Consider the following 57,671-nt stretch of genomic DNA (forward strand, 5'->3'; position numbering starts at 1 on the left):
GTCGATCAAGATGGCAAAAATAAGCGGTCCAATCAGATCCACCACCACCATGATTAGCTCGCAGAACAACATGGTAACCAAGCTGATTCGGTAGGGTTTGGCGAATGTACGGATTCGTTTGCTCAGTGAAATATTCTCCATGCCATCCTCCTCTAGGATATCCAGCTCTCAAGTACGGTCTGGCTCTGGGATTGTACCTCGGTAACAATCGGGAACTCTGTTGTATGGGATAACTTCATCCGCTCCGCCAGCTCCTCATTCCATACACCTTCAGCTGTAATGCGAGTGGTCGCTGATGCGGGATCTTGGTTAACCTCAAGGATCTGGGCAGCGTAACGTTTACCTTGTTCCTCTGTATACCAGATCAAGGCGTCGCCCTTCTGAAACCCCTTAATAGGCTGTTCTGTAAATTCAGCTATAATGTGTACTTTGACATCCTCCCCTTGCTGAGATTCAGACACTGCAGTTGCCGTTTCACTGCGCAGGTAGGAGGTCGTATGGAATTGCATGGCTAACGTCACTAATGCGGTCACAGTTAAACCAATAATGACAAGTGCAGCCACGGGTAATTGAATAGAAAGCCTGAACCAGATCTGTCCTATTCGTTTAGTCCGGCTCATGTTCCGAATCTCCTTCAATGAGGCTGACCAGGTAATCCCTGAAATCGCCAATCGTATCCGTTTGCACATATGCCAATCGGTCATCGTCTATTTCAATGTTGAATGCTTTCTCCATCTCCACCACAATTTTAATGTAATCGAGTGAATTCGTACCAAGTTCCCCCCAGGCTTGATGCATCTGAATATCCGTTCCATACTCCATAACCTTGTCGATGACCTGTATTATTTGAGTCTCCAATGTCATGATTTCACTCATTCAGATCCTCCCCATCATGTGAGATTTAACCAACTCATCGTAATACTCCCGTTCAAGCACACTTATATTTCTGTATATCTCAGGGAGTTTATGAAACGATGTTGGCTTATATGAAGAAGTAAGCACATACTTGGCCAGAACTGCTCGAATGTCACTCCACCCCATGACAATACGCTCACGAATATGTGTCAGTCTGGAATCCGCGCCGGTTAGATTGGCACAACGATACACCTCGGCCTTTTTGGCACTGATCAATTTATGAAGCGAAATGACCCAATCCTCCGCTATGGAAGACACCACATGTTGATCCTGAACAACGGCCTCAAACTGCGGCACACTCTCCCTCAGTCTTGCCAGACTCTTCTCCACCCGTTCCTTTTGCTCTTCAATATGATCCACATAGATCTTCCAGTAATCCTCCAACTGTTTCGCACTGGCATCTCTTTGATGTATCACCGGATAATGCTTATTGCAGAACGTATAGAAGGTGTGGTTTTCCATATTAAAATGCTCGATATAGCCATGATAGCTATCCGACAGATCCTGATAACTAACCGTTCGTTCTTCATAAGACAAGTTGTCATGATGCTTATGCTCCATCACGGTAAATGTCTGGTTAATCGGATCAGCACCGTATACAAGCCAGGTATGTGGAATATGCTTTTTGAGATACGTATCATTGCGTATGGATGTGTAATAGACGTCAACCCATACAATAACCGGTCTGGCATCCAGAACCGCTCGACTGACATCCTGTATAATGTCTTCGCTGATTTTCACCATTTCATAGCCAACGCCCAGATCGTCCAGAATGTCTGTATCCTTGCGGCAAGAGACGAAACCATTCACAAGAAACTGTTTCTTCTCAGACCATAGATACTCGTCCACATGATGGATGAAAAACGGTAATATGCTTTTTTTCTGTTGCAATACAATGGGAAATAAAGAGTTATAGAAACATAATTTAAAAAAGACATCGTTAAATGGATGATATCCATCAGAGCTCGCTAACCTGGAATGCTCCATATCCATTGAGGATGACGTCTTGTTTACCTTTACAATGCCAGATACCTGCCCGTGATTTTCACTTGCATATGAATCTCCAAGCTCTGGATTCTCTTCCAGAACCGTTGCAAGCATCCTTATCGTAGGATTGTCGTACAAAATGGAAGGCAGGACCCGAATACCGAGATTCTCCAGTTCAACCTCCATTCGGATTACAAGCAGGGAATGCCCGCCAAGCTGAAAGAAGTCGTCGTCAATACCAATCTGGTCCATTTCCAGTAATGTACACCAGACATTTACCAATTGATGTTGCAGCTCAGTTTCAGGTGGTGCATAATTCATTCCAAAATGTAAAGACTGCTTCTGGTTCAATAACTCTTGTGTGTCGATCTTCCCGTGAATCGTCCGAGGCATATGTGATATTTGAATATATTTTGAAGGCAGCATATACTCGGGCAACAAAGATATCAGATATTGGCGAATATCCATGACATACAGCTCCGTATCGGCCACGATATAAGCGGTGAGCACCTTCTCACCTTCTACTCCGGTTGTCAGTACAACACATTCACCAATTGGACCGTAACGGTTCAGATGTCGCTCTACTTCTGCCAATTCAATCCGATGGCCCCTGACCTTAACCTGCTTGTCCATTCTTCCCAGAAACAACACGCGGCCTTCCGCTGTCCACATGCCTATATCCCCTGTGCGAAACATCCGCTCTCCTTCAACGAAAGGTGACTCGATAAACTTTTGGTCCGTCAATTCCTGCAATCCTATATATCCTCGAGACACCCCGTTGCCTGAAATACATATTTCTCCGGGTACGCCTACGGGCAACATTCGTCCATGACGATCTCCAATGTGTACAAAGTAACCTTGAATAGGGCGCCCCACTGGAATCGGATCAACAGTCTCTGATGACAGCTTCTCGTAGAGTGCACATACCGTCGTCTCGGTGGGGCCGTACGTATTGTATACATTCGTATAGGTGAGCAGATGTCCAATATCCGCCATCTTCAATATATCCCCACCACTGATAATGGTGCGAACACTCGCAAGATTGGGCATCCGGTTAAGTTCCCTCAGGATATGAGGTGTAGTGCTGACTAGGGTGACCTTGTGTCTGTCCAGCAACTGCACCAGTCCGTGGATATCCAGCAGTTGTTCCCGTTGAACCACAACTAGTGTTGCCCCGGCAGTTAATGCTGGGAACACTTCTTCCATATAAGTATCAAAGGTACTTGCCGCTTGTTGAAGCACTCTGTCTGTTGCATTGAGTTGAAACTCGGCCTGAAAAGCGTTCACGTATCCACTCAGATTTCGTTGCTCTACTCCGACCCCTTTGGGCTCACCCGTGGATCCGGATGTATACAGAATGTAGGCCAGTCCATTCATATTGGGTACGATCCTTAAACCACTTCCATCTTCTGCTCTCCATGGGGCGTCATCCAACTTCATCATTGCTATGCCTAAGCCCGAAGACATGGCCAATGTCATCTCCTCCAGAGCCTGATGTACATACCTTTCCAACAATCCCGTAAGTAAAATACGGGCATTCGATGCCATTAAAATATGGCGGACACGCTCAAGGGGATATTCAGGATGAAGAGGGATATAGGTTCCTCCCGCTTTGAACACCGCCAGGATCGTAATGATTAACTCTATGGAACCTGCCATCATAACGGGTACTGAACTTTCCGCAGTTACCCCGGAAGCAATCAGGAGACGGGCAAGCTGATTGGATTGCTCCTCCAGAGAATGATACGAAATCTGGCGTTCCCCCTCTATAACCGCAGTCTGTTCGGGTGCTTTCTTCACTTGTTCAAGAAATTGAGCACAGACAGAATGTGTCTTCGGCAAGGATAAACGTGGACTCCTGTTCCACCGTTCCATGATTTCGTTCTCCTCTTCCAAAGAAAGGATCTGACTCATGGATAGAGGTTGGTCTGGTAGGGCTGTTGTCTGTTCCAGCAATCGTATGTAGTGAGAACACAAACGATCAGGTTGACTGGGTTCAAGGGGGATTGCACCATAACGGAGGGTCATGTAAAGTCGTTGATCTACCCGGTCAAACCCGAGTGAACACTGGGTTCTTTCATCCAGAATAGGCTCCTCATTAATTCCCTTCATATACAAAACCGTCTTCAACGCGCACTCTTCGGGAAGCCGCCCCAGCTTCTCTGCCATCTTATCGTAAGGAAAATGCCAGTACGTTCGGGCTGACATGACTTCAGCCTTGGTATGCAATACCAGTTGTCTGAACGATGCTGTCTCATCTACTTTTCCACGAATTGCGAGCAAGTGGGCACTCCGAAAGTCTTCGACTTGCTCGGGAGTCAAGGGCATACCTAGCAACATATCCGGCTGTCCATAGTAACGATACAACAGGTGTTGAAATCCCGATAAAAGCAATATATACAACGCCAAATTTGATCCCCCACTCATGCGGATCAATCTTGCGGACAGTTCATCTGGAAAGGATAAGTAAAGAACCTGTACGTTAGGTTCCCTTGTCTGGATTGAAGGTTGCTGAATTCTATCAAACAGAGTTCCTATATGAATATCGCCATCTAGTTGTTTCTGCCAATACGCTCGTTCTTCCTTAAATTTATCACTCGACATCATAACATTAAGCAGATGGATATCCATGATCTCACCCCGAATACATAGTAAACCGGCACAACAAGTGTGATCTCACCTGCATGCCGGTTGTTGTTGTACACGTGCTTGGTTATGCCGTAGGAACTTTGTGGTCACTCCACAGATAATACTGTCCCGTCTCGTCCAGGATCTGGTGGAACCAGTCATCTCGCTCTTCCTGCTCTACTTGTTTGGTTTCGAAAATGGTCCCCAGCCATTCCAGGGACAATTTCATCTGCTCCGTAGTGGGTGCCTGATCCGCCGCTTCAAGCTCCTCTTGAAGCTGTTGAATTTGTTTATAGGGCTCAACGACTCCTTTCTGGTATTGCTCCTGATCCCAATTTCGATTAGGTGTAGCTACAGCCGCGGCCATACATTTGGTTACTACCGTTGGTCTGGGTCTGGATACTACGGCCTGATCCAGCAACTCTTTCAGTGCTTTGCGATCCTCCTTCTGTCCGTAGGCAAAAGATTTCATACCGAGCTTATCCAATTCTACCAGTCCACTCAGGACATTTTTGGGTCCGAGTTCAATCGTTAGCGTAACTCCATGCTTCTTAAGATATTGCATCGTCTGTGCCCACTTTACCGGCTGGGACAACTGCCTTTGGAGCAGTCCCGTAATTCGCCCAGCTTCGGTGTACGGAGTGGCGGTTACATTGGATACGACAGGCCACTTGAATGGATGGAAACGATAACCGGCCAGTCCCACCCCAAGCTGTTCGCCGGCAGGCTCCATCAAGCGACTATGAAACGGCGCACTCATCATCAATGGGGTTGTCTGGGCATCTTGATCCAGCAAGATGGATTCCACTTGTTCAATCGAATCCTGATGACCGGAAATGGCGTACTGACTCGAAGCATTGTAACAGGAAATCGCAGACCATGCCGTATCGGTTGACACTTGCTCACAAGCTCTGCGGATCATCTCCTCATCCGCACCATCAATGATGGTCATAGCTCCATCTGCTTCATCTGCGATAAGCTCCGTCAATTCCCCGCGTCGCTTGGTGATCCGCACAGCATCTCCAAATGTCATGGCACCGGAGCACGTTAGCGCTGCGTATTCACCCAGGCTGTGGCCTGCGCAGAATTGCGGGTTGATCCCGATCTCCTCCATGTAGACACGATAGGCAACCACACTCGCTGTCAACAGCGCTGGCTGCATATTGGAAGGTTTGTTCAGATCAAACAGGCTGCCTTCAAAACTCATTTTGGCCAAATCAAAGCCCAGTATATGGTTGGCTTCTTCATACGTTTGTCGCGCAATCTCGTACTGATCATAGAAGTTTTTCATCATCCCTACATATTGAGAACCTTGCCCTGGAAACAGAAATGCTATTTTTTCCATTGATTATACACCTCGCCTCTTAGATTGGGTTTTACGCGATAACTTCCATGGACACATACGCAGGCTGATCCTGAATCATGCTTAGATCGCTCTCAAACAAATAAAAATCTCCGTTCTGCTCAATCTCACGGAATCCGGCAAATTTGTAAGTGATCATCATCGTACGATTGCGATCTGTTGATACAAATTCGGCCTGCAAACGGACATTTGCTTCCTTGGCCATACGCATTACATGATGCAGCAGCAATGTGCCTGCTCCTCTAGACATGACGCGGCAGGACACCAGTAGCAGTTTCAGTGTCCACACTTCGTCATTTAATTCGAGTAGAGCGAGGCCTATTTTTCCGTACGTACCGTACTTGTCTTCCAGTCCGGCTATAAGCAGTTTGTGACGTGGAGAGTACCGGAATTGATCGAGCTCCTCATAAGAATAGGTATAGCCTGTGGCATTCAGTTGATGTGTTCTAACCGTCAGCTCTTCCGCACGTTGCAGATCCCCTTCCTTCACTTCAGAGATCGTGAAGATCATGCCAAGAGAGGCCAGAAATTCATCCTGAGTACCTTCGAATTCCTCCTCCTTCTCATTACGAGCAATATCATTCATGTACATCTTTCTGCGTAAGGCAGAATCCTCAGTAATGAAACGTGGCTTCATCTCTTCCATTTCCGTCAAGTCAAGATAGGCCATCGCATCAATACAGAGTACGTCGGGATGAGTGAATAATACTTCCTCACGTTCGAAAGGCTGATCATCGACAAAGGCTATCGTGTCCATTCCAATATTGATGGACTCCACAATGGTTTTTACCGATCGGGATTTGGCATTCCAATTGATTTGCGGATAGATGAAATATTCACGCAGACCGAATTGCTCCAATTTGGCCATCGCCAGTTCATGATCGTTACGGCTGGCAACCGATTGCAGAATTCCCCGTTCATCCAGCGTACGGATGACCTCCACAATATTTTCTTTCAGCGTGACCTCTTCATCCTCCAGCAAAATTCCGTTCCAGATGGTATGGTCCAGATCCCAGATCACACATTTAATTTTTTTCATGACAGGACAGCCTCCTCTTGTACGGATTCATGAGTACTCGCAGCGTATGAAGCAATAACCATCTCATGCATTTGTGTGGTACCCTCAATAATCTCATTCACACGGGCATCCCGGTAGAAGCGCTCCACCGGATACTCCGCACTGCAACCCTTGGCTCCATGAATCTGTACCGCACGGTGTGCTACCTTGTTAACCATGTCTGCCGCGTAGTACTTAGCCGTCCAGGTTTCCATAATGGAATCCGGATCCATCACTTCTTTCAGATAGCCAGATTGATAACATAAAAGCCGTGCCGCTCTCACATCCACAATAATCTCAGTAAGCATTTTCTGAATTAACTGATTTTCCTGCAGGAGGGCTCCGAACTGACGGCGGCTACCCGCATAACTCAGCGAAGCCTCTAGACAGGCTTGTCCCAGTCCAACACAACCCCAAGCCACGGTGTAGCGACCATAATCCAAACAATGCAAGGACACCATAGAGATACCTGTACCTGGGCTCCCCACCATACGATCGGATTCAACGTAAACCTGCTCCAGATGCAGTTCCGCCAGCATCGAACCTCTAACCCCCAACATCCCGTTAATCGGCTCTATCTTCAATCCCGGGTTGTTCCGTTCCACAAGGAACGCGGTTGGTTTACCCTTCACCTGGGCAAAGACGAGAAATAGGTCAGCAAGCTGACCCATTGTGATCCACTTTTTCTTCCCGTTCAGCAGATATCCTTCGCCATTGGACTCAGCTACGGTCTCGATGCTTTTGGCATCACTACCAACTCCCGGTTCGCTCAGACCAAAGGCTCCAATGATTTCACCCGAGGCCAGACGTGGCAACCAATAGGACCGCATCTCTTCAGAACCAAACTTCTGAATGGCTATGGCAACCATACCGTGAACCGTAAGCAGACTTCGCACGGATGAACATCCTCTTCCGATCTCCTCATTCAGCACTCCAACCGATATTGGATCAAGCCCCATACCCCCATACTCACGAGGAATCATGGAACCCAGATAACCTGAGGATTTCAGCGAATCGATCACCTCTGGATGAAGCCGTTCTTCCCTATCGTGCAAGCCTGCGTACGGAACGATATATTGATCGGTAAATGATGCAGCATCCTGCTTGCATTGGAGCTGCTGTTCGCTCAATTCCATTTTCAATACGTTAACCTCCTATAATGGACTGGATGAATGCACATTCTTCACACTATATTGGGATGAGAATCGGTGACTTCTTAGGAACTGACCGTCTTGCTCTCAATCAGCTCAACGATGGCATTAATGGACTTGAAGTTCTGCAAATCCAGATCTTTATTATCGACCCGAATGGAGAATTCCTTCTCCAGAAACATAACGAGCTGCATCGCAAACAACGAATTCACAAAACCAAGGGCAAAGATGTCCTCATCGTCCTGAAGCTCATGCTTTTTGAAAAAACGACCCAAAAACTTGCGAACTCTACCTTTAACTTCTTCCATGTGTATAACTCCCTTTCTCTCATTAAAATGGTTTTGAATAAGCAAACAGCTTGTTTATGCCATGAACTATTCATGCCATTGATTAGTAACTATAGAACCCTTCCCCTGATTTTCTTCCCGTCTGTCCGGCGTGCACCATCTTTCTCAGTAAAGGACAACAACGGAATTTTGGGTCCTGGTAGCTCTCATACAGCACATCAAGCGAATCCACAACGGTATCCAAGCCGATTAAATCCGCAGTCTCCAAAGGCCCCATCGTGTGCCCGTAACATTTGACAAAAATATCATCTACTTCACGTGCTGTAGCCACCTGATCCTGAAGAACAAACGCAGCTTCATTCATAAACAGATGGGAAATCCGGTTGGAGACAAATCCGGGATAGTCGTTCACCAGAATCGTCTCTTTACCGATTGATGACAATAGTTCAGTTACTTCTTCAATGGTACGTTCCGAGGTATGCATCCCCTTGATCACTTCAACAGCTGATTTCAAGGGAACTGGATTCATAAAATGAGTACCGATGACCCGATCAGGCCGGCTGGTTAATGCCGCAATTTTGGTAATGGATATACACGAAGTGTTCACTAGAAATATGCATGCCTCCTGACAGATCGGATCGATCCGGCCGTACACTTGCCTTTTGATGTCCCACTGTTCGTTTACATTTTCAACGATGATATCCGCTTCACGAAGCATCTCCAGTTCCGTCGTCATATGAATGCGCTCCATGATGATCTCCGGGTCTTCCAGTCCCTCCACTTTCTTGAATAGCTTCAGCATTCGAATATTGTTATAGATCTCTTCTCCGGCAATCTCCAGCACTTCATCCTTGATGTCCACCAAGATAACCTCATGACCTGTCTGTGCAAAACTCTGGGCCACACCGCGGCCCATCACCCCTGCTCCAATTACCCCGATCTTCTTCATTGTCCCTGTTCCTCCTGTTTGTGGGGGAGTAGCACTCCCTCTCCCTGATCAGAAATTAAAATCAAGATCTTCTGCGGCTGGATCGTAAGAAACCAGCATATGCTTGCTGCTTTCCAGTTCAATTTCGCCCAGCTTCTGCCCCGGATGAAGCAATAACTGTTGCAGCAGCGCTACATAATCGTGAAGCATCTTCTCTGCTGTTTCCCGCTTGAAGAGTTTGGTCCGATACTCCAGATTAAATCGCAGCTTGTCATGTTTCTCAATAATCTCGAGGTACACGTCATAACGGCTCTCCGCTGCTCCAAACTCATATGGCGTCGTGTTGAATTTGCCCACTGTAACGTCCACTGTACCTACATTCTGAAGAGCAAACATCGCATCAAATAAAGGATTACGGTGTCTGTCTCTGTTCAGGTTAAGCTTCCGCACCAGATCTTCGAACTGAAATTGTTGATTCTCATAAGACTTCAGTGCAGCTTCTCTTACCTCGGTCAGCAGCTCCAGGAACGTTTTTTCCGATTGTGGCTTGGTACGGATCGTGATGATGTTAATAAAAACACCCACAACATCCTCCAGATCGGCGTGTGATCTGCCCGCAATGGGAGAGCCCACAACGATATCATCCTGATCTGCATATTTGGCCAGCAACACGTTGTACGCTGCAAGCAGCAACATAAACAAGGTCGTTCCTGTCTTGGCAGCCATGCGTTCCAGATCCATAGTCAAGGTTTCATTACCAATAAACACGACCTGATCTCCTTCGAATTCATTGGCCAAAGGACGAGGATAATCGGTAGGCAATTTGAGGTGCGGGATGGAATCCTTGTACAGGTTCAGCCAATACTCTTCCTGTTTGAGCAGAGCACCGGAAGAGAGCAAGGCATTATGCCACACCGCATAATCTTTGTACTGGATGGTGAGTGGTTTCAGCTCACGCCCTTCATACAGATCAATGATCTCCTGCATAATGATGTCCATCGACATGCCATCCGTAATAATGTGGTGCATGTCAAAAAATACGGCGTGTACACGATCAGCCAGCTTAACCACTTCGAAACGGAATAACGGCGCCTGATCGAGTTCAAAAGGTTTCACGAAACCAAGGAGCTTCTCGGTAAGTTGTTCCCGAGTGGACTCTGAGTAACCCACATTGAAATCGACCTGATCCCAAACCTTCTGATAAGGAATTCCATCCAGAAATTCAAATGAAGTCCGGAACGATTCATGACGTTGAATCAGCTTGCGAATGATCTGTTCAAATGCCCCATGCTCAAAATCTCCCTCCATGATGGAGGCTCTTGGTATGTTTGCATTAGTATTTTGGCCCTCCAGCCGGTCTAGAACGACGAATCTCTTCTGAGCAGAAGAAACCGGGTAATAAGGTTGGGGCTCCACACGTGTCAACACAGGTAGTGCTCCCTCGGAATCTCCGCTTATGGATAGACCATAGGACTCTTCCAGATAAGCAGCCGATTCCGCAATCGTTGGATACATCAGGATTTCTGCTGTATTCACAAGGATCGACAACTCTTTGGTGAGACCATTGGCGATCTTGAGGCCCAGAATGGAATCTCCACCCATCTCATAGAAATCATCGTAAATACTGAGTTCATTGACCCCAAGCGCCTTACTCCATAATCGACCTAAGGCGCTCTCAATGACGGAATAAACTTCGTCTGTCCTGCCCAACAACTTCATATCGCCCGCTTCTTCCTGTGAACAACTGGCATCACCCTTGCGTCCGGTTTCAATAGCCTCGCTAATGTCAGAAGAGAACAGCATGAGCGGCATGTCATCAGAGACATGTTGGTAGATTCCCTCCCGATTGAGCTCCCCGATCAGAACCTGGGTTACATCCTTACCCATGGCTTCTAGCAGCCCCTGGATACCTCTCGCTGTCGTGATTGCCTTGAATCCACCATCTGAATTGGCATGAAAATCCCGGGCCATGCCGGTTTCCTTCCACGCCGTCCAATTCACGGCAAGGGTGGACAGACCCGCTTGCCTGCGATGAGCCGCAAACGAATCCATATAAGCATTGGCGGCAGTATAGTCCCCTTGTCCAGGTTCACTAAAAAATGTTGTAGCTGTGGAGAACATGACAAAGAAGTCCGGTTGATCTGCACGTGTCAATTGATCCAAGCTCCATGTCCCCAACACTTTAGGGCGCATGACACGTTCAAAGGCTTCACGGTCTTTGTTCATCAGGAAACCTTCTCCGGCAACACCAGCGCCGTGAATAATACCAGACACCGGACCGTGCTGTTGTCTGATCTTGCTTAGCACCGATGCGAGCTGAAGGGGGTCAGCAATATCTACACTGTACAGATGTACTTCTGTGCCCCGAGCTTCCATCTCTTTGATCCGCTGGATTTGAGCGGTTAACTTGGTTTCCTCACCTGAGGACAGCACCTCTTCCCATGTTGCCCGTTCTGGAAACGGTGAACGATTCATCAGCACAAGTTTGATTTTCTCCGGCGCTAAAGATAATGCACTCGCTGTCTCCAGTCCAATCCCGCCTGTGCCTCCAGTGATGAGATACACACCACCTTCGCGCATGTGAATCGGTCGTTCGGGCAATACGGACATCGGAATCTCACCCAGCTCCTGGACATATCGACGCCCCTTACGGTAAGCGGCAAGATATAAGATGTCAGGCTCCCGAATTTCCTGTAACCATTGCTCCATCGGTGTCTCGACATCGATATCAATGCTTCGACAGCGGAATTGATTCATCTCATGACAGATGGTCTTGCCAAGCCCCACCATAGGTGCGTGTTCTGGACGAATGTACAGTTCACTGCCCGTAACGCTTTGTGTACAAGATGTCACCAGTACCAGATCGACTGGTCGTTTGAAATGAACCTTTGACATCGCTTTGGACAAATAAAACAGGCTATACACGCCGCGATCAAGCGATTCTTCCAATTCCCCCACGGTACCTTCATCTCCATGTTGATCCAGTGCGAAGAAATGAAAAAGCTGCGAGATTTTATAAGGCTCTACCGCTCGAATGAACCGTTCATAATCTTCTTCACATGATCGAATGGTAAATTCAGCATTGGCTTGATTGGTATAGGAATCTCCGCGGTAAACCTTGATTACGAGCCGGCCCTCCGCTTCCAGTTTCTCGGCAACAGATGAGGCGATACCACTTCTATCCATCAACATCACAACCGGTTCTGTATTGCCTCCATGCTGACCAGTCGATATTCGATTCATTTCTTTCCACATAGCCGCATAATGCAGTGGGGCCTCGGCCTCTTCTATAGAGACCTCACGCAGCTGTGGACGTTCGGGAATATGGATCCAGCAGCGCTTCCGTTCCAGCGGATACGCAGGCAAGCTGACTTTGCGAGCATGTTCACCTGCGTACAGTTCTTCCCAGTCCGCATCTGCTCCCTGTACATACAGATGGGCAATCTGCTTTAACAAATACTCCGACTCGCCTCCATTCTGTACAAAGCTCTGAATGGCCGAACGCATTAATTGGCTAAGACCCATTTTTTCCGATTCGGTCATTTCACCAGCTGTCCGATCCTTCTTACTCTTGGGAACAGTCCGGTGTTCACCGAACTCAACTCCCGGCAGTGCAATGGATTGGAATGATCTGTTCTCCAGCTGTCTCAAGGTATTCAGCAACCCTTCCGTATCCCGTACCATAAGTGACAACCGGAACGGGTAATGTCCCCGTCCTGTGCTTGCAGTACTGCACATATCTAGAAGTTCATATTGGTTGTTCCGATCCAGCAGACGAACATATTCAGCAACCAACCGCTGAAGTGCCTCTTCGGATCGAGCAGACAATACCAGCAAATGAGGACGTGCTGGTGCAGATACAGGTGTAATCACTGGTGGTTCTTCCAGGATGACATGACAATTCGTTCCGCTGATGCCAAATGCACTGACACCACAGCGTCGAGGTCCGTCCTTCACCTTCCACGGTCGTAATCGTGTATTCACATATACAGGCGAAGCATGAAAATCAATATTTCGGTTAGGACGGTTAAAATGAAGATTCGGTGGAATCACACCATGCCTGACGGCAAGTGCCGCCTTGATCAGGCTGATCATACCGGCTGCCTCAGAGGTATGACCCAGGTTGGTTTTAATGGAACCGACCGCACAGAATTGACGTCGATCTGTGAATTGTCGGAACGCATTTTGGATGCCTTTAATTTCAATTGGATCACCCAGCGCGGTTCCTGTGCCATGCGTTTCCATGTACGTGATCGTCTCGGGATGAATACCTGCCTGTCTCCAGGCTTTAGTAATAACTTCCTGTTGAGCCGCTGGATTCGGAGCCGTAATGCCGGCTGAACTGCCATCCTGATTCATCGCAGTGCCTTTGAGTACGGCGTATACCTGATCCCCATCCCTCAACGCATCCTCCAGCCTTTTTAGCATGACTACTCCGATGCCTTCACCAAGCCCGGCACCATCAGAATCATCATCAAATGCTCTTGTCTTTCCGTCACCAGACTCCAGACCCTGGAGCATGTTTTCGTTCTTTTTGGTGATCGGCATGGTTGAGATTTTGATTCCACCTACTGCGGCCATGCTGCACTCTCCGCTTAGCAGGGCACGCGAAGCAATGTGCACCGCTGTAAGGGACGAAGAACAGGCCGTATCCACCAACATGCTCGGCCCTTTCAAGTTCAGCAAATACGATATGCGAGCAGGAATGATCGATGGTGTGTTACCCACCACGGCATCCGGAAGAGCGCCCAAATCCGTCTCATATATGAAACGAGAGTACATATCAACTGTGTTTGTTGAATACCCCAAATAGACACCGGTATCCGAACCGGCCAGTTTCCCGCCGCCGTAACCCGCATCCTCAATGGCCCTCCACACGGTCTCCAGGAAGAGACGCTGATTCGGGTCTGTCAGACTCGCTTCTTTCGGTGATAATTTAAAGAATGAATAATCGAATAAGTCAATGTCTTCTATAAAAGCTCCCGCTTTGGAATCCAGTTCCGGGAGGTCCAACCTTGTATTTTGCAAGTACCAGTCCAGATCTTGTTGTCGTCGTTCTGGGAGAGGACGGATATGATCCACCTTGCCTTGAATATGCTCCCAGAATTCGGATACATCGGTTGTGGAAGCTACATTCAGAGCCATCCCCACAATGGCTAGATCCCCAGACAATGGTCCGGAAGCAGTCTGTCGTGAATGCTGCTCATCTTGAGCACACATTTCTGCTTGCTTCTCAGTTTCGGGTGATGTCTGTTCTTCGCTGGTTGCAGAAGCATCCATGTCGCTCAGTACAGCAACCGTCTCTTCTTCCGATTCACCATGTTCCTTGAAAATATATTCCGCCAGCTTGTGAATCGTCGAAAATTCAAACAAGTCCGTTACGGCAAGGACGCCAGGGTATCTTTTGGAAAGTCCTGCGTGGATTTTCAGCAGCAGAATGGAATCAGCACCAAGCTCGAAGAAGTTCTCATAGATATCGATCTCGTCAAATCCCAGAACTTCTTTGCATACGCTGGCAACATGCCGTTCAGTAGCGGTATATCCACCCTCACTCTTGCCTGATAATTTCACTTCACCGCTTGAAGTACTGCCAACCTTCTTGGTCGACCTCGTTTTGGAAGCAGCACTTTGCAGATATTCAGCCACTCTGCCACTAAGTTCTGTGGACAATCGAACCTGCATTTTATCCAGCAAACGCACGCCACCGCCACTGAAGTTCAGTTGCCCGATCAGCACCCTGCGAATGGAGGAGTTCATGGCTTGTTCCAAGCCCTGTATGGCCTGTGCCGTAAGGACCGTTTTGAAAATGGTATCTGCGGTGAAACCAGCATCCACCGACATGCCCGTCTCTTTCCATGTGGTCCAATTCACGGTGAGTGTGCGTTTTCCTCTTAGGGTACGCTCATCAGCGAAGGCATCCAGGTAGGCATTTGCCGCCACGTAGTCTGCTTGTGTTACACCACTGAACATCGTCGCTACAGATGAATACATCACAAAGAAATCCAGATCATCACTGTGGGTCAGTTCGTCCAGATTCCAGGTACCATATATTTTGGATGCCAGCACTTCACTGAACCGTTCCTCACTCCGATCCACCAGAAGTTGATCTCCACCGACGCCCGCCCCATGAATGATTCCATGAATAGCACCATAACGTGTACGCATATCCCGAATCACCCGATCCATCGCTTCCCGGTCAGCCACATCCGCACTGTACCAGGAGACTTCCGAACCTGCGGCCTCCAGCTCCATAACGGCTGTAATGAAACGGCGAAGCTTGGCTTGATCGGGCTGATTCATCAGGTTGTCCCAATGTACACGATCCGGTATCGGGGTGCGATTGATCAGAGCCAGACGCACGGGAGCCTTGGAAGCCAGGAAACGCGCTGTTTCCAAACCAATACCACCGCCGCCACCTGTAATCAGGTACACGCCCTGAGGGCGTACAACTAATGGGGCATCTCCTGCAACCTGCACACGCGTAAATTCTTCAACGTAACGTTGTCCATTACGGTAAGCTATCAGGTAGTCCCCCTGCTCTTCTGTCCCCAATGCTTCCTCGATCCAATCCTCTGCAGTGGTATCTGCATCTACGTCAAAGGATCGGAAAGAGATGGACGGATGTTCACGGTTTAGTACCTTGCTTAGACTCAGGAATGGCGCATGTTCCGGCCGCTGAGCGGATTCTTCTCCCGTAATATGGTGTGCATTTAATGCAATCAGTGTAATACCAGCAATCTCGGCAAAGTCACTTCTCATCAGGGCACGCACCAAATAGTACACACTGTACGTACCTCGGCGCTGACTGCGCTGCAATTCATACAGACTTTGAATCCCCGGCTGCGGGGTATCCAGAGAACAGCCAACATGTATAATGTGATCCACCGATTTGCCTTGAAGGCTTGCGAAGAGACGGTCGTAATCCGCTTCCTGGTCACCAAGCGTATATCGATTATCGATTAAGTCTGCATAAGCAGAACCCAGTGCTGCCCGGATTACCTTCACCCCGGTACGTTCTAACACACGAGCTACGGAGTCACCTGCACCATACTTGCCTTCAATCAACAATACTGTTTCCGGCATAACGGAGATCCCGCTGCCTGTGCGTTTCCGCTCAGCTGCTCTCCACTGCATCGTATAGTGAAATTCTTCTGTGTGTTGTGAAGACACTGTCGCGCCTCTGTCAATACGATTCGAAACCAGTTCATCAGGAAGATCAATCCAGCAGCGATGGGATTCAAAAGGGTACACGGGTAAGCTGACACGTCGCACATGCGTACCTTTGTACAATTCCACCCAATCCACATCGGCCCCTTGTACGTATAACGAACCAAGTTCGGTCACCCCTGCTTCATCATCCCACTCGGAGAGGTTAACCCCTTGTGTAAGCTCCTGTACCTCTCGATCAAGCTTCTTTCGTGACGCTTCAGTTATGTCACCAGGTTCAAGCTGTGATTTGCTGGCAGGTACAATCTTGTGCTCCCCATAGCTGAACCACGACTCAGGTTCATTCCACGTTTCTGCCAAGGATAGCACTTGCAGCTTCAAGCCCAGATCAGCGAGATTCTCTGCCACTATAGCCAATCTGAAGTTGTAGTGTCCTCGGCCAACACTGGCGGTATAACACAGGTCCTGGAGATGGCATGTGGGCGGTTTGTCCTGTACAAATCGGCTATATGTTGTGACCAGCTCCCGCAGAGCTGACTCAGACTTGGCGGACAACACGACCAGACCTGCCTTCGCATAAGAAGCGTCAACAACCGTGGCAACCGGTGCTTCTTCCAGCACCAGATGACAGTTCGTCCCGCTAAAGCCAAAACTGCTGACCGCACAGCGCATCGGGGACTCTTTCCCCTCCCATTTGCGGAGTCTTGTGTTAACATACACAGGTGATGTCTTGAAATCGATCTGTCCATTGGGTCTGTCAAAATGAAGAGACGGCGGGATTTCGCGATTTTTGATTACCAGTGCTGCCTTGATCAGACTGACCAGACCTGCTGCTTCATAGGGATGACCCATATTCGATTTCACAGTACCAATCGGACAAAACTGCTTTTTATCCGTATACTTCTGAAAAGCAAGCTCCAAGCCTTCAAGTTCCAAAGGATCTCCCAGCTTTGTGCCCGTCCCATGTGTTTCAATATAGGACAGGGTCTCGGGGTGAATTCCCGCCTGATCCCACGCTCTGGATATCACATCAGCCTGGGCCTCCGGATTGGGAGCGGTGATCCCGATGGAAGCTCCGTCCTGATTAATAGCACTTCCTTTGATGACCGCATAGATCTGGTCTTTGTCCTTGAGCGCTTTACTCAACGGCTTCAGTAATACCGTAGCAACCCCTTCGCTGATTCCAGCCCCATCCGATGAATGGTCAAAGGCTCTTGTTCGTCCATCCGATGCTTCAAGACCCCCGCGGTAATACTCTGTATCCAGTGGCATCAGGTTCACACGCAATCCACCGGCAAGTGCCATATCACAGTCACCATTCCGAATGGACTGGCAGGCGAGATGCACGGCCACCAATGAGGATGAACAGGCGGTGTCCACCACCATCGAAGGCCCTTTTAGATCCAGAAGATAAGAGATTCGTGCAGGCATCATGGCAGAAATATTGCCCACAGCTGCATCGGAAGTTAATTGAATATCAATGTCCTGGATCATTCTCAGATAGCTGTCCTTAATGTTACTGGCGAATCCTAGGTATACGCCTGTCCGGCTGCCAGCCAGACTTTTCCCGCCATATCCCGCATCTTCGAGTGCACTCCAGGCTGTTCGCAGGAATAGTCTCTGAAAAGGGTCCATCAGCGCGGCGTCCCGAGGCGGAATCCGAAATAATTTGTAATCAAATTGGTCGATATCCTTTAGATAGGAACCATCACTGTATTGGATGTCCTCTCCATATCCTGCATATCGGAGATAGGCATCTATATTTTGACGACGAGAGTCCGGAAAATTGGCAATGGAATCACAACGATCACGGATGTTGTCCCAAAACTCCCCAATATTGTCCGCAGACGGAAGCATGGCTGATATGCCTACAATGGCAATTCCCTCCGAGTCGCTCCGCTTCCCCTCCGATTTCAATCCTTTGAGCAGCTGGGCAGCAACCTGTTTATCAATTTTGCCCGCGGCTGCATTCTCAATAATGATTCTCAGCATCTGGCTTGTTTGGTTCATCGGGTTCTCCTTCCTCAACGATCCTCGAAGCTCTTGACTGCATCGTCAATGCTCAGACTACCGGCTTCAATGTCTTTAAACAGTTGTTCAAAATCATCCACCGATTGGGCTGGCTCAGCAGCCGGCTTTATTTCCAACTTGGTCATGACAAATTGGGATAACGCATGTACACTGGTGTACGAAAACAGATGGATCAGCTTCATTTTGCCTGGATAAGCATCTTCGAGCAGAGAAAATAATCGATTTAACAAAATCGAATCTCCGCCCAGATCAAAAAAGCTGTCGTGGATATCCAGCTCTTCAAAACCGAGTACTTCGTTATACATGCCTGCAATCTGCCGTTCGATGCTGTTGTAATCCTCGCCGTCTTTCCCTTTGAGCTCAACATGTGCATTCACCGATTTGTTTCGTTTAGCTGCAGCAGGAGCCACCTGACGCGACTCTTCCAACTTCTCGGCTTCTTTCAGCCTGTTTGTCATCTCTTCGGAGAATCGGAATGGAAACTTGGTCAACAGTGCTTTGGCAAACCGTGGATGGTATGTAAATTCCCCGATCAACACACGCGGCACCTCTTTGTTCAATGCTGCAAAAAATCCGGCCGTTGCCTGTTCGGTCGGAAGGGCTTTCGTAATGGCGTCTACATTAAAACCATAATCCACAGACATGCCCGCTTCTTTCCATGAAGACCAATTGATAGACAAGGTCTTCAGACCACTTTTGCTGCGTGAGTAAGACAAGGCATCCAGATAGGCATTAGCCGCTGAATAATCCCCTTGCCCAACTTCACTTGACAGAGACAGACCGGAAGAGAAAAAGACCAGGAAATCAAGCTCATCCTGCCGAGTCAATTGGTCCAGTATCCAGGCCCCTTGCACTTTTGGATAAAGGACTTCATCAAACGTTTCCTGCGTTTTGCGTATCAAATATCCAACCGCCGGCACCCCTGCACCGTGGATCACGCCCGTGATAGCCCCATACTTCTCCCTGACATCGGCCAGTACATCCTGCATTGCTGCATAATCTGATACGTCGGCTGCATAACAGGATACTTCTGAACCCTGCTGTTCAATCGCCAGGAAATTACGGAGACGAGCTGCCATCTTGGATTCAAGCTCCGGGTTGTTAAGAAGTGTTTCCCATTCCGATCTTGCAGGAACTGGGGTACGCCCAATTAGCACAAGCTTGACCTCTGCTTGGGAAGCGAAGAATTTTGCCATTTCCTGACCAATCCCACCTGTTCCCCCGGTAATGACGTACACACCATCCTTTTGGATATGGACAGGGGAATCCCTCAACTCATCGGCTTGAACTTCACCCAATTCCTCGATGTATCGAATCCCATTACGGTAGGCAGAGGTATAACTCTGATCTTGGGAACCCATTTCCTGAAGCAGTTCATCTGCACCTGTGCTCTCGTCCAGATCAATGCTTCGACAGGTAATATGCGGATATTCCAAGGCGAGTACTTTACCCAAACCATATAACGAGGCCGCTTCAGGAGAGAGTCGGCTCTCACCCGTTGTAACTTCGTAGACCTGTTCAGAGACCAGCATCATATTCAGTGCGTTGTCACTTCCATGTTCAATGAGCGCACGAATCAGATAAAACAGGCTATATACGCCTTTTTGCTGACTATGTTCCAAGTCCTGAAGTGTACGAATCTCCGCAGAAGTCGGCACTGCAAAGAGATGTATAATGTCACTGATGGATGTATCCCCCAGCGCTGCAAACAGCTCCGTAAAGTTGCTTTCGGACCCATTCAACGTAAACGATCCGTCCGGTTCGTGCTTGAAAGATTCTCCATATCCGACCTCAATCACTTGGCGCCCCGACTGCTTAAGACGTTCAATCAATACACTTCCCCGATTACCCTCGTCCTTCAAAATCAAAACTGCACCTGTTCCTTGAATCGGTTCAGGCTCAGTTAGATCCGCTCTCCTCCAGTTCATCCGATAGAATCGGGCTGGCGTCGTTTCTTCAGAGACTTCATTGCTGCAATCTGCGGTAGCGGCGGTACGAGCCATCTCAGGAACTTCAAACCAGCAGCGAGTCCGGGTAAATGGATAGGTTGGCAGACTTGTTTTACGTAGCCCGTCCCCTGTATATAGAAGCTCCCAGTTCAGTTCTGCACCTTGTATATACTGCATTCCAATTTGATTCAGGATGTCCTGATCGACCTGCTGACCTTTGCCCATCTTCGCCAGTTCCGGATTCAAACTCATCGTCCGATGGCCCGTGTGGCCATCTTCACCACCTGCAGCTGATGATTCCGGACGATTTTGATCGCTGCTAACCTTGTGATAACCGTAATACATCCCTGGACTTTGATGTCCATTGAATCCTGTACTTTTGCTCAAATCCCCATCTAATCCGATCATTTGTCCAGCTTCATTTAAGTGAAGAAAGAGCTCTTCCGCATCCTGCCCGGTGACAAGTAAACGGTACGAGTAGTGCCCTCTCCCTGTGTTGGCGGTATAACACAGAGAAGGTACATCCCGAGATTCAACTTGAGAGAGCAGGTTGGCATATTCCTTAATCAGCTTCTGGAGAGCTTCCTTCGTTTTGGCCGATACGGTTAGAAGATGATTACCACGTATATCCGGTTCTTTAATCGTAGTGTTCGGCGCTTCTTCCAGTACAATGTGGCAATTGGTTCCACTGATTCCAAATGCACTTACACCGCTACGTCGTGGTGTTGCATGGGTATCCCATTCCCGCAATCGGGCATTCACATAGACCGGGGAAGCCGCAAAATCGATGGCCCGATTCGGTCTGTGAAAATGTTTGGAAGCAGGGATCTGTTTGTGTTGCAGTGACAAAGCCGATTTGATCAATCCCACGACACCCGCCGCCTCCGACAGGTGGCCAATATTGGTTTTGACTGAGCCGATTCCGCAGAATTGACTTTTACCCGTGTGACGCCGGAATGCCTGCTCAATCCCTTGTACCTCCAGCGGATCACCCAACATGGTGCCACTGCCATGTGTCTCAATATAAGAGACTGTCTCGGGATCGATACCCGCATCCGCCCAGGCTTGAAGAATTGCTTCGGTCTGTGCCTCCGGGTTCGGTGCAGCGATACTAATGGATTTACCGTCCTGATTTACGCCATACCCTTTGATAACAGCGTAGATCTGATCACGGTCTTCCAACGCTTTATCCAGTGGTTTGAGCATCACCACCCCTGCGCCTTCACCAATACCCGATCCATCCGAATCGTCATCAAACGCTTTGGTTCTCCAATCTGTCGACTCAATCCCGATTTTGATATGATCACTCTTTAATGGAACCAGATTAATCTTGATTCCTCCGACGAGCGCCTGATCACATTGCCCGTCCTTGATCGCCTGACAAGCCAGTGTAATGGCCACCAGAGAGGATGAACAAGACGTATCCACCACCATGCTCGGCCCTTTTAAATCCAGTAAGAAGGATAATCGCCCAGCCGCTACAGAAGCCAGATTACCCACTAGCGAGTACGCAAAGGATTCCGGTTCCGCATCATAGATAAAACGTGAGTACAAATCCCGAATATTATTGGATAGGCCCAAATATACGCCGGTACGACTGCCCAACAGTTTTCCGCCCCCGTACCCTGCGTCTTCGATCGCTTTCCATGCCGTTTCCAGAAACAGTCTGTGATTGGGGTCCGTAAGACTGGCTTCTTTGGGTGACATTTTAAAATAGGCATAATCAAATTTATCAATCTCATCCAGATAGGCATTTTCATTAAATTGAATTTCGTCTGGCGACATGCCCAAATATTGCAGATATGAATGGATGTCAGGCACTCTGGATTCAGGAAAGGAACGAATGCTGTCCGTACCACTGACGATGTTGTCCCAGAATTCTCCGGGAGAATCAGCCTGCGGCAATTTCAAAGCCATGCCCACAATGGCAATATCTTTGACAGCGTTGGTTGACCCGAATGCTGTATTAGCATCCTCTTCTGCTTTGAGCTTTTTGAGCAGCTGCACGGCTACTGTTTTGTCCAAGCTTCCGTCTTGAAGATGTTCCATGACAAACTTGTATACACTCTCCACCACAGTTCCTCCTTTACAGGTTAATCAGGTTATTCAACGCCTGCTGCAGCGTAACGTCGCCACTTTCCATCTGGTCAATTACACGCTTCAAATCCTGCTCCATGTCTTGTGGCTTCGAAGTGGACTTCTCATCCATAAAACGAGCCAAACTGGTAATATTGGAGTTCGCAAACAAATCCGTAACTTTGGTCAGACCAGGAAATTGCTGATCAATCCGCGCTTGAACCTGCATAAGCACGATGGAATCAGCACCCATTTCGAAGAAACTGTCCCCTACATTAATCTCATGAAATCCAAGCATCGTTCGACAGATGGAAGCAAGTGCTTTTTCAGTCGGTGTATAGGATGCATCTGATTTACCTGTCAATACCATTTCTCCATCATGACCCTCTGACGAGGATACCCGAGGACGCTTGCCTGCCAGCTGCTTCATACGTTGCTCTAATTGCACGCGAATGGAGGTTGAGAGATCAAACGGACTTTTGTCCAATGCAGATATCAACTGACCCTCATAATGAATCTCTCCAATAAGCACTCGGCGGACGGAAGATTGCCGCATTACCAGAGACAATTGATTCATCGCTTGCTCTGTTGGCATGGCTTTGAATAATGTATCCACGGCAAACCCGTGCTCCGCTGACATCCCTGTCTCCTTCCAGGTAGACCATTGCACAGTCAATGTGCGCTTGCCAAACATTGATCTGTAGTCGGCATATGCATCCAGGTAGGCATTGGCGGCAATGTAATCCGCCTGTCCCGGGGCGCTAAATACAGAAGCGATCGATGAATAGAGCACCATAAAATCGAGATCATCCTGTTCAGTAAGTTGATCCAATACCCAAGTACCGTGTACTTTTGGAGAGAACACCTCGGTAAATCCCGCCTGAGAACGGTTTGTGATCATTTCCGAGCTTCCAATCCCTGCGCCATGGACAATCCCTTTAATTTTCCCGAACGTAGCCCGAAGCTGATCCAGAAGTAAACGCATGGCATCCAGATCCGACACATCTGCAGCATGGCAACTAACGTGATGTCCCCGGCTCTCCAGTTCACGAATAACTGTAATTTGATGAATCACTTTGAGCCTGGATTGTTCTGCAACAATGGCATCCCATTCCTCACGTGCAGGCATCGGTGTACGGCTGATTAATGCAAGGTTCACTGGAGCATCGGAAGCCAAATATCGCGCGGTTTCCAAGCCAATACCACCGGTACCCCCTGTAATGATGTATACACCATCGTTGTCAAAAACCAAGTCATCTTCAGCAGGTGCTGATTCATTCAATGCTCTGAACTGCTGAACATATCGTGTTTCATTACGATAAGCTACCTCATAATAGGAAGATGTCGTACCGATCTCATGCAGCAACAGCTCCACAGAGAGACTCTCGTCGATGTCAATACAACGACAATGAACCTGTATGTTTTCCTTGCCTAATACTCTGCCCATTCCAAAGGCAGAAGCCAGATGAGGCTTCATCCGCTCCGAACCGGTAATGCAATTGACCTCACGGGATATCAGAACTAACTCGATTGGCTGACTCAGAGAACTGGACAACAACGCCCGAATAAACCGGAAGAAGCCATACACACGTTCATTTAGCACCGACTCTAATGATTCCATGTCACTGGATTCGCTTGCTGGATGTTCATCAGAGCCAACACCGTTCAGATACACAATTCTTGAAAGTTGTTCTAGACCAACCTGTTGCAGCACACGTTCATAGACTTCCACTTGTTCCACATTTCGACTGTTCGGGTCAGATCGCAGAACATCTGCCTGAAGTACGGTATATACCTGCATCCCCGACTGTTCCATACGTGCCGCTATCTCAGCTGCATATTTGGACCCATCCAGCAGTATCAGTGTAGTACCTTTGCTCGCTTCGATCGGCTGATCGGAATCCTCTTTCGCTATCTCCTTCTGTTGCCAAACAAGCTCGTAGGCTTCCGGTACCGTTCTGGTGCTCGCTTTTGCGTACACTGAAGACTGCTCGGGAAGATCCACCCAGCAGCGTGTATTATCGTATGGATACAATGGAAGACTGATTTTACGAATTTCCTCTTCCCTATACATCAGGCTCCAGTCCACGTCACTACCTGTTGTGTACAGTCTGCATAATTCATGTAATAATCCCGGGTCTGAAGACTCCATGTATTGGGATAGACAATCTCTGCCCTCCTGTTTCAAGATGGACTTCTCCTGTCCAGTCAATTCGTGGTCTTTCCCTTCGATCTTCTCTGTGACTACTTTATGCACGCCATAATAGAGCTGATGCTCACCTGCGGATTCGAGACCTGATGTAGCGAGTAGCCGCAGTTTCATGAGCAGATCGGATGTGTCCGTTACTCCAAAGGCGATCCGATATACATGATGCCAGCGGCCCGTATTCGCGGTATAACATATGTTTTTGAGCGAAAGATCCTGCTGACGTTCCGAGATAAAACGGATATAGTTATCAACCAGCGCAAGTAATGACTTGCGGCTCTTGGCACTTAGCGTGAACACCTCCACATCTCTGGTAATCTTCCGTTCCTGGATCACAGGCGGCTCTTCCAGTACCAGATGGCAGTTGGTTCCGCTAAATCCAAAGGCACTGACTCCGCAGCGAAGCGGCTCGCCATTCCCGTCCCATGGTCTCGACTTCGTATTGACATACAACGGCGAATCCTGGAATGAAATGGATGAGTTGGGCTTATCAAAATGAAGCGTAGGTGGTAATACCCGGTGCTTCAAGGCCATAGCCGCTTTAACCAGACTGCCCACACCAGCTGCTTCAAACAGATGGCCTATATTGGACTTGACCGAGCCTATAGCAACAAACTGATGCTTGTCTGTATATCGGCGCAGTGCTGTGGTAAGTCCATCCATCTCAATTGGATCGCCGAGCTTCGTCGCAGTGCCATGCGTCTCCACGTAACCAATGGTTGAAGGATCAATGCCGGCATCCTGCCATGCCTTCACAATGACATCCGTCTGTGCTTCAGGATTCGGAGCCGTAATGCCAATCGAAGCTCCGTCCTGATTAATGGCACTTCCTTTGATCACCGCATAAATATTGTCTTTATCTGCAATTGCCTTGCTTAGTGACTTCAATACAACGGCGGCTCCGCCTTCACCAAGTCCCGAACCATCTGCTTCCTGATCAAATGGTTTGGTTAATCCATCCGAAGATTCAATGCCCACTTTCAAATAATCGTGATCCAACGGACTTAGGCTGATCCGTGCACCCGCGACAATCGCCATCTCACAATCACCATTACGAATGGCCCGGCAGGCCAGATGGGTAGCGACAAGGGATGCGGAACATGCCGTGTCGATGACCATCGTAGGCCCCTTGAGATCCAGTGGATAGGCAATACGAGTCGGCATCATCGCTGTGATATTTCCTACGATGGACATCGGATATTGATAGGGATCGAGATCACAGATCATTTTGAGATAGGAGTCATTCAAACTACTGGCAAAGCCCATATAGACACCTGTGTTGGTTCCTTCGATGCGTCCACCGTAACCTGCATCCTCTACCGCATGCCATGATGTCTTCATGAACAACCGCTGAATCGGGTCTGTTAATCCTGCCTCCTTCGGAGACAAGCGGAAATATTTATAATCAAACTGGTCAATATCATCCAGAAATGCACCCTGGAGGTACTGCACTTCTTTGTCCGAACCCAGCTTGGCATTCATCCATTGATGGTAGGCATCCATATCTTTTTTGCGTCCCTCTGGAAAATCTGTTGTACAGTCCACACCGTTCAAGATGTTGTCCCAATACTGCTCTGCCGTATCCGCCATTGGCATTTCCGCAGCAATCCCGATAATGGCGATGGCGTCATCCTGTTCAACGATTGGTTTCTTTTGCTCCAGAGGAGCAGCAACTTTTGTTTTTACAGCCGTGCTGTTACCCTGGTTCACATGAAGTGCCAGCTTATGGATAGACGTATGTGCAAATAAATGAGCAATCTTCACTTTACCGGGAAACTCCTCGTTAAGCCTCTCATGCATACGGATCAGCATGATGGAATTGCCCCCGAGATCGAAGAAATTATCATAGATATTGATCTCCTGATAACCCAGTATCTCACTGTATATGCGCGCAACCTGCTGCTCGGTTTCCGAATAGAGCCCCCCTTCATTCCCGGAAAGATCTACGGGCCCACTATGCTTCTCCTGTGGTACGATCCGGTTGGAACGATTCGATGCTCCCTGGTCAGCGATTTCCTTACTCCGCTTCACTCCAGCTTCGAGCTTATCCGATAACCGGAATGGGAACTGCCCAAGTGCAGCGAGATGTTTGCTTCCATAATTCATCGCACCGATGAATACTCGTGAGAGTCGTCTGCTCATGGCTGCTTCCATCGCTGCGATACCATCCGTGGTAGGAATGGTCTTGAACATGCCATCCACATTGATACCAAATTCCACGGACATTCCGGTCTCTTTCCACGATACCCAATCAATGGAGAGTGTTCTGCGACCCTGCCCCGTCCTCCATGCCGCGAAGGAATCCAAATAACAATTGGCAGCCGTATAATCACCTTGTCCAATTTCACCGATGACAGATATCCCGGAGGAGAACAATACCATAAAGTCCATGTCCTGATCTCGCGTCAGTTTCTCCAGAGTCCAGGTTCCCTTCACCTTGGGTCCAAGAATCGTCTGGAATTCCTCATCGCTTTTCCGATATATAAATCCGTCTCCAGGAATACCTGCTCCATGAATAACACCATGTATGTTCCCGTAGCGTTGGGTGATATCCTGAATCACTTCCGTCATGCCCGCAACATCGGCCAGATCGGCACTGTAATAATGAACGGTTGCGCCCAATGCTTCCAGTTCAAGGATGCCTTGCATCTTGGTACCACGGGAATCTTGGCCTGTTTCCAATATGTCTTCCCATTCTTCCCTCGCCGGAAGAAGTGTCCGACCAACAATCGCCAGCTTCACTTGCTCCGAAGAAGCCAGAAAGCGTGCTGCTTCCAGACCAATACCGCTTGTACCACCTGTCACGAGATATAAACCGCCTGGACGCACCTTGAAAGGTACGCTCTCATGTTCATTCAGATCCATCTCTGTAAAGGTCTCCGTATAGCGCTGGCCTTCACGATACGAAACAGCATAAGCTTCACCGTCTATATGTCTTTCCTTGAGGATATCCTTCGCAGATATGGACTGATCCACATCTATAAACTTGCTCCGAATATGTCCATACTCTTGCTGAATCACTTTACCAAGTCCCATTAAGAGTGCATTATGAGGGGTAATCCTCTCTTCTCTTCCTGTGACTTGTCCAGCGTACTCAGCAATCAGGTTCAGATGAATCTCTTCAGCAAAGCCTTTGCTCATAAGCGCCTGAATCAGATAGACCGGTGAGTAGAAAGCTTCCTGTTGTCTGGCTTCAATAGCTGCCAAATCTTCAGGATATGATGAATTGCCCATCAAGGATAAATAGATGATTTCGGTAATTTCTCCGTCTGTGAACAAATCTAGTAGCTCAGTATAAGCCGCCGGATTATTTCCGCCGACTTCATATTGATTCTCCGATATTTGCCGGAACTGGTTACCCGGTCTCACATAGACGACCCGCTTGCATTCGCTCTCCAGTTCTGCCGACAGTTCCTGTTCCAATTCGGTACCATTACCGATCAGCATGATCGTGCCTGAAGAGGAAGGGGCCGAGGTATGCAAAGTCGTATCCCCCTCGTCCTCTATCCAGCGCACCGTATGGAAATAGTCTTTTAACGACACAGCAGTCGGGTCTTGAATATCAATCCAGCATCGGCTGGGCTCAAACGGATACGTAGGTAAACTCAACTTCCGTACCTGTCTCTTTTGATATAGCTGTCCCCAATCCATCGTTGCACCTTCGGCATAGAGTAAAGCCAGCTCCTGAAGTGCTGATTCATCCCATACAAGAGGACTGGCAGCAAGTTCTTTGATCCGTTCCTGTGCCTGAGACGATTGACGTCTGGTGCGTTCACGTTCTTCCGAGGACATTCGCTCGGCTCCAGTAGGTTTAGGCGCAGGAGCACCGGTATAGACTCCTTCTTGTGTCTTCAATTGGGTCCACGGTTGTTCCAACAGGTGAATCAGTTGAGCCGTGTCTTCCACAAGAAGGGATAGACGATGTTCATAATGCCCACGACCTGTAGCTGCCGTATAACAGACATTCGCAACAGGAACTTCACGATTCTCCCTCAAGAAACGCTCATACCGTTGGAGCAATCGAATAAGCGCCTCTTCCGTCTGAGCCGAACACACAAAGAGATGCTTGCCTGAAGCCTGATCCTCTCCCGGGTCTTGAGCAGTAATGGCTGGAGCTTCCTCAAGCACGACATGACAGTTGGTTCCGCTGAATCCAAAAGCACTGACACCACATCTGCGCGGGACGCCCTCTTCCGCCTCCCAGGGTCGGAGTTGTGTATTCACATACACGGGTGTCTGCTCAAACCGAATGTTGCGGTTGGGTTTGGCGAAATGAAGAGACGGCGGCAGTTTCTGATGTTTCAAGGCCATCACTGCTTTGAGCAGCCCGGTCACACCTGCACATTCATATAAATGACCGATATTGGATTTCACAGAACCAATCGCGCAAAATTGTTTTTTAGAGGTAAACTGTTCAAACGCATTGGTAATTCCTTTAATCTCAATCGGGTCTCCCAGCTCCGTCGCTGTACCATGGGCTTCAATATAACGGATGGTCTCAGGGTCAATCCCCGCTTCTTTCCATGCCTTCACGATCGCTTCGGATTGGGCACGCGGATTCGGTGCAGTCAACCCAATGGAGGTTCCATCCTGATTGGCAGCAGTTCCCTTAATGACGGCGTAGATATGATCTCCATCTTCAATGGCCCGACTTAACGGTTTCAAAAGAATGGCTGCCACACCTTCACCCACACCTGCCCCATCAGAGGCATCATCAAATGTCCGCGTCTCCCCGTCCGAGGACTCAATGCCAAATTGTTCATATTTATTAAAAACAGGCAGCGTATTCACCTTCACCCCACCCGCTATGGCTGCATCACACTCTCCACTTCGGATCGACTGACAGGCCATATGGACGGCAACAAGTGATGATGAACATGCGGTATCCACCACCATGCTGGGTCCTTTCAAATTCAGCAGATAGGATATTCTCCCCGCCAGTACCGCCGTCACATTGCCCGTTACTGAGATCGAGATGGATTCCGGTTCTACATCGGCAATAATATTGGCATAATTATCTCGGGTGCTGCTGTAATATCCTACATACAATCCCGTGTTGCTACCCGATAACTTCGAGCCTCCATAACCTGCATCTTCCACTGCTTCCCATGCCGTCTGGAGAAAAATTCTCTGATCAGGACTCATCAGGGCTGCTTCTTTGGGTGTCAGCTTAAAGTAGCGATAATCAAACTTGTCCACTTCGTCCAGATAAGAGCCTTTAATGAAGCTCAACCCGTCTTCATCCTGCTGTTTGAAACGTACATATTTCAGAACATCCTCTTGTCTTGCTTCAGGAAATTCCACAATGGAATTCACTTTGTTCTCAATATTGTTCCAGAACTCCTCCACATGATCAGCCATGGGCATATGTGCAGATATGCCGATGATGGCAATATCTTCACGAGTATTCTTTTTCTGCTGTTTCAACAGCGTAATCATATCAATCGCCGTTTTTTTGTCGATTTTGCCACCAGACGTATTCTCAATAATATATTTAAGCAACTGTTCCAATGTATCGTCCCCTTACATATCAGATATGTTTTAATCCTTTGAGCATATCCTCCATGCTGATCTTGCCATCTTCCAACTGATCAAAAAGAGAATGGACCTCCTCGTCCAGCGCAATTGAAGCACCTACTGGCTCCTCTGCTTGTTTCTTCTCCTGTGAATGGCCTGTTTTATCAGCCAGATATCCACCCAATCGGTGCACAGACGGATGTTCGAACAGATCTGCGACAACGAGTACTCCCGGGTACTGACGGTCAAGTTGTGCATACATTTGTTTCACCAGAATCGAGTCAGCTCCGAGTTCGAAGAAACTGTCATGGATATCAATTTCATGAAAGCCCAGAATAGCCTGGCACACATCTGCAACCTGTCTCTCCCATGGCGTGTATTCTCCGTTATCCGCACCATTCAGCACGGTATCCTGTCGGGACACACTTTGCGGGGTCACTGGCGCTGGCGCCTTCGGTGATGAGGCTCTCTGTAGACGTGAATCAATCCAGCTCTCCACTTCAGGAGAAAGTCTAAACGGATAGTTCCGAATCATCTTCAACATGCCACGGTCTGTTGACATCTGTCCTATTAATACACGTTCGATCTGTCGTCCTTCCACCTGATCCAGCCAGGTCAGAGCCTCTTTATTGGTCATGGCTTTGAAAAGGGTGTCTACGCCGTAGCCAGTTGCGGCAGCTGCGCCTGTTTCTTTCCAGGTTGACCAGTTGACCGTCATTGTTCCGTCCATCTCTTGGTTGCGATAGGTTGCATAAGCATCCTGGTACGCATTGGCAGCTACATAATCAGCCTGGCCCGGCCCGCTAAATATCGTTGCAATGGATGAAAACATCACAAAAAAGTCTGGATTGTCCTCTCTGGTGAGTTGATCCACGATCTGGGTTCCTTGCACTTTAGGGCGTAATACTTGTTCAGCTTCTTCTATCGTTCTGTCCTTAAGCGGATGATCTCCACCTACAGCAACCCCCGCTCCATGAATGACACCTGCAATACGACCATATTGCTGACGAAGTTCACTCAGAATCACTCGCATGGAAGCTTCGTCTGAAATATCTGCTTGGTAAGGAAGAACTGTCGCTCCGGCAGCCTCCATGTGTTGTACAGCTTCGATTTTCCGAGCTGACACGTCGTTGGATGATGCAGCTACAATGCTATCCCATTCTTCTCGTGCGGGAAGCGAGGTTCTGTTCACCAGTGCGAGTGTAATTCCCGGGTATCGCTCCGCGAGTTGTAGTCCAAGCTCCAGCCCAATGCCGCCCAGTCCGCCAGTAATGAGATATAATCCGTCTTTGCGAATGTTGTAGTTCCATTTAGGATACGCAATCGGGTCCAGCGCTCCAAACTGCTGAATGTACCGCGCACCTGCACGATAAGCTACACCATAATCATCACTTTCGTGATCCAGTTCGGCCACAATATCCTGGAGCGAGGTCTCCGCATCCACTTGGATGGAACGGCATTGCAGACGTGAATCTTCTTTGCGTCCTGCCAGACCCAGCCCAAACATCAGGGCAGCCTGAGGAAATACATGTTCTTCGGTTCCCGTTATCGAGTGGATTGGATTCGTCAACAACACCAGGTCAACAGGCTCAAGCGATTGGGCACCTATCATTTCCTGAAGAAGATAGAAAAATGGATGAAAGGACTGATCCTGTTGAATATAGATAATCCGGTTAATTGTCAATTCATCCAGATGAGCCCACAATTGTTCCATGCTCTCACGCTGGTCTGAAATGACATACTCCTCGGAAGATACTTGAAGGAACGAAGGTCCATTAAACACTTCAATAACCTCATGCCCCTGCTGCTGTAGTGCCTTACGAAGAGATAGATCTTCTCTTTTTCCCTCTCTTTTATCGTCCCTAAAAATAACGATATGACCTTCTGATAACTTTCGAGCGGAATTACGTTCCGGTTCAGGAACCCAACCCAACTCATAATGGTGTATGTTCTCCATAGCGATCGCATCCGTCTTGGCTAGGGAAGGAGGAGCAGATAGCTCAATCCAGCAGCGATGAGCTTCAAATGGATACGTCGGGATGCTGATGCGACGAACATCCTCACCTGAATACAGGCTTGGCCAGCTTACCTCCCCACCCCCAAGATAGGTTTCACAATGAGCGGTTAAATGCAGCTGACTGGACTCCGGGACTGACTGCTCTCGAATGGAATCCACTCCGCCCTCTTCAAGTTCAATTAGTTGCGCGAGCAACTCCTCTTTGCTTGAAGCAATCTGTACCAGACGGTGTTCATAATGCGTCCGGGATGTGCCTGCCGTGTAACATATATCGGCTAACGAGTGATCGGTTGTTTTCAGATATTTCGTATATTTGGATATATATTGTTGCAGGGCTTGAAGCGTCTTGGCTGAAAGAGGGAAAAGGTATTCCCGCATCTCAGTCTCGCTGCTCGTTTCCACTGCACCCGCCTGCTCCAGAATAAGATGACAATTGGTACCGCTGAAACCAAATGCACTGACTCCCATTCGCACAGGTTCACCCGCAGCAGGCCAGATCCGGTTACGTGTATTTACATACACAGGTGTGCCACTAAAATCAATATTGCGATTCGGGCGATCGAAATGCTGCACCGCAGGTAAAATCCCTTTTTTCAAGGACAATACGGATTTCACAAGTCCGGTAATCCCGGCACTCTCATACAAATGTCCAATATTGGACTTCACCGAACCGATGGCACAAAATTGCCTCTTATCGGTGTATTGCTCAAAGGCTCCCTTAATGCCATCGATTTCAATCGGATCTCCCAAGATCGTCCCGGTTCCATGGGTTTCAATATAAGCGATACTTTCCGGATCGACCCCCGCCGCTTTCCACGCCTTCACAATGACCTCACTCTGGGCTCTGGCGTTCGGCGCTGTAATCCCCATCGAGTTTCCGTCCTGGTTAATGGCACTGCCCTTAATGACCGCATACACCTGGTCCTTGTCCTTGATGGCATCCTGAAGTGGTTTCAGCATAATGACCGCCGCACCTTCGCCTATTCCGGAACCATCTGAGCTATCATCAAAGGGGCGTGTCATGCCATTTGATGATTCAATGCCCATTCGATAGTAGTCCTTGTCCAGCGGAAGCACGTTGAGTTTTACGCCTCCTGCCAGCGCCATGTCACACTCACCCAAACGAATGGCATTACAGGCATGATGAACTGCAACCAAAGATGAAGAACAGGCTGTATCCACCACCATACTCGGTCCTCTCAGATCAAGTAGGTAGGATAAACGGCTGGGTAAAATACAGGATAAATTGCCTGTGACCGAGATCGGCAGAGACTGTGGCTCCACATCATGAATCATCTCTTTATACCGATAACCTTCCAGATCGGACACCAGTCCAACGTATACTCCTGTATTGCTTCCCGCCAGCTTCTCACTGGTATATCCTCCATCTTCAAAAGCGGCCCATGCCGTCTCCATAAAGATACGTTGAGCCGGGTTCATCAAACTGGCTTCTTTCGGTGTAAATCGAAAAAAAGGATAATCAAAGGTATCAATATGTTCCAGATAAGAGCCATCCAAGTATTTGCTGTCTTCACCAGGGTTCATTTTACGTGAGATGTAATTATCGGCATCCTGGCGTCGCTGCTCCGGCAGATCCCTCGTACAATCCAGACCATGCAGCAGGTTATCCCAGAACTGCTCCGCATCATCTGCCAAGGGCATACGAACACTGAGCCCAACGATCGCGATATCACCCGGACGGGTGGTAGCTGGAGTTGCCATTGGTGGAAGCTGACTAGACGACTCCGCCTGAGTTGTGTCACGAATACCCAGTTCACTGAAATCCATCAGTTTGTTTTTCATTGTTTTATCCCCTTTCAGCCGCTGGGCGGAGACTTTCAATCACTTTGGCAAGCATTTGATCATAGGTTCTGAAAAAAAGATTCCATTGAACGGTATTCATTCGGGGTTTACAATACAGCGTTACCACCATATTTCGTTTTTCATTTTGAATTTCACAGATGACATCAAACAGTTCCTCCAGCGCCCCCCTGCCCCCACTGACATAATCGGCCTCGTAGAATAGCGGACGGATGGAGTCATGTTGCGATTTCATCCCTGTTCTTACCAAATCCTGAATATGATGGCCAGGCTGTTCGTCTGCTGAATGTAAAGTTTGTTTGGCTACTTCAAACAACTCATTGAAATCCTGCACCTCTTGCACATCCAGTGAGATGGAACTGATATGGTTCATGCGATAAATCAGGGTATAGACCGTAAGTTGCGGCTGATTGCCAATCTCCGTCAACAGATATGCAAACAAAGACCACAACCATTCTACAGGCGTGCAGCCTGCATTTTTGGACAAGTTTCTAATTTTATTGAAGCGCTCCTTCTCGATCCGGAATTCATATCGATGGTCTTGAAGAGCCTGTCCTGCATGCTGCATGTAATCCAAAGGAACAGGATATGCTTCCAGTTCCATGCCTTCCTGGTCTGCGATGAATTTGGCAAGTCTCGAGATCGTGGGATAGGCAAACATATTGGTTAACGTAATCTGAGCCGGATATAATTTTTCAAGTTGATTATAGATCTGGGCAAGAAGCAATGAATCGCTCCCTAAGTCAAAAAAATTAATTGTGGTTGTGACTCCCGCATCAGCTCCCAGTACAACATGAAATACGTCCAGTATGGTTGCTTCCAGCTGTTCAATTGGTGTAATCTGCCGTTGATTCATTTGACACCTCACCTCGGTATAGGATTCTACTCCATATAACTTGTTAATGTCTGATTGATCGTGCTTGTAACCCGATGCATACTGCCTTCAAATAAATAAAAATGCCCCCCTTTGTATATCCGGGCGGCACTTCCTTGTTCCGTATAACCTCTCCAGCGTTCTGCACAATCCAGAATATAGCCTTCATCCTCTGCTCCGTTCAGTATCGTAATATCACATTGCAGCTTATAAGGCTTCTCCTCATAAGTATACGTCTCATTCATCTCCAGATCCTTACGTAATACGGGGATAAACATATCCATCAGTTGCTGGTTCTCAAAGAACTCATCCGGTGTACCGCCCATTTCCTTAATGCGGTCTATGAACTGTCCTTCGGGTAAATGGTAATAGACCTGTTCTTTTTTATAATCCGGTGTTTCTCGCCCAGAAAAAAACATGTGTATCGGTTTCCTAAACTGCTCTTCATGCATTTTGTTATACAGTTCATAAATAATCAGACTTCCTAGACTATGTCCAAATAGGGCATATGGCTCCTCATCTGGCAAATCGCGAGCTATATACTCAAATACATCATCTACACTCTGCTGAATACTTTCATAGAGCGGCTTGGAGAATTTCAATCCTCGTCCTGCAAGTTCAACAGGAGTCAGCACGATAGATTCGGATAACCCTTTTTTCCATTTGTTATATATTGATGCTGACCCTCCTGCATAAGGAACACAATATAATCGCATCTTGGCCATATAATCTCCTCTCCACTTACACGATTTCTCCCCATCTGATCGCTGTAGCGCAATAATACGTTCCAGCTCCAGCCCCAACCAACACGACCCGATCACCCGTTTTCAGTGTGCCTTGATTCACAGCCTCGGCCACTGCAATTGGCAAGCAGGCGTTAGAGGTGTACCCGTATTTCTCCATCGTCATATAGGCCTTTTCTTGCGGGATACCCAAGGCAACGGCCAGTTCTCTAATCAGATTACTGTTTGTTTGTGGGAAGATGAATAGATCCACTTCTCCTATATTCCATTTTACTTTGCGCAAAAGACGGTTCACGAGCCGCGGGATACCCCTGACCAATTGTTCGTATAAATATCGGCCATTGGATGTGTATACGGAAACAGATCCGTCAGAAATCTGTCCATAATGAACAGGCAGTGTTCCGTAACTGATATCTTCCATATTCTCGTGATGCATAATTCCGTTCAGAAAAACGCTGTGATAGGCGTCATGCTCATCTAGTTCCTGTAAAACAAATGCCCCTGCTCCATCCCCTACACTGGAACACGCTGCTCGATCCTGCCAATCCGTTACTTTCGAATAGGTATCTGCGCCGATGACCAAAATATTGCTTATATCTTCTTCAGCCTGAAACGTATAAAACGCATTCATTAATCCATAGCTGAATCCGGCACAGCCCGCACGGAGATCCAGACAAATGGCTTGGTCTGCTCCGAGCTTTTCCTTCACAATAGCGGACGGATGAGGTATTAAGCGATCCGGTGTGAAGGTCGCCATAATAATCATGTCTATATCTTCGACATCAATCGCAGCCTGTTCTATAGCTTGTCTCGCAGCTTTCAAGCCCAAATCGCTGGTGTACTCATGCTCGTGCGCAATTCTTCGTTCACGAATTCCAAGATTATGGTAGATCCAGTCCGCATTTGCGTTAATGTCCATGGCCTCCAGCCCCTGATTCGTTAACACGGATTCCGGCACATACATGCCAATACCCCGAATGGTCATTTGTCTCATGCAACACGTCTTCCTTTCCTGAATCCAAGGTAAGCAGCCCTCTCTGAAAACAATAAATTTCCTGAAGACAACAAAAAAACAGTTCAGCCACTTGTTTGCGCTTTACTGTCACATAAATACCTTATTCAACAAAATGTAGGGATGACTGCTCCAACGTACATAGCTTCGCCCTGTCGATACACGTGGGTGTATTTCAGCGTTTATGCATATGACTCCTTTGGTTGCATAATGTGCCTAAGCTTCATTCTGCTCCTCCGGTTTTGGTTGTCGTAAGTGACCATAACATATCTGAGTACCTTATCGTTTTTCTTGTGCTGCATATAAAATCTCAACACCCAAATCAACTAATTTAGGTTCATCATTGCCTGTTAGATGAAGCCACACCTTTGCTCTGCGTGTATGCTTGTCAATCTTCTTAATGATGCCTTCGTGTCCCATCAACGGACCATCCAGCACCACAACTTTCGTATTTTCCATATATACGGTTGAATAATCGATAATATCTTCCGGATTGATGAGGTTTAGCAATGTGGTCATTTCATGATCCGGGATTGGCGTGCAGCTTGCATTGGTTCCCAGCATTTTAATGATATGAGGAATAGAACAGATTAAGTGGTATGTTTCGGCGGTCATGTTGACTTGAATCAATACATAGCCAGGAAAGACTTTTTTGGTACAGGCTTCAAAAATACCTGATTTCTTCTCCGGAACTTTTCTCTTGGGGATTAAAACTCGGATGGAGGTTCCTAGATACATATGTAGGTATTTCCTAATGACTTCTTCGCTTCCTGTATGTACAAACAATGCGTACCAGTTCATGGCATCATCCTCTGATTAACAAATTAGCCAAGCGGAAATATACATATCGATATGAAAGAATTAAATCCCTAAGTTTCAATTTGTGTAATAAAATGTAATTGTTTTGTTGTAAGTATCTTAACTCATGACTTTTGGAACGTCAATGCTATTAATTCAATTTTATGTAAAATAACCTTACAATTCACATAAAACACTCACATTTTGTCTCCTATTCAACTCGTCTTCACTGTAACCAAAAAAACACTTACAGCACCAAACATCTGTAAGTGTTTTTGTTCATCCTTATCCTATTCAAACAGGTCCAGACGGAGACGTTTCAGACTTGTATGTTTGATGTACCATTGGCCGTCGATTTTGACAAAAGTTTCGTGGTAGTGCCCAAATCCGTGGAAGGATTTGTTCTCATTGCCCTCCGGGAACGTCACCCAATCTTCCATTGGGGAGATAACCTTCGCTTCATTCTCGGATACGAATTCAACTTCCGCGCTATGAACATGATGTACGGTTACGGCAACATCCACCAGATCACGGAATACTTGTACGATGGTGTCGCGACCTGTTAATACCGGGATTGGATTGCCTTCTGTGCTGAAATCGGCCACTGCATCGGGGGCAAACACATCACCCAAGATGTCCCATTGTTTCGTATCAATATAGCGGCAATAACGCGCCTTGGTGTTCCGAATGTTTTCCAGCGCAAGCAATTGTTCCAGTCCTGTGATCGTTGATTGGCTCATGTGTTGTCCCTCCAGAGATGTAAAATGTGATATAAGATCGGATCAATTATGTATGCACCTATACCTTCCTTATTGTACCATTCGACTTCTATTAGGCACAACGATACAAAAAAATCTTCCCTTACCTCTTGTGAGGTTGAGGAAAGATCTGGATATACCTATGGTAGACGAGTTAATCCCATCAATTCAAGCCTCATTTCCAGCCCCAAGCTACTGCTGTGCACTCCAACTTTTCATCTGGGAAGCGAGTTCTGACATTTTCTTATTGTTCAGGAAACTCTCCATCTCTTCTTCCGCCTGAACCATTACCTGCTGGATCAAACAGCCTGCGTTATGATTCTGGGAACATTCGAACAGGGATGCCTGACCTTCAATTGCATGAATGATCTCCAGGAAAGAAGGATCAGGATTTTTACGACTAAGCCGATAACCACCATTGGCTCCGGATGTGGATTCGATCATACCCGCCTTAACCAATTTGGTCAATATTTTGGACAGGTAGGTTGGTGATACCTTCTGCAATTCTGCAAGTTGGTGAACACTAACCAGTTGCTCAGGGGCAGTGCTTACAAGATGAAGCATGGTATGCAAAGCATAATTTGTTGCTTTTGAATATTTCATGAGGGCACCTCATTATACACGGATTTAATTTATCCATAATAGACTTGATTGTGCTCTCTGTCAAACTACTACACTTACTACTACACTTCAAGCGCTGACAACATCGAAAGGATGCGGGTTAATTGTGATACAATCCGCGATAATCCGTAGGTGTCATCCCCTCATGAGCCATAAACTGGCGGTTAAAATAACTGGCATTGGGATATCCCGCTTCCTCTGCAATCTGTCCAATGTTGGCCGAGGGTCGTTCCAGTAACCATTGCTTCGCCATCTGTAGTCGTGAACGAGTGATAAACTCCATAGGCGTCATCTCTACAGCACTCTTGAACATCTTGCAAAAGTAATACGAACTCACACCTGCAAGATCTGCCCAGTCCTGTAACAGGAAAGGTTGACAGGCCTCTTGCTGCATCTGTGGAAGAAGCGAAAGTACCCGACTCTCCGCCTTACTTGTGGTACGTGTGTTTTTCAAAGGTACCGCATGCTGCACGAACTCGGCGAGTACGGAATAGGTCAATGTGGATAGCTGAGCCGGACGCAGCATGGTATTCTGTTCCGCTTCAGTCAGCAAGGCCAGATGAGCCTCTTCCCAAGAGCTACGCTGACGCAATGTCCATAACAGATTACGATGTAACCCCCGTTCAATCATATAATCATGCAGACGTTCACCGTAAAAATGAACCCATCGTACATCCCATGGATCATCTTCACTACTATAATAATGTTGTCGCTGCTGCGGGAAATAAAGTACGGCCTGACCTGCACGAAGTTCATGCTCTACCCCGTCCACTTCCACATATCCCTTGCCCGAAGCAACATAGTGAATATTAAAATTGTTCAGCACACCTGCCTCCCGTAATACGGAATGCTGGGGATGATCCATATAGTGTCCAACGGATTCGGGATAACAAAAATATGGAATATCCTGCAGGGTAAGCAATACGGTTTGTCTCATCATAGCCGGTTCTCCTTAATCAACAATATTGTGTTAACTAAATTCAATATATTATCATTTTAATTCATTGGTCTATTCATTATAATCACAATATACATTTATACACAGGAGGATACAACACATGAATTCAGTTAAAAAATTGCGTTGGGGCATTCTTGGTAGCGCTAGCATTGCTGTGGAATCCGTCATTCCTGGCTTGCAGCAATCCGAGTTGAATGAAGTAACCGCGATTGCCAGTCGAGACGAACATAAAGCCAAACAAACGGCGGAACAACTTGGGATCGACAAGGCTTATGGCAGTTATGAAGCTTTGCTCGCTGACGATTCCATTGATGCCGTATATATCCCACTGCCGAATCATCTGCATCGGGAATGGACGATCCGGGCTGCAGAAGCAGGCAAACATATTTTGTGCGAAAAACCACTGGCTCTGACAGAGCAGGAAGCTCAGGAGATGGTTCAAGCTTGTGCAGATGCAGGTGTGCATCTCGCGGAAGCATTCATGTACCGTCATCATCCACGTTATGAGCAGATCAGGGATATCATCGCCAGCGGTGAGATCGGTGAGATCCGTGGTATTCACAGTACATTTTCATTTAATAACTCCAATGCATCCGGCAATGTCCGCTTTCGGAAGGAGTGGGGTGGAGGTGCACTGTATGATATCGGATGTTATTCCATCAGCGTAGCACGTCTACTACTTGGTCAGGAACCAAGCGCAGTTACCGTTATTGGCATGTTCTCCCCACAGCATGATCAGGTCGATATGATGGCTTCCGGATTGCTGGAATTCGATAATCATGTTGGCGTGACGTTTGACAGCAGCATGTGGGCAGCCTTTCGCAACACGCTCGAAGTTCTAGGTTCTGATGGCATCATTGAGGTACCATCGGCCTTTATCGGTCGTCAGGATCGCAGTTCCAACTTCTATGTCACAGCAGGTGGTGAACGCAGGGAGATTGAAGTTCCACAAGTAAACCACTACTCACTGCAAGGAGATGATATGGCTCGTGCCGTACTTCAGGGCAAGGATCTGCGCTTCGCCCCTTCCGATGCAGTAGCTAATATGAAAGTGCTGGAAGCTTGCCTTCGTTCAGCGGAAGAACGTACACGAATTACACTATAATTGAGAGGATGAACTGACTTATGGAATATATCGAAATTGCTGGTGCAGGTAAACGCGTCTCCAGATTGATTAAAGGAACCGATTATTTCGTGCATAGTGCTTACGATAAAGCAGCTACGAACATGGATGCTTTTCTGTCGATTGGCGGTAACACTGTCGATACAGCACATATTTATTGTGGTGGACAGAGTGAAGAAGTCCTTGGCCGTTATATGAAGGAACGCGGTAACCGTGACCAGATCGTCATTCTTACCAAAGGCGCGCATCATGACCAGAATGGACCACGCGTGAACGCTGATGCCATCCGCAGTGACTTGATGGAAAGTCTGGAGCGTCTTCAGACAGATCATGTAGAGATGTATGCGTTGCACCGGGATGACCCAAATATGCCTGTCAGTGTTATTCTTGAAGCACTGAACGAACATATTGAATCTGGCAAAATCGGCGCAATTGGCGCCTCCAACTGGACCTGGCAGCGGCTCGAGGAAGCCAATGCGTACGCTGCGGCAAATGGCTTGAAGGGCTTCACATTCAGCAGTCCGAACCTCAGTCTCGCCAAAGCAAACGAACCTTTCTGGGCAGGCTGTGTGTCGGCAGATGCAGAGACACTGGCATGGCATGAGCAAACCAAGCTGCCATTGCTATCCTGGTCCTCCCAAGCGCGTGGTTTCTTCACGGGAAGATTCACACCTGAAGTTCGCGATAACGAAGATCTGGTGCGTGTATTCTACAGTGATGGCAACTGGGAACGGTTACGCCGGGCAGAACAATTGGCTAATTCGAAGAAAACATCACCCATTCAGATTGCACTCGCTTATGTATTGAATCAGGCGTTCCCAACCTGTGCCCTGATCGGTGCTCAGAATCAGGCGGAACTCCTCTCCTGTGACGAAGGGTCCCGCATCACGCTGACTCCTGCTGAAATCGCATGGCTGGATCTGGGAAGTGATGTACCTGCCGGCATCTAAGACGGATTTTCGGTTGAACAATGGAACGGTTCGACCTTCATATTGAGACTGACACTTCCGTATGGTATCGGAAGTGTCAGTCTTTTTTTGTGATATCTCTAAACTCAAATAAAGAAGGACTTACCCCAGAACAGATCTCCGAAGGTAAGTCCCTTATATCATGGATTAAGACATATAGAATGTTAGAAATTGCACTGTCATTCGTATGGATTACAGTTTAACGATCTGACCTGTTTTCTCGGATTCGAATGCTGCCAGGATCACTTGCAGGGAACGTAAGCCCTCTTCCCCGGAAATCGCTGGAGGTGTTTTCGTTACAATGGACTCTACAAATGCGTCAATTACACCACTCGGCACTTGTTTCTCGTTAGTAGCCATGGCACCAACTTTGTACGTCTCAACTGTACCATTGGTCAGCTCAACGATCACTTCATCGCCTTCCATTGTTCCGATCTTCATAACACCATTCTCACACCACAGCACGGTACTGTTGTCTCCAGCTCTGTATTGCGTCCAGCTTGCTACCAGCGTTCCGATCGCACCGCTCTTCATACGCAGCAGACAAGTTGCGTTATCGTCAACTTGAGTACCTTCCTTGTGCAGTGTGCTGATGAAACCAGCCACTTCAGATACTTCATCATTCAGCAAGTAACGGATGAAGTCTGATTTGTGCACGCCCAGGTCACCCATCGCGCCCATAATAGCTTCTTCTTTACGGAAGAACCAGCTTTCAGCACCGTCCACACTCCATCCTTCCGGACCCGGGTGGCCAAAAGATGTACGGAAATTCAGGACTTTACCAAGTTTGCCGGAGTCGAGAATTTCTTTTGCTTTGACGTGAGGAGGCATCAGACGCTGGTTGTGTCCAACCATCAGATACACACCATTTTTCTTGGCAGCTTCGATCATTTGCTCGCCTTCTTCAGTGGAAACGGCCATGGGTTTCTCGACCAATACATGCTTGCCTGCATTGGCAGCAGCAATTGCCATTGGCGCATGCAGATAGTTAGGTGTACACACACTGACTGCATCCACCGTTTCATTAGCAAGCAATTCTTCGTAACTGGAGTAAGCTTTACCTCCATAAGTTTCGGCCATTTCTTCCGCACGCTCCACGATCGGATCGGCAAAAGCGACAAGTTCTACGTTCTCATTGGCAGCGTACTCCGGAATATGTCTGCGCTGGGCAATGGCTCCACAGCCGAATACAGCAACTTTAATTTTACTCATGTATATAAGTCTCCTTTGACAAATAGATTAGCATTTTAGCAGCGTTCGATGGTTCTGTTAGAATTGATTCAAATAGTTTTCTTTCAACCAGTTGTAGCTATTGGATACGCTCTCAAGCGGCGGATTCTGACATACGTCTTGTTCCACGATCAGCCATTCCACGCCTGCATTCGTAGCGCCTTCAATAACAGCTGGCAGGTCAACCGAACCTTGTCCCAGTTCCAGCGTTTTCATCTGGCCCTGTTCATCTTTGCTGAAATCCTTCAGATGAAGCAGCGGCAAGCGACCCGCATATTTATTAATATACTCGATCGGATTTTGTCCCGCAAATTGTACCCAACATACGTCCATTTCCACTTTTACCGCTTCCGGTGATGTTTGAGCGAACATGGCGTCAAAAGCGTTGGCATCGCCAACCTGCCCATGGAATTCAAAATCATGGTTATGGTATCCGAAGATCAATCCTTGCTTCGCTGCTTCAGCTCCATATTGTTGCAATTCGGCGAACAGCTTGGTCCAGCCTTCTGCATTCTCAGGACGATCCTCTGGCATCAGGTAAGGACAAATGATATATTGTGCACCAATTGTTTTCAGGTAATCGATTTGTTTCTGCAAGTCTTCGCGCATCGCATGTAGTGAAACGTGACTGCTGAAGCCTTTCAGCCCAAGTTCATCTAGTAGCGCTTTCATTTCCTCAGCTGGAATATCACCATATCCGGCAAACTCCACACCTTCATATCCAAGGGCCGCTACCTTACGCAACGTACCACGAAAATCTGCTGCAGTTTCATCACGGAGTGTAAACAATTGCAAACCAATATTAAGTTTTTTCATGTAGGATACACCTCTGTTCTCAAATTTGCTTTCATTGCTCTATCTGGTATCATCCTAACGCAAAACAGGCTAGAATGAACATATACAATATAGTCAGAACATGAACTATCTGGTCAAATTTTATTTCCATCATTTTGCATCTATTTTAATGTACCCATTTGAATGCATGCAGGATGTACATATTGGGGGATTTTATCTTTGGATACGTTAGAGACATCTGTACTGATCTGTGACTACTCATATCACTATAAAGCGTTCACTCATAATATGAAGGGCGAGCTGCAAACCTATCTGTTCCGTCTGCAGACCGAAGGTTCGTGCAAAGTGTATGTACAAGATGAAGAATTCAGGATGACTAGCGGGGATCTGCTGCTGCTCAAACCTGGCGACGACTATCATCTCGTGGTGGATGAACCACATAAGGAAGGACGCTTGTCCAGCGGAGATTATTATCTGTTCTGCGAGGGCAGTTGGATCGAGAACTGGTGGAAAAGGCAGCAACGTTCCACCGTGAGCCGGATTGGACTTGATGATAAGCTCATCAGCCTGTGGAGAAATATGTTGCTTGAGAAACGTCGCGGACCTCTTGAGGAAAATGCGGAGCTAAAGGATGCGTTACTGCGCGGATTATGTCTATATATTGACCGGGCAATCAAAGAGAATATTCAGACCGATCGGGCGGTTTCCTCTGCGCTGAAGTTAAAACGTTATATTGAGGAGCATGCCACAGTTACGTTCAAGCTTGAGGAAGCAGCACGTTATGCCGGACTCAGCCTGTCCCGTGCAGTCCGTTTATTCAAGGAACATTACAATCAGACCATGATTCAATACGCGATTGAGATCCGTCTGAATGCGGCGCTGGAACGCATGAAATACAGTGAAATGACCCTGGAGCATATTGCCGAATCCTGCGGATTTGCGAGCTACTCCTATTTCCACCGGGTATTCCGGGCGCACTTCGGTGTGTCTCCGGCGGAGTATCTCAAATCCAGACAACACGAGCCTATCGATCTAGAACGTGTATGACGTATTAGTATCAGAAACCCATGACCCTTCAAGCAGGTTCATGGGTTATTTTGATAAGACGAAACTTGTAAACAGCTACTTGTGGTCTCTTGATTAATAAGAATGTTGTTCACTTCAATATTTATGTGACTCCTACAGAACAAGACTGTACAATCATAGAGACAGCCGTTTTACAAATTCATACATACCCATTAAATTCACATCTATCATACTGGAGCGATACATATGCTAACCCACCCGCGCAAAGTCCTCATCATCGAGGATGAACCGGATATCTCACGTATTTTGCGAGATTACTTGACCAAAAATCAATATGAAGCTGTTGTGGCAGCCACTGGACAAGACGGGCTTCAGATTATGGAGCTTATTCAACCAGATTACATCATTCTGGACATTATGCTTCCGGATATGGACGGGATCGAGGTGTGCCGCGAGATTCGACGGCGCAATAATATCCCCATCCTCATTCTAAGTGCCCGAGGCAGTGATACGGATAAGGTACTTGGTCTTGGATTTGGCGCAGATGACTATATGACTAAGCCCTTCTCGCTGAGTGAACTTTTAGCACGGATTAATGCCCACTTTAGACGTTACGACAGCATGACCTCAGACCTGGACAGAACGGATCTACTGCGCCTTGGAAATCTTGTGATCGATAAAAAAGCCTACAAAGTTACATTGAACGGATTGGAAGTGTCTCTGTCTGCCAAGGAATTCGAGTTACTTCATTATCTGGCAAGCCATAAAAATCAGGTATTCTCCAAAGCCCAGTTGCTTGACGCCATCTGGGGATATGCAACCTATGGTGATGAAAACACCGTAACCGTGTACATTCGCAGACTGCGGGAAAAAATCGAGGAAGACCCCTCACATCCAACTGTTCTAAAGACAGTATGGGGTGTCGGTTACAAATTCATTTATGAATAATCGAGATTGGAGACATCCACATGTCATTGAACACCTGGTCCAGACGCTGGCTGTTAACAACACTTGGCCTTCTGATTATTATAATTTTAAGTATTCTGGCACTGGCGTTGATGCTATTCCAAAACCGAAATTCGGAACAATCTAATCCGTCCATAAATCAGGTTCGCCTCAAGATTAATCCAACTCTGTTCGCTCTGGAGCAAAATCATCATCACCTGGACAAACAAACTACCCGAGAAGACATACGTTCCATTGCCAGAGAAAGCGGGATTCTGCTTACCTATGTGAACCTGGATGGAACCGTAGCTCTGTCCTCCGATCCCACCTCTGAAGGAACCCAGGTTAATCTGCGTTCTTCCCTTCATTATGATCTGCATCATGCCGCGCAGACTGTGGACGATAGTGAATCACTTGATATCGCGTTTCCCGTGATGGACGGTCCCGTGGGAAGTCAGATCGGCAATGCTATCTTTTCCATCCCCCAAGCTATGGTTACTGTTCAGAAACCGATGACTTTTACGGTTATATGGATTAGCGTACTACTACTCCTGTCACTGATCCTGGGCTTATTTTTATTTTGGATGAAAAGAATTCTGGACAAGCTGCTCCTCTCTCCCATTCATCATTTGAAGCTCCATGCGGAATCCATCATCAAAGGGAATTATGATGATCAGATCCAGTACAACAGGACAGACGAAATGGGCGGCCTTTACGCCATGTTGGATTTGATGCGCACAGAAATCAAACATATGAACGAGTTGCGCATCCAGCAGGAACAAGCACAAAAGGAACTCATCACTAATATATCTCATGATATTAAAACACCGATTACCACGATAAAAGCATACATAGAAGCTATTGAGGAAGGGCTGTGTAACGATCAGGAAACGCTGATGGAATATATGAGAGTGATGCGGACACATACGGATAAAACGGCCCGACTTGTGGAAGACCTACTGGTTCATGCACTTCAGGAACTAGGGCAGATCTCTGTGGAACCTCGTGAAATGTACATTGGTCCTGTCCTTGAAGCTATGTTGAAGCCTATTGAACATGTTGTTGTTACGAAAGGTCTGATCTACGACGGACCTCATTCCAACCATATCCCCAATGTGTTGGTCGCAATCGACCCTATCCGAATTGAACAGGTGATCTCCAATCTTGTCGCCAATGCTCTCAAGCATACAGCTCCCGGAGACACGATACGTATAGCCACGGAACTGGAATCCGGGTACTTGAAAGTGACCATCGCCGATTCGGGTCAGGGCATACGTGTGCAGGATATGCCGTTTGTTTTCCAGCGTTATTTCAGAGGACAAGCGAGTCATGCAGACCAACGTGTGCAGGAAGGTACGGGACTGGGACTTTCCATCTGCCAAAGCATTATTGAAGCACACGGAGGCCGTATTTCCTTCACTAGCAAAGAAGGAGAAGGTACGACCTTCCGATTCTATCTGCCGATCTGCTGAGCCACACTGGCGTGGCTTTTTTACCAAATGCCTTTAATTTCAGCTTCAACTTGGAAGTCAGTAATACTTTATTCATAATTTGATAAGGCTTCCTCAACATCCCTCCGCTAGAATGAATCCTATACTGCACTCGGGAGTGATTCGACTTGCCTAAGAAAGCGATTATCCGTGCACAGAATCTGTGCAAGACGTACAACAGCGGAAGTGAGCAACATCATGCCATCCGTAATGTCGATCTCGATATCTATGAAGGGGAATTCACGGTCATCATGGGTAACTCTGGCTCTGGCAAATCAACCCTCTTATATCTGCTTAGCGGACTGGATCAGATTACAGCTGGTGAGGTTTATTTTCGTGACCAGCGGATCGACGCTTATGGTGAACGAGAAATGTCAGACTTCCGCACGCGCCGAATCGGTTATATTTATCAAAGTATAAACTTGATCCCGGACCTTTCCATCAAAGAGAACATTGCTTTACCGGGATATATCGCTGGAAACAAAAAGAAAGACATCCAATCCAGGGCTACTGAGCTGATGAATGTCATGGATATTGATGGACAGCGTAACCGCCTCCCCTCCCAGACGTCTGGAGGACAGCAGCAACGAGCAGCCATTGCACGAGCTTTGATCAATTCGCCGGATATCATCTTTGCGGATGAACCGACCGGAAGTTTGAACCTGGAACACGGCACCGCCGTTCTGGATATCCTTACGGATATTCATCGAAAAGGACAGTCCGTAGTTATGGTTACGCATGATATTAAGGCAGCCTGCCGGGCAGATCGTCTGATCTATATTCAGGACGGCAAGATAGGCGGAATCCTTGAGTTTGACACCTATGACGAACATCAAATTCAGGATCGTGAAGCGATCATCTTCGCTTTGGTTACGGGGAAGGAGTAACCTATGGCAGTCATGTTTAAACTTAGTTTGTCGTATCTGAGCAGAAATAAAATTCAAAACTTGTTCATCACCCTGCTTATTTTTCTGTCTACCCTACTCGTGTCCACATCAGTCATTATCCTGGCCAATACGGGTAACCAGTTCAACGAGATGCATAGTCGAACCAACGGTTCCCATCAGATCTTGACGTTCGACAAAGGGCTGGACGATCCCCAAACTGTACATGACTGGTGGGCTGCCCAGAACGGTGTTCAAGTCTCACCTTTGCTAACTTACCGCATCTTGTCGGGCATCACTTTTGGCGGCACTGACATCCCTAACCTGTATCTGTACATGATGAATACCCCGCCTCCGCCATGGAGTGTAGATGAACTTGTATTTGCAAGTGGTACACAGCATTCGGCTCCTGAACAAGGAAGCGTATGGATCCCAACTTCCATGGCGAATGCCTATAACATTGCTGTCGGTGATACCATTCAATTCAAAACCGGATCGATCACACTTGACCTCGCAGTTTCAGCTATTGTTGTGGATGTTCCTTATGGAGCACCGTTCACCAATACGGCAAGAATTTGGATGAACAGTACGGATTACCAAAATGATTTTAGTACGGTTGCGGGAAAAGATATTCACATGATGGGCATCCATTTTGATGATTACAGTACGAACTCCAGCTACTGGGATCGTTATACAAGCGAGACGGGTGGTCCATTTATGGAAACCAAAATGGAATTTGAAAGTATCTCCTCCTTTTATCTGATCATCAATCAGATCGTCGGGTTCATTATGATATTTTTAGGGGCCGTCATGATGATTATTGCCCTCATTACGATTGGCTTCACCATATCCGATGCGATTCTGGCCAACTACAAAACGATAGGTATCCTTAAATCGCTGGGACTCACTTCCCGGGGCACCATTGGTACTTACGTCATTCAATATGCCCTGCTGTCCATCATCGCCGTTCTTCCCGGGCTGGTACTTAGCGTAATCGTCTCCAAATTCATCATCAACATCTCCGTATCGTCCCTCCGGACTGGCCAGGGTGATCTTCCAATTGAGGGCATTGGAGTTGCTATTGTTGTAGGGCTGCTGTTACTCGTCTTGATTATTTCATTCGTCGTGTTATACGCCAGAAAAGCTCGCATGATTGAGCCTGTACAGGCCATTCGGTACGGTATGTCGGAGAGCGACAATGTACGCATGGCGCAACGAATGAATTCACCGCTCGCAAACCAGGCCTTGTTTGGACAATTGCCCGTCTCTTTTGTCATCGGTATACGCAATCTGATCAAAAACAGCAAAAGCTCGGTTCTGATGTTGTTGCTAACCACGATGGCTGCTTCCGTACTTGTTCTCGGGTATGTTGTACTGACCAGCATTACCGGAATCTATCAGACGGCGGCCAAATGGGGTTATGACAATGCTAACATTGCCGCAGTCGTTGTAAACAAAACTACGTTTCCGAGAGCAGAGCTGCAGAACGTATTGGAAGAAGACCCTCGCATCAAAAATGTGGGCTGGCAAGGGAACATCACCGGAGTTATCCTTCCAGATGATCCAACCGATGTGGCCAGCCAGTCTACCAGTCTTTATCTAAGAGTATTGGATGGAAGCTATCAGGATCTTGGTTTTGAGACGTTGAGAGGAGACAATCCGACACTCGAAAATGAAATTTCAATCGGAGTTAGTGTTGCCAAGATGTTTAACAAGGATATAGGAGATCTCATGGATCTCTACATTGAAGGAGAAAAGCGAACGTTTATGATTTCGGGCATCTATCAGGCCATCTCCGACTTGTCGGTATCCGGAAGAATCACAGCTCAAGCGGTTCGAAGCGTAAATCCGAATTACAGAGATGTAGATGTCGCGTTTATCAATGTCAACGATCCTTCACAGGCGGATGTCATTGCTAACCAATTGAATGAGCGTTTCAAAGACTCTGCTTCCATCGTCACGCAAAAAACGCTGCTGGATTCTGTTTATGCAGAAGCTGCAAGCATTCTGGTGTACCCCATGGCTCTAATTGGTCTGCTGTTCATTTTGGTTACATTCATTATTATTTTCAGCACCTGCCGGATCAGCATTCGCAAAGAGAGCAAGACATATGGCATATATAAGTCGATTGGAATGACATCTGGAAAAATCCGGTTCTCCATTGCTGCCGGAGTAGTTGCATTAGCTCTGATTGGTTCAATGCTTGGAGTCATTGTAGGCGTATACCTTCTCCCCCTGTTACTTGAAAAAGTCCTATCCGGATACGGTATCGTACAGATTCCTCTCATTCTGAACTGGGGAGGCATTATACTCTTTGCTTGTCTGAGTATTGTTGCCGCAGCTCTAGGATCCTGGGTATCGTCCAAGGTGATTCGTCAGGCATCGCCGCGTATTCTTGTCGTGGAATAAAGTGTAGCAAGAAGGTATGCTCATGCAAAAGAAGCCCTTTCCTATCCTTTATAAGATAAGAAAGGGCTTTTCCACGCAGATCTGGATCGGCTAAATATACTTCAGCTCCGCCACTTCTTCGCAAGTTCACCAATCTGATGTGGCGTAGTTCGGCAGCAGCCGCCAATAATCCGTGCGCCCGCAGCAACCCACTGTTCCGAAGCATCACTCATACTGCCACATGTACCCTGTCCACTCCACGTCTTCGTTGCTGCATCGTATACTTCCCCCGAGTTCGGATACACAATAACAGGTTTATCGCTGGCACGGCTCAAAATACTCACGGCTTCCGTCACCACTTCCATAGGAGCACAGTTCAGGCCAATCGCAGTGATCTGCGGCTCGGAGCCAAACGTCTGTGCACATGTCTTAAGCGGCGTACCTTCGCTGATGCTTGTCCCATCTTTTAATGAAAAGGATAGCCAGGCATAGGCATGAGGAAACTCCTTCAGCAAATCAACCAGCACCTGTGCTTCCTGCAAGGATGGTATGGTCTCAAAAGCCAGAATATCAGCACCCGCTTCAAGCAACGCGGCCATCCGCGGACGATGGAATGCAGCCAGCGTTTCATCTGATACACCGTAGTGACCGATGTACTCCGATCCATCAGCTAGATAAGCGCCGTAGGGTCCAACGGATGCAGCAACCAACGGTCGTGGCCGAGCCAAGAATCCTGTCACCGAGATATCAGAGGTTTGCACTTCTGCCCATACGTCATCTCTCGCCTGTGCAGCCAGTTCCACCGTCTTGCGAATCAGGTCCAACGCTGCTTGCTCGCCGATGCCTCTCTTGCGGAAGCCATCCACTGTCGCCTGATAACTGGATGTAATCGCACAGTCGGCTCCTGCTCGAAAATAATCCGTATGGACCTGAACAATAACATCCGGATTCTCAAGCAACACACGAGCAGACCATAATGGATCATCCAGATCACATCCATGCTGTTCGAGTTCCGTCGCCAGCGCTCCATCCAGAATCATGACCGGATGTTCACTCAGGATCTGTTCTATCGGGTTAGTCGGTTGGGTTTGTGTCATGTACTTGTCCTCTTTTCTTATTCACACGTTCTGTCAGATAATAAGCTGCGTAACATACTGCGATAAATGGAATCCCACAATACAGCGCAATTCGCTGTGTCGGGTCGAAAGCAATACCTATACATGAAGCCAGGCATAATATAAATGAAACAATCGGTACCACCGGATACAGTGGTGTGCGGTAGACCAGATCTTTGATCGCATGTCCTTCCCGGATATACTGTCTGCGGAACATGTACTGGGAAGCGCTGATGCTCATCCATACGGCAACGACAGCCAGACCTGATATGGAGACCAGCGTAATATACACCGTACCTGGCGCAATGATGCTGGACAGCAAAGCCAGTGCACCACCCACCATACTGATCAGAAGTGCATTCAGCGGTACCCCGCGCTTGGTCAATTTGGCAAACCACGGAGAGATCGTTCTTTTGTCAGCCAGAGACCAGAGCATCCGTGAAGATGCATAGAGGCCCGAATTGGCAGCAGAGAGAATTGCCGTCAGAATAACAAAGTTCATAATGTCTGCAGCGTAGGGTACACCCACCCGCTCCATTACCGCTACAAAAGGACTTTCCAATACACTGGCGTCCGACATGGGCAGCAAGGCCGACAAGATAACAATCGTTCCGATGAAGAAAATAACCAAACGCCACAGTGTGGTATGAATAGCTTTGGGAATCGTCTTTTCCGGATTCTCCGTCTCCCCGGCGGCAATACCGATTAACTCAGTGCCTGAGAATGCAAAATTTACAGCAAGCATAGTCATCAATATCGCTGTAGCCCCATGAGGGAACCACCCGGATGCTGTAATATTGGAAAGGAATGGAGCCGGTTCAGCATCCCCCATGGGGATGAACCCAAACATGGCTGCGCCACCGATAATAATGAAGATTACGATGGTAACTACTTTGACAGATGAGAACCAGAACTCGGATTCCGCAAAAAGTTTTACCGTTAAAGCATTGAACAAAAAGATCATCAGTGCAAAAAGTGCGCTCCATATCCATACATTTACCGATGGGAACCAACGCTGCATAAGCAGACCGGCGGCTGTGAATTCAGAGCCAAGCGCAACAGTCCAGGTTAACCAGTACAACCAAGCCACCGTGTAGCCTGTTGCTGGTCCAATATATCTTGCCGCATAACTATGAAATGCTCCCGTCTCTGGCATATGAACAGACAGTTCACCAAGACAGAGCATCACCAGATATACTACGATCGCTCCAATCAAGTAGGAAAGAATAGTTCCCAGTGGTCCCGCCTGCTGAATCGTATAACCCGAGCTCAGGAATAATCCCGTTCCAATGACGCCACCCAGAGAGAGCATGACCACATGCCGTGCCTGCATCTTCCGCTGAAAATGCCCTTTGTCGTTGTTGTTCTCCATACCTGCTGCTCCCTACTTCTTCATCCAGAAAAAACAAAAAAGACCCACTCTTCCTAAAGAGTGCGCCGTTACTGACAAATAAAAACAAACGCTCCTATCTATCAGGCTGTTCACCCGCTGGAATTAGCACAGTATCCTTCAGATCTGTTGCTGAGGTTTCTAAGGGCCAGTCCCTCCACCTCTCTGGATAAGAAAATGATTTTTTATAAATATAGCGATTGATTATGAATGTGTCAATATTTATATCATAAATGGCACATCTCGCTATTCTGTGGAAGACCCTGGATTGGTAATGGTGGTCTTTACCTCATACGTGATCGGCACGGTACTGAAAATTTTATCCCAATCACCTTTGACTTTCTTCCATGTCTTTGGATGTTTAATACGCAAGCTGTCCCGAAAATCCGCTACATCGACTTTATAAGTATGCTGAAGTTTGTACAACACCTGACGAATCTGTTGTTCGGCCAGCTCAGCAAAATCCTTTTCCAATTCTCTTAGATATTCACCTTTTTCCTCTTCCTCGGGAGCGCGCCAATCCTCCATCAGCCAGCCTTCGGATTCAGTCTTCACATGGAATGAAATATCATTGCCGACCACCTTGGGAATAATTTTCACCTTTTTCTTCTTGATTTCATATACCACGGTGAATCCTTGCTTGTTATGTGTTTTTAAGACACCTCCTTTTTTTTTGGAATTGAGCCATGACAAACCCTCAAGATCTGTTTGACTAAGTTCTCCAATGAATTTCGTTGTTTTTCCATCAAAAATGCTACCTCCAGAGAACTTGTCCTCTCCATGGGAATTCAACACATTTTGCAGCAGAAAGCTGGAACCGGACTGCATCTGTGCATCTAACTTAGACAATAATACAGGATCCAATATTTTGTTGGACAAGTACGAATTGTTCGTAATTCCTGTGAGATAAAATGCCGGAATCCGAGACGGGTCCTGTGAAGTCAACACATCTAATGCAGAATGATGACTGATCAGCACCAGGCAGTTCGGTCGAATATCATTATCCCGTAGTACAAAATCAAGCAATTGGTCCAAACCATATTTTTTGGCAATATCCTTGGAAACGACGATAACTTTCAGATGATGTCCAATAAGTGGTCGATCCCGCCTTAACGCAAACTGACGGAAGATTTGCAACATGGAATCTCCACTGAGCTGTTCATTGGCATAGGATGTTTTGCCGGAAGAAGGAGAACCGGATTGCTGGCTCGATTGACTGTTGGAGAAGCCCGGAGCGATCTGCACCGTGGCAGTTACATAGTTCTTCTTAGGATATGAGCCTCCTTGAGCAGCGATGTCTTTCTCGAATTCCGTCTCTTTGCCGACATCGATTCCAAGACCAACATAGAGACTTAAATCCTCTATTTCCCGACTGCTCCAGCATCCGGACAGCGTCAACAGAATACAAAAGGCAGAAGCTAAACGTAAGAGCATACGGAATGGCATCATGCATGTTTGCCTCCTTTTTTGCGAATCAGACTTATCAACAGTAACACCATAGGAAGAATGCCAAATAAAAACACAGATGCATTACCCAGCATATCTCCAAGTGCAAAAGTATCATCCACCGTTTTGGGCATCATGGCTGTCACATAAATGAATGGAAGCAGACCATACATAATCCCCTTCATTTTTTTGGAACGGAACAAATCACGAATACCCACCGAAGCACAGTAATGTGTGATCGCGGTAGTCGAAAAAATCTGCATAATCCAGATGACCAGCAATAAGGATTCAAATCGTTCGAATATTAATCCCTGTATCTCGAAGCTTCTCACCAAATCCAGCGTTGGCCAGGTTCGAGTTTTGATTCCATCCAGGGACAGGCTACCTACAACCATGACAACCGTAATCAAATATATAATGGTGGATATAAGTATGCCCCAGCTCATCGCCTTATTGCTTTTCTTCGGATTTTTCATATAAGCAGTCATGATTAGCATCACCTCATACCCCGTATATGATAATAGAGAAGGCTTAAGTCCTTTGAAAACAGGCATAAGACCTTCGCCGAGCACTGGTCTAAGATTTCCAATCTCAAATAGCTGATTACTCAGCAGAATTTCAATGACAAATATAATGATTGTAATCGGTAGAATAATCTCGAACACCCGTATTATGACACCAAGTCCGCCTGAGATCATATATATACCGATCCACATGAAGACCATAACAATCGCCCATGTGGGCGTACGTTCAAGCAGATACATCCCTGTTACTTCAGCCATGACTCTAATTTCGAATGCGGCAATCACCATAAAATACATAATCATGGCAAATCCCAATATGTAAGCAATCCAGCTCCCCGTAATTTCACGGGTGAACTGGAATACCGTTTTCCCCGGAAATCTGCGACACAAGGTAACCAGAATAATGCCGACACCTGCAATAATCAGTCCCGACAGAATAATGGATATCCAGACATCCGGTGTTCCGACAGCCTTACTGGTCGTTCGAGGTAACGTCAGGATCCCGGCACCAAGCATGTAATTCACAATAATTATAACGGCCTGTGTCGTGGTTATCTTTTGTGGGGAGCCATTCACTTTAGTTCACCTCCAGAGCTTCTGTAGATGGAAAATTTGATTACTTTTTACGATCCTCATCGAGCGGATTTGTCATTTTGGGACGCATTCTCATCATGTTCAACGGAGCACGAATAACGAAATCCTTCCATTCATTGATGTGATAAGGGACGGCCGGAGCTACGTAAGGTACGCCAAAGCTTGAGAGCCGTGCCAGATGCGTGCACACAAGCAGGAAGAACATAACCACGCCATACAAACCAAGAACTGCGGCACTAAACATTGCGGCAAATCTCAGAATTCGCAGAGTTAGCCCTGCACTATAGACTGGAATGGTAAAGGAAGAGATCGCCGTAACCGCAACGACAATAACCAGGAATTGGCTTATGATTCCTGCTTGTACTGCTGCTTGTCCAATAATCAGACCTCCCACGATACCCATCGCTGGCGCAATCGGTTTAGGCAGCCGTATCCCTGCCTCTCTCAGAATTTCAATGGAAATTTCCATGATCAGTACTTCAATGATCGAAGGAAACGGTACCCCTGTCCGCGTTTCAATAATCGTCAGAACCAGCTTGGTCGGGATAAGACCAGGGTGGAACGAAATAAACGAAATATAGAGTGCAGGAGCGAGCAATGCCAGCATCGCAGCTACAAAACGCAGCATACGTAAAAAGGTTCCTGGAATCCAACGTTCATAATAATCTTCGGGAGATTGAAGCAGCATGCTAAAGGTCACAGGTACAACAAGTACAAATGGCGTTCCATCCAGCAAAATAGCTACCCGACCTTCCAGCAAAGCACCCATTACCCGGTCAGGCCTCTCCGTATTTAGTACCTGTTGAAAAGGACTCAGGGTACTGTCTTCGATGAGTTGCTCCACATAACCTGATTCCAGCATCGAATCCATATCCATCTCTTCGATTCGCTTACAGACTTCAGTAACGAGATTGGGATCGGCAATATCCTGAATATAGGCTATCGCCAATTCTTTTTTGATCCGTGAACCCACTTCAAACTTTTGAATAAAGAGACTCTGATCACTTCCGTAACGACGTAAAATGCCTGTGTTATCGCTTAATTGCTCTGTAAAACCAATCCGGGGTCCACGAATCAATCCCTCTGACAGCGGTTCATTCACACCTCGACTTTTGATCTTGTGGCCACCAATTAATAAAGCACCTGGCAACCCATCAACCAACAGTGCATTTTTTCCAAAAAGCACACCAATTGAGAGCTCTTGGAGAGACGAAGTCTCCTCAACCAGGCTGACAGGAAGTAATTGATCCTTCAGGTATGCCGACAACAAATGTGCGTTGTCTGGATGAAGAAACCCCTCCTGCTTAAGTAGAGGAACGCCCTCTAACATTAACGGGGAAATCAAGTGATCATCTACCAAGTCCTGATCTACCAGACCTTCGGTGTAGATGACTGCAGCCCGTGTATTCGTTCCCCTAATCGTAAATTCCCGAATATGCACATCTGCATTTTGTCCGAAGCTTTCTTTCACGCTAATCAGATTGGTACTATACTTCTCCGTTAACTTAATATTGGCATAATGGCCTGTCTCGGTTCCTTGACCCTGTCCTTTGGCTGCTGGAGAGATATCCTTCGAGGATATCGAGGGTTTCTTAGAACGAGAGAAGCTTCCGCGCTTAATGGCGGCATTGATCCAGCGCGTAGTCATGGTAATGCCAATTGGAATAATGAAAACCAGGAATGCCTGAATCCATATGGGCCCTTCTGGCACGTAGGATAGAATTGTTGACCACATGTTCCCACCCCAACATTTCTCTGCATGCGAAGCTGCAGGTATTCCCAAGTATTGTGTCCCCGTTTGATCACAATAATTCCCGTTTTTTTGCGGACCCTCTAACCTAAAATGCGTTAAGGACAAACCCGTAATCTCATTGTGTGGGTAGTAATCT

The 57,671-nt window shown here is 47.3% G+C and carries 33 protein-coding genes, 1 pseudogene and 1 riboswitch (1 of these 35 running past the window's edge); of the genes and pseudogenes, 7 read left to right on the forward strand and 27 right to left on the reverse strand.

Annotated elements, in window-relative coordinates:
• The 20 genes from NLBNIHML_RS13125 to NLBNIHML_RS13220 all read right to left on the reverse strand — a co-directional run.
• A protein-coding gene (locus NLBNIHML_RS13125) for an ABC transporter ATP-binding protein (protein ID WP_472476263.1) crosses the window boundary here: on the reverse strand, positions 1-141 show its 5' end (the start). The gene continues 1,605 nt to the left of window position 1, outside the view; only the first 141 of its 1,746 coding nucleotides appear in the window; the start codon lies at positions 139-141; its stop codon lies beyond the left edge, outside the window.
• 11 nt (positions 142-152) lie between these two features.
• Positions 153-620 carry a hypothetical protein gene (locus NLBNIHML_RS13130; protein ID WP_494354511.1) on the reverse strand — a complete coding sequence of 156 codons (468 nt, stop codon included), beginning with the start codon at positions 618-620 and terminating at the stop codon, positions 153-155.
• Entirely contained in the window at positions 607-876 is a 270-nt protein-coding gene (locus NLBNIHML_RS13135; protein WP_494354512.1) for an acyl carrier protein, read from the reverse strand. Before NLBNIHML_RS13135 ends, NLBNIHML_RS13130 begins: the two co-directional genes overlap by 14 nt.
• Positions 877-4,533 carry an amino acid adenylation domain-containing protein gene (locus tag NLBNIHML_RS13140; protein WP_494354513.1) on the reverse strand — a complete coding sequence of 1,219 codons (3,657 nt, stop codon included), beginning with the start codon at positions 4,531-4,533 and terminating at the stop codon, positions 877-879. It abuts the gene before it with no gap.
• A gap of 82 nt (positions 4,534-4,615) precedes the next feature.
• Positions 4,616-5,875 carry an ACP S-malonyltransferase gene (gene fabD / locus NLBNIHML_RS13145; protein ID WP_472476255.1) on the reverse strand — a complete coding sequence of 420 codons (1,260 nt, stop codon included), beginning with the start codon at positions 5,873-5,875 and terminating at the stop codon, positions 4,616-4,618.
• 31 nt (positions 5,876-5,906) lie between these two features.
• Positions 5,907-6,932: an HAD-IIIC family phosphatase gene (locus NLBNIHML_RS13150; protein ID WP_472476253.1), complete on the reverse strand. Its 1,026-nt coding sequence runs from the start codon at positions 6,930-6,932 to the stop codon at positions 5,907-5,909.
• Entirely contained in the window at positions 6,929-8,086 is a 1,158-nt protein-coding gene (locus NLBNIHML_RS13155) for an acyl-CoA dehydrogenase family protein (protein WP_494354706.1), read from the reverse strand. The genes NLBNIHML_RS13150 and NLBNIHML_RS13155 overlap by 4 nt, the downstream gene beginning before the upstream one ends.
• Before the next feature lie 80 nt (positions 8,087-8,166).
• Entirely contained in the window at positions 8,167-8,409 is a 243-nt protein-coding gene (locus NLBNIHML_RS13160; protein WP_076212934.1) for an acyl carrier protein, read from the reverse strand.
• 82 nt (positions 8,410-8,491) lie between these two features.
• Complete coding sequence (locus NLBNIHML_RS13165; protein WP_472476250.1) at positions 8,492-9,337, reverse strand: 3-hydroxyacyl-CoA dehydrogenase family protein; 846 nt, start codon at positions 9,335-9,337, stop codon at positions 8,492-8,494.
• A gap of 48 nt (positions 9,338-9,385) precedes the next feature.
• Positions 9,386-18,493, reverse strand: a complete 9,108-nt coding sequence (locus NLBNIHML_RS13170; RefSeq protein WP_494354514.1) for an SDR family NAD(P)-dependent oxidoreductase — start codon at positions 18,491-18,493, stop codon at positions 9,386-9,388.
• A gap of 14 nt (positions 18,494-18,507) precedes the next feature.
• Complete coding sequence (locus NLBNIHML_RS13175; protein ID WP_494354515.1) at positions 18,508-22,536, reverse strand: SDR family NAD(P)-dependent oxidoreductase; 4,029 nt, start codon at positions 22,534-22,536, stop codon at positions 18,508-18,510.
• Between the two features lie 13 nt (positions 22,537-22,549).
• Complete coding sequence (locus NLBNIHML_RS13180) at positions 22,550-30,256, reverse strand: SDR family NAD(P)-dependent oxidoreductase (RefSeq protein ID WP_494354516.1); 7,707 nt, start codon at positions 30,254-30,256, stop codon at positions 22,550-22,552.
• A 19-nt stretch (positions 30,257-30,275) separates the two neighbouring features.
• Positions 30,276-34,082, reverse strand: coding sequence for a type I polyketide synthase (locus NLBNIHML_RS13185; protein WP_494354517.1), 3,807 nt, complete (start codon positions 34,080-34,082; stop codon positions 30,276-30,278).
• Between the two features lie 4 nt (positions 34,083-34,086).
• Entirely contained in the window at positions 34,087-34,956 is an 870-nt protein-coding gene (locus NLBNIHML_RS13190; protein ID WP_494354518.1) for a phosphopantetheine-binding protein, read from the reverse strand.
• Positions 34,957-34,982: 26 nt separating this feature from the next.
• On the reverse strand, positions 34,983-35,699 hold the full coding sequence (locus NLBNIHML_RS13195; RefSeq protein ID WP_472476238.1) for a thioesterase II family protein: 717 nt from the start codon (positions 35,697-35,699) through the stop codon (positions 34,983-34,985).
• Positions 35,700-35,715: 16 nt separating this feature from the next.
• Positions 35,716-36,711 carry a 3-oxoacyl-ACP synthase III family protein gene (locus tag NLBNIHML_RS13200; protein WP_494354519.1) on the reverse strand — a complete coding sequence of 332 codons (996 nt, stop codon included), beginning with the start codon at positions 36,709-36,711 and terminating at the stop codon, positions 35,716-35,718.
• 297 nt (positions 36,712-37,008) lie between these two features.
• Positions 37,009-37,530 carry an antiterminator LoaP gene (gene loaP / locus NLBNIHML_RS13205; RefSeq protein ID WP_472476234.1) on the reverse strand — a complete coding sequence of 174 codons (522 nt, stop codon included), beginning with the start codon at positions 37,528-37,530 and terminating at the stop codon, positions 37,009-37,011.
• A gap of 287 nt (positions 37,531-37,817) precedes the next feature.
• A complete protein-coding gene (locus tag NLBNIHML_RS13210; protein ID WP_339237911.1) occupies positions 37,818-38,267 on the reverse strand; it encodes a nuclear transport factor 2 family protein in 450 nt (149 codons plus the stop codon).
• Positions 38,268-38,477: 210 nt separating this feature from the next.
• Complete coding sequence (locus NLBNIHML_RS13215; RefSeq protein ID WP_091019160.1) at positions 38,478-38,888, reverse strand: RrF2 family transcriptional regulator; 411 nt, start codon at positions 38,886-38,888, stop codon at positions 38,478-38,480.
• 118 nt (positions 38,889-39,006) lie between these two features.
• The gene (locus NLBNIHML_RS13220; RefSeq protein WP_494354520.1) at positions 39,007-39,846 is read right to left on the reverse strand and encodes an AraC family transcriptional regulator; all 840 of its coding nucleotides are present in this window, start codon (positions 39,844-39,846) and stop codon (positions 39,007-39,009) included.
• Positions 39,847-39,964: 118 nt separating this feature from the next.
• Here NLBNIHML_RS13220 and NLBNIHML_RS13225 point away from each other — a divergent pair, with 118 nt between their 5' ends.
• On the forward strand, positions 39,965-40,969 hold the full coding sequence (locus tag NLBNIHML_RS13225) for a Gfo/Idh/MocA family protein (protein ID WP_494354521.1): 1,005 nt from the start codon (positions 39,965-39,967) through the stop codon (positions 40,967-40,969).
• 20 nt (positions 40,970-40,989) lie between these two features.
• Positions 40,990-41,937 carry an aldo/keto reductase gene (locus NLBNIHML_RS13230; protein ID WP_339257521.1) on the forward strand — a complete coding sequence of 316 codons (948 nt, stop codon included), beginning with the start codon at positions 40,990-40,992 and terminating at the stop codon, positions 41,935-41,937.
• 210 nt (positions 41,938-42,147) lie between these two features.
• Here the strand turns inward: NLBNIHML_RS13230 and NLBNIHML_RS13235 are convergent, their stop codons facing one another.
• Positions 42,148-43,167, reverse strand: a complete 1,020-nt coding sequence (locus tag NLBNIHML_RS13235; protein WP_494354522.1) for a Gfo/Idh/MocA family protein — start codon at positions 43,165-43,167, stop codon at positions 42,148-42,150.
• 57 nt (positions 43,168-43,224) lie between these two features.
• Positions 43,225-44,001, reverse strand: a complete 777-nt coding sequence (locus NLBNIHML_RS13240; RefSeq protein WP_036606781.1) for a sugar phosphate isomerase/epimerase family protein — start codon at positions 43,999-44,001, stop codon at positions 43,225-43,227.
• Between the two features lie 198 nt (positions 44,002-44,199).
• Between NLBNIHML_RS13240 and NLBNIHML_RS13245 the strand changes: the two genes are divergently transcribed.
• The 5 genes from NLBNIHML_RS13245 to NLBNIHML_RS13265 all read left to right on the forward strand — a co-directional run bounded on the left by NLBNIHML_RS13245 (position 44,200) and on the right by NLBNIHML_RS13265 (position 50,734).
• The gene (locus NLBNIHML_RS13245; protein ID WP_339305503.1) at positions 44,200-45,027 is read left to right on the forward strand and encodes an AraC family transcriptional regulator; all 828 of its coding nucleotides are present in this window, start codon (positions 44,200-44,202) and stop codon (positions 45,025-45,027) included.
• Positions 45,028-45,252: 225 nt separating this feature from the next.
• Positions 45,253-45,954 (forward strand): response regulator transcription factor, encoded by a 702-nt coding sequence (locus tag NLBNIHML_RS13250; RefSeq protein ID WP_339305501.1) that lies wholly within the window; start codon positions 45,253-45,255, stop codon positions 45,952-45,954.
• A 20-nt stretch (positions 45,955-45,974) separates the two neighbouring features.
• Positions 45,975-47,423, forward strand: a complete 1,449-nt coding sequence (locus NLBNIHML_RS13255) for a sensor histidine kinase (RefSeq protein WP_494354523.1) — start codon at positions 45,975-45,977, stop codon at positions 47,421-47,423.
• A gap of 146 nt (positions 47,424-47,569) precedes the next feature.
• Entirely contained in the window at positions 47,570-48,328 is a 759-nt protein-coding gene (locus NLBNIHML_RS13260) for an ABC transporter ATP-binding protein (protein WP_339237927.1), read from the forward strand.
• A gap of 3 nt (positions 48,329-48,331) precedes the next feature.
• The gene (locus tag NLBNIHML_RS13265; RefSeq protein WP_494354524.1) at positions 48,332-50,734 is read left to right on the forward strand and encodes an ABC transporter permease; all 2,403 of its coding nucleotides are present in this window, start codon (positions 48,332-48,334) and stop codon (positions 50,732-50,734) included.
• Between the two features lie 101 nt (positions 50,735-50,835).
• On the opposite strand, the gene mmuM is transcribed toward NLBNIHML_RS13265, so the two are convergent.
• The 5 genes and pseudogenes from mmuM to NLBNIHML_RS13290 form a co-directional block, all read right to left on the reverse strand.
• A complete protein-coding gene (mmuM, locus tag NLBNIHML_RS13270) occupies positions 50,836-51,810 on the reverse strand; it encodes a homocysteine S-methyltransferase (protein ID WP_494354707.1) in 975 nt (324 codons plus the stop codon).
• Positions 51,790-53,200 (reverse strand): annotated as a pseudogene (gene mmuP, locus NLBNIHML_RS13275) (S-methylmethionine permease); the annotation flags it as partial. The gene mmuM and the pseudogene mmuP, both read right to left, overlap by 21 nt.
• Positions 53,201-53,291: 91 nt before the next feature.
• Positions 53,292-53,394: riboswitch (SAM riboswitch) on the reverse strand.
• Between the two features lie 70 nt (positions 53,395-53,464).
• A complete protein-coding gene (locus tag NLBNIHML_RS13280; RefSeq protein ID WP_339237935.1) occupies positions 53,465-54,667 on the reverse strand; it encodes a Ger(x)C family spore germination protein in 1,203 nt (400 codons plus the stop codon).
• A complete protein-coding gene (locus tag NLBNIHML_RS13285) occupies positions 54,664-55,764 on the reverse strand; it encodes a GerAB/ArcD/ProY family transporter (RefSeq protein WP_339237937.1) in 1,101 nt (366 codons plus the stop codon). The genes NLBNIHML_RS13280 and NLBNIHML_RS13285 overlap by 4 nt, the downstream gene beginning before the upstream one ends.
• A gap of 40 nt (positions 55,765-55,804) precedes the next feature.
• Positions 55,805-57,517, reverse strand: a complete 1,713-nt coding sequence (locus NLBNIHML_RS13290) for a spore germination protein (protein ID WP_339237939.1) — start codon at positions 57,515-57,517, stop codon at positions 55,805-55,807.
• Positions 57,518-57,671 lie beyond the last annotated feature (154 nt).

It is taken from the genome of Paenibacillus sp. JNU01 (assembly GCF_059130585.1).

Excerpts from the sequence above, each read along its gene's own strand:
- NLBNIHML_RS13185 (WP_494354517.1), bottom strand. The coding sequence starts at position 34,082 with ATGAAAAACAAACTGATGGATTTCAGTGAACTGGGTATTCGTGACACA.
- NLBNIHML_RS13230 (WP_339257521.1), top strand. The coding sequence starts at position 40,990 with ATGGAATATATCGAAATTGCTGGTGCAGGTAAACGCGTCTCCAGATTG.
- NLBNIHML_RS13210 (WP_339237911.1), bottom strand. The coding sequence starts at position 38,267 with ATGAGCCAATCAACGATCACAGGACTGGAACAATTGCTTGCGCTGGAA.
- NLBNIHML_RS13155 (WP_494354706.1), bottom strand. The coding sequence starts at position 8,086 with ATGGAATTGAGCGAACAGCAGCTCCAATGCAAGCAGGATGCTGCATCA.
- NLBNIHML_RS13150 (WP_472476253.1), bottom strand. The coding sequence starts at position 6,932 with ATGAAAAAAATTAAATGTGTGATCTGGGATCTGGACCATACCATCTGG.
- NLBNIHML_RS13220 (WP_494354520.1), bottom strand. The coding sequence starts at position 39,846 with ATGATGAGACAAACCGTATTGCTTACCCTGCAGGATATTCCATATTTT.
- NLBNIHML_RS13250 (WP_339305501.1), top strand. The coding sequence starts at position 45,253 with ATGCTAACCCACCCGCGCAAAGTCCTCATCATCGAGGATGAACCGGAT.
- NLBNIHML_RS13235 (WP_494354522.1), bottom strand. The coding sequence starts at position 43,167 with ATGAGTAAAATTAAAGTTGCTGTATTCGGCTGTGGAGCCATTGCCCAG.
- NLBNIHML_RS13160 (WP_076212934.1), bottom strand. The coding sequence starts at position 8,409 with ATGGAAGAAGTTAAAGGTAGAGTTCGCAAGTTTTTGGGTCGTTTTTTC.
- NLBNIHML_RS13195 (WP_472476238.1), bottom strand. The coding sequence starts at position 35,699 with ATGGCCAAGATGCGATTATATTGTGTTCCTTATGCAGGAGGGTCAGCA.
- NLBNIHML_RS13280 (WP_339237935.1), bottom strand. The coding sequence starts at position 54,667 with ATGATGCCATTCCGTATGCTCTTACGTTTAGCTTCTGCCTTTTGTATT.
- NLBNIHML_RS13255 (WP_494354523.1), top strand. The coding sequence starts at position 45,975 with ATGTCATTGAACACCTGGTCCAGACGCTGGCTGTTAACAACACTTGGC.
- NLBNIHML_RS13135 (WP_494354512.1), bottom strand. The coding sequence starts at position 876 with ATGAGTGAAATCATGACATTGGAGACTCAAATAATACAGGTCATCGAC.
- NLBNIHML_RS13140 (WP_494354513.1), bottom strand. The coding sequence starts at position 4,533 with ATGGATATCCATCTGCTTAATGTTATGATGTCGAGTGATAAATTTAAG.
- fabD (WP_472476255.1), bottom strand. The coding sequence starts at position 5,875 with ATGGAAAAAATAGCATTTCTGTTTCCAGGGCAAGGTTCTCAATATGTA.
- NLBNIHML_RS13200 (WP_494354519.1), bottom strand. The coding sequence starts at position 36,711 with ATGAGACAAATGACCATTCGGGGTATTGGCATGTATGTGCCGGAATCC.
- loaP (WP_472476234.1), bottom strand. The coding sequence starts at position 37,530 with ATGAACTGGTACGCATTGTTTGTACATACAGGAAGCGAAGAAGTCATT.
- NLBNIHML_RS13240 (WP_036606781.1), bottom strand. The coding sequence starts at position 44,001 with ATGAAAAAACTTAATATTGGTTTGCAATTGTTTACACTCCGTGATGAA.
- NLBNIHML_RS13215 (WP_091019160.1), bottom strand. The coding sequence starts at position 38,888 with ATGAAATATTCAAAAGCAACAAATTATGCTTTGCATACCATGCTTCAT.
- NLBNIHML_RS13225 (WP_494354521.1), top strand. The coding sequence starts at position 39,965 with ATGAATTCAGTTAAAAAATTGCGTTGGGGCATTCTTGGTAGCGCTAGC.
- NLBNIHML_RS13130 (WP_494354511.1), bottom strand. The coding sequence starts at position 620 with ATGAGCCGGACTAAACGAATAGGACAGATCTGGTTCAGGCTTTCTATT.
- NLBNIHML_RS13265 (WP_494354524.1), top strand. The coding sequence starts at position 48,332 with ATGGCAGTCATGTTTAAACTTAGTTTGTCGTATCTGAGCAGAAATAAA.
- mmuM (WP_494354707.1), bottom strand. The coding sequence starts at position 51,810 with ATGACACAAACCCAACCGACTAACCCGATAGAACAGATCCTGAGTGAA.
- NLBNIHML_RS13190 (WP_494354518.1), bottom strand. The coding sequence starts at position 34,956 with ATGAATCAACGGCAGATTACACCAATTGAACAGCTGGAAGCAACCATA.
- NLBNIHML_RS13170 (WP_494354514.1), bottom strand. The coding sequence starts at position 18,493 with ATGAACCAAACAAGCCAGATGCTGAGAATCATTATTGAGAATGCAGCC.
- NLBNIHML_RS13290 (WP_339237939.1), bottom strand. The coding sequence starts at position 57,517 with ATGTGGTCAACAATTCTATCCTACGTGCCAGAAGGGCCCATATGGATT.
- NLBNIHML_RS13165 (WP_472476250.1), bottom strand. The coding sequence starts at position 9,337 with ATGAAGAAGATCGGGGTAATTGGAGCAGGGGTGATGGGCCGCGGTGTG.